The sequence below is a fragment of the Stenotrophomonas sp. YJH_SMC_64 genome (genome assembly GCF_059371375.1).
In genome coordinates, this window is record NZ_JCAFUN010000011.1 from 56,857 (window position 1) to 112,241 (window position 55,385).

Sequence of the window (55,385 nt, forward strand, 5' to 3'; positions counted from 1 at the left end):
GCGGACGCGCGGTTTGATGACCATGGATACCTCGGGTTGGCAGATGCGGCGCGCGGGGCGCTCAGCAGGAATACGGGTGCGCGCCTGCGCGCGCGAACCGCAGGATCGTAGTGCGCGGGGGCCGAATGCACAACCGACGCTGGCGTAGGGTGGTGTTTCTTTTGCAGGGTTGCACCCTGCACCTGCGGTAGTGCCGGCCGCTGGCCGGCAACCTCAACAGCAACGTCAAAAGCTGGGTTCCTGGGGGTGGGGGGGGTGGGTCCGGTTGAGGGGGACGCTGCAAGTACGTCCATGTAAGCTCGGTCGCCGCATCCATGCGGCTCACGCCCCCTCAACCGGACCCACCCCGCCTTCGACAGACTTCCGCGATCTGTTGGAACGGCGTGCGGCCTTGGTAGGTGTCGACCTTGGTCGACACGGTTGAATTCATTCGATATCTGACAGATGTGTCGACCAAGGTCGACACCTACCGACAGCCGCAGGAATCTGTCAAAGGTGGGGCGGTGTCGGAGTGCGGGGTGTCAGCCGCATGGATACGGCTGCCAAGCCTACAGGGACGTACTTGCGGCGCCCCCGCACTCCGACACCGCCCCACCAATCCACGGAATGCCCGCTGTTGCTGTTGCTGTTGCCTCTGCAGGTGCAGGGCTGCAAGCCCTGCCAACAAAAAACCCCGCTTGCGCGGGGTTCTCTGTGCATTGCGTGCAGCGCGAACGCTTACGGGCGACGGGCCAGGGCCTCGACGTCCTTCGCCTTCGGCAGCAGGTCCTGCTTGCTGACGCGCAGGAAGCCGATCGTCAGCATCGGCACCGCCACCAGGATCGAGGACAGCACCACAATCACCGCACCGATCATGTGCGTCTCGGCCAGGCCTTCCATCGAGCTGCCGCCGTACATGTACAGCGCCAGCGCCGACAGGAAGAACATCACCGCGGTGATCACCGTACGCGACAGCGTCTGGTTGATCGAACGGTTCAGCACTTCCATCGAGTCCACGCGCAGGCTGCGGAAGTTCTCGCGGACGCGGTCGAAGACCACGATGATGTCGTTGATCGCAAAGCCCATCACCGACAGCAGGCCGGCCAGCACGGTCAGGTCGAACTCACGACCCAGCAGGGACACGTAAGCCACCGTCACGATCAGGTCGAACATCGCCACGATGCTGGCAGTGACCGCGAACTTCCACTCGAAGCGCACCGCGATGTAGATCAGGAAGCCGGCCAGCATGAAGATGGTCGCGTACAGGCCATTCATCGCCAGATCCTTGCCGATCTGCGGGCCGACGAACTCGTTGCGCAGCACGGTGGCCTGGTTGTCTGCAGAAGACAGCGCCTTCACCACGGCGGCAGCGGTGGCCTTGTCCTCGGCGGCGGCGTCACCGGTACCCGGCGCATGCTCACCGTGCGGGGCCAGGCGGATCAGCAGGTCGGTGTTGCCACCGACGCTCTGGACCTGGGCGCCCTCAAAGCCACTCTGCTCGAGCTTGTTGCGGACCTGCTCGACGTCCACCGGCTTGTCGAAGCGGGCTTCGATCAGGGTGCCGCCGGTGAAGTCCAGCGCATAGTTGAAGCCCTTGATGCCGATGATGGCGACCGAGGCCAGGAACACCACGATGGTGACTGCCATGGCGACATGGCGCCAGCGCATGAAGTCGATCTTGGTGTCGTTCGGGAGGATGTGCAGCGGAAACAGTTTCATTGTGCGTGTCGTCCCGTCAGATGGCCACGTTCTGGAGCTTCTTGCGACGGCCGTAGATCAGCGTCGCCAGCGCACGCGACACGGTGATCGCGGTGAACATGGAGGCGAAAATACCGATGATCATGGTCAGTGCGAAGCCCTTCAGCGGACCGGTACCGAATGCGAACAGCGCCACACCGACGATCAGGCCGGTCAGGTTGGCGTCGAGAATGGTGCCCGAGGCACGCTCGTAACCGGTCACGATCGCGGTCTTGCCCGGCACGCCGGCACGCAGCTCTTCACGGATACGCTCGTTGATCAGCACGTTGGCGTCCACCGACAGGCCCACCGACAGCGCCAGGCCGGCGAAGCCCGGCAGGGTCATGGTCGCGCCAAACAGCGACATCACCGCCACCACGATCAGCAGGTTGAACAGCATCGCTGCCGAGGTGATCACGCCGAACATGCGGTAGTACACGCTGAAGAACACCAGGGTGAACAGGAACGCGAACACCACTGCGCGCATGCCGTTCTTGACGTTCTCGGCGCCGAGGCTCGGGCCGACCACACGCTCTTCGACGAAGTCCATCGGCGCGGCCAGCGAGCCGGACTTCAGCAGCTTGGCCAGGTCGTCGGCTTCCTTCTTCTGCAGGCCGGTGGTCTGGAAGTTCTTGCCGAACACGCCGTTGATGTTGGCCACCGAGATCACTTCCTCATTGACCTTGAAGCCACGCACTTCCTGGCCGTCAACCAGGGTCACGGTCGGCACGCGTTCGGTATACACCACCGCCATCGGCTTGTTCACGTTGGCGCTGGTGAAGTCGAACATGCGCTGGCCGCCGACGTTGTTCAGCGTCACGCTGACCGCCGGGGCACCACTGGTGGAGTCGGTCACCGCCTGCGCGCCGACCATCTGGTCGCCGGTGACGATCACGCGCTTGTTCAGCAGGATCGGACCGCCGCCGTCACGGCGCTGATAGACCTTCGCTTCCGGCGGAATGCGGCCGGAGTCGATGGCGTCCTGGGCATTGCCCTCGACCACCGCGCGGTATTCCAGGGTGGCGGTGGCGCCGATCATGCGCTTGGCTTCGGCAGTGTCCTGCACGCCGGGCAGCTGCACGACCACGCGGTCGGCACCCTGGCGCTGGATGATCGGCTCGGCGACGCCGAGCTGGTTCACGCGGTTGCGCAGGGTGTTGATGTTCTGCTCGATGGCGCCATTGGCGATCTGCGCGATCTCGGTCTCCGGCACGGTCACCGTGATTCGGTTGCCGCTGACGTCGTAGCCGAGCGTCGGCTGCGCCTTCACCAGCGCCGCACGGGCACGCTGTGCGGCGTCATCACCGGCGGACGGGCTCAGGTTGGCCACGATGCTGTTGTCCGCGCGACGCTCCACCGACTGGTACGCGATGCGCGCGTCACGCAGGGTGCTGCGCACGTCTTCGGTGTAGGCGTCCAGGCGCTTGTCGAGGGCGGCCTTCTGGTCGACCTGCAGCACGAAGTGCACACCACCCTGCAGGTCCAGGCCCAGCACCATCGGGCGACCGCCGAGGTTGGCCAGCCAGTCCGGCACGGTCGAGGCCAGGTTCAGGGCCACGGTGTACTTTTCGCCGACGGTGTCGCGCAGGGCGTCGCTGGCAGCGGACTGCGCCTTCAGGTCCGGCAGGCGGACAATCAGGCTTTCCCCTTCCTTCTCGACACCGACGGGGGTGACTCCGGCCGTCTTCAGGTCGGCCAGCACACGGTCGCGCAGCGCATCGTCGATCTGCCCGCCACGGTTGGCGGTGATCTGGAGGGCCGGGTCCTTCTGGTAGATGTTGGGCAGCGCGTACAGCGCGCTGAGCGCCAGTACGATCAGGATGACGACGTACTTCCAGCGTGGAAATTCGAGCATTGCTTGGGTCCCGCGCGGCGCCATCCCCGGCGCCGCGGTTGTGCATCGGAAAGGGAGTGGCTTACTGGGCCGACTTCAGGGTACCGGCCGGCAGCACGTTGCCGACAGCGCCCTTCTGCACGCGGATGCGCACGTTGTCAGCCACTTCAATGGTGATGAAGTTGTCGCCGATGTCGGTGACGATGCCGGCGATGCCGCCGTTGGTCAGCACTTCATCGCCACGCTTGATCTTCTCCAGCATGGCCTTGTGCTCCTTCTGCCGCTTCATCTGCGGGCGGATCATCAGGAAGTACATGATGGCGATCAGGATGACCGGGAACAGCAGCGTGGTCAGGCCCATGCCCTGCGGTTGGCCGCCGGCGGCCTGGGCGTGGGCGGCGGGAATCAGGAAAGCAAGCAGGTTCATCGTTGGTCCTTTGGTTGGGCGGCGCTTCGGCCCTTTCACGGGCACGAGGTGTCGACCGCGGATCTGGGTCAGCCTTGAAGTATGCCACGGCCCCGAGCGTTCGTCCTTGGGCCGTTTGGCAGGGGCATTCGGGTTACAGGGGCGGGGCCACCGCCCCGCGTGCCGCGTAGAAGGACTCGCGGAAGGCCAGGAAGGTTCCCGCCTCGATGGCCGCGCGGATGTCGGCCATCAGCTTTTCGTAATAGAACAGGTTGTGCAGGGTACCGAGCATCGGCGCCAGCATCTCGTTGCAGCGGTCCAGGTGGCGCAGGTAGGAACGCGTGTAACCGCCGGTGCAGGCCACGCAGCCGCAGCCCGGCTCGATCGGGTCCATGTCCCGCGCGTACTGGGAATTTCGGATGCGAACGGTGCCGAACGAGGTGAAATAGTGGCCGTTGCGGGCGTTGCGCGTCGGCATCACGCAGTCGAACATGTCCACGCCACGTGCGACACCCTCGACCAGGTCCTCCGGCCGGCCCACACCCATCAGGTAGCGCGGACGGTCGCTTGGCAGCTCCGGGTCCAGGTGGTCGAGCATGGCGTTGCGCTCGTGCTCCGGCTCGCCCACAGCCAGGCCGCCGATGGCATAGCCGTCGAAGCCGATCGCCTGCAGGGCCTCGGCTGAGCGGCTGCGCAGGTCGGTGTGCACGCCGCCCTGGACGATGCCGAACAGGGCCGCGTCATTGCCCAGCTCGTCATGCGCGTTGCGGCTGCGCTGGGCCCAGCGCAGGCTCAGCTCCATCGACCGGCGCGCCACATCCTCGGTGGCCGGGTACGGGGTGCACTCGTCGAAGATCATCACCACGTCCGAATCGAGCGCCTTCTGGATCTTCATGCTCTCTTCCGGGCCCAGGAACACACGGGCGCCGTCGGTGGGCGAGGCAAAGGTCACGCCCTGCTCGGTGATCTTGCGGCGGTGGGCCAGAGAGAAGACCTGGAAGCCACCGGAGTCGGTCAGGATCGGGCCATCCCAGCGGCAGAAGCCGTGCAGGCCGCCGTGGTCGGCAATGATGTCCAGGCCCGGGCGCAGGTACAGGTGGAAGGTGTTGCCGAGGATGATCTCGGCGCCCAGCGCACGCACCTGGTCCGGCAGGATGCCCTTGACCGAGCCATAGGTCCCGACCGGCATGAAGGCCGGTGTTTCCACCGTGCCACGCGGGAAGGTCAGGCGGCCACGGCGGGCACGGCCGTCGCGGGTCTGGAGCTGGAACTGCAGTCGGGACATGGAGCGGTCATTCAGGCAAATAGTTGCTCATTGTCTCCCAAAACCGGCTCGACCGCCCATTCAGGCCTGAACGGCACGGCAGTAGAGCCACGCCATGCGTGGCTTTCCTGGTCTCCAGGCACCTGCAAGTGCGCACCAACGGTGCGCACCCACCACAAGCAGGCAGAGGTCAGCGCCCTACCCTGCCTGCGGGAACAGCAGCATCGCGTCGCCGTAGCTGAAGAAGCGGTAGCGCTGCTCGATCGCGTGCCGGTAGGCCTCGAACACGCGCTCCTTGCCGGCAAACGCGGAAATCATCATCAGCAGGGTGCTTTCCGGCAGGTGGAAGTTGGTCACCATCGCGTCGACGCTGCGGATGCGGTAGCCCGGGGTGATGAAGATCTGCGTTTCACCGGCAAACGGCAGCAGTTCGCCATCACGCATCGCGCTTTCCAGCGCGCGCACCACGGTGGTGCCGACGCCGATCACCCGGCCACCGGCGGCGCGCGTGCGCCGCACCTGCTGCACCAGCTCGGCGCCGACGTTCAGCCACTCGCGGTGCATCACGTGGTCCTTCAGGTCATCGGCACGCACCGGCTGGAAGGTGCCTGCACCCACGTGCAGGGTGACGTGGCCGAACTCCACGCCCTTGTCCTTCAGCGCGGCCAGCAGCGGTTCGTCGAAATGCAGGCCGGCGGTCGGCGCCGCCACCGCGCCCACTTCGCGCGCGAACACGGTCTGGTAGCGCTCGCGGTCGTCCACGCCCGGCTCGCGCTGGATGTACGGCGGCAGCGGCAGGCGGCCGGCGTGCAGCAGCCACTGTTCCAGCGATTCCGGCACATGGAACTGCAGTACGTAGAACTCGCCATCGCGGCCCAGCACTTCTGCTTCACCGCCGGCATCCAGCGCGATGCGACTGCCGGCCTTCGGTGACTTGCTGGCGCCCACCTGGGCACGTGCCTGCTGGCCGCCCAGCAGGCGCTCGATCAGTATCTCCACGCGGCCACCGCTGGCCTTCTGCCCGAACAGGCGCGCCGGGATCACCCGGGTGTCGTTGAACACCAGCAGGTCGCCCGGCTGCAGCAGCGACGGCAGGTCGCGCACCTGCAGGTCGGTGAAGGCATCGGGCGCCGGCGGTACCAGCAGCAGGCGGCTTGCGGAACGTTCGGCCAGCGGGGCCTGCGCGATCAGTTCAGCCGGCAGGTCGTAATGGAAATCGGACTTCTTCAAGGCAGTGGGCGGCAACAGGTCGACAATGGCGCGCATTGTACGTCCAGCGTCTGCGAGCCGGCGTGCTTCGCGGCGAACGTCGCGGAAAATGCTGCTATGCAACAGGTTTCTGCGGGGTTATCGCGCAAAAAAACAAGTGCTAGCATCGAGCCGGAAGTCCGCTGCACGAGCCTGCCCCCAAGCGCGCGTGATGACGCGCGTTTTGCTTTTGAAGACCCGTGCGACCCATTGTTTCAGGAGATCTGCAATGAGCTTCATCGAACGCCTCGCCCCCCTGCGCAGCCAGCCCGGCACCCGTCTCACCACCGGGCTGGACGATGCCACCCTGACCGCCCTGTCCGCCAACCATCCGCAGCTGATCGCTGCGGTGGACGCCGCTGCCGAGGAATTCGCACGCGTGCAGGCCGACCTGGGGCCGCTGCTGGCGCAGGACGAACAGGCGCAGATCGACGCGATGCAGGACGGTTTCGTCAATTTCTATGCCGATGACGCGGTGACCCCGTACGTGGCACTGGCTGCGCGCGGCCCATGGGTGGTCACCCTGAAGGGCGCCGTGCTGTACGACGCCGGCGGCTACGGCATGCTCGGCTTCGGGCACACCCCTGACGCCGTGCTGGAGGCGATGGCCCGCCCGCAGGTGATGGCCAACATCATGACCCCCAGCCTGTCGCAGCAGCGCTTCATCACCGCCCTGCGCGCCGAGATCGGCCACCGCCGTGGCGGCTGCCCGTTCGCCCGTTTCATGTGCCTGAATTCCGGTTCCGAAGCGGTTGGCCTGGCCGCCCGCATCGCCGATGTCAACGCCAAGCTGCAGACCGACCCGGGTGCGCGCCACGCTGGCGCTGCGATCAAGCGCGTGGTGGTCAAGGGCAGCTTCCATGGCCGTACCGACCGCCCTGCCCTGTATTCCGATTCCAGCCGCAAGAGCTACATGCAGCACCTGGCCAGCTACCGCGGTGAGGACTCCGTGATCACCGTGGCGCCGTACGACGAAGCCGGCCTGCGCAAGGTGTTCGAGGACGCCGCACGCAACCAGTGGTTCATCGAGGCGGTGTTCCTGGAACCGGTGATGGGCGAAGGCGACCCGGGGCGTTCGGTGCCGCCGTCGTTCTATGCCGTTGCCCGCGAACTGACCCGTGCCCACGGCAGCCTGCTGCTGCTCGACTCGATCCAGGCCGGCCTGCGCGCGCATGGCGTGCTGTCGGTGGTCGATTACCCGGGCTTCGAAGGCCTCGACCCGCCGGACATGGAGACCTATTCCAAGGCCCTCAACGCCGCGCAGTACCCGCTGTCGGTGCTGGCGGTGACCGAGCATGCCGCGCAGCTGTACCGCAAGGGCATCTATGGCAATACCATGACCAGCAACCCGCGTGCGCTGGACGTGGCCTGCGCCACCCTGGCCCAGCTGACCCCGCAGGTGCGCGCCAACATCGCCGAACGCGGTGCCGAGGCCGTGCACAAGCTGGAACAGCTGAAGAACGAGCTGGGCGGGCTGATCACCAAGGTGCAGGGCACCGGTCTGCTGTTCTCCTGCGAGCTGGCCCCGCAGTTCAAGTGCTACGGTGCCAACTCGACCGAGGAATGGCTGCGTCAGCACGGCATCAACGTGATCCACGGCGGCGAGAACTCGCTGCGCTTCACCCCGCACTTCGGCATGGACAGCGAGGAGCTGGACCTGCTGGTGGGCATGGTCGGCCGCGCCCTGCGTGAAGGCCCGCGCCGCGAGCAGGCCGCTGCCGCGTAAGTCTGCTTGGCGTTTGTAGAGTCGAGCCGTGCTCGACTCGGCCTTTGTCGCGATCTGAACGAAGAGCAGCCGAGCATGGCTCGGCTCTACAGAAGGGCTCATAATCCAAGGACACCCCGTCCCCGACCGCCCTGCGGTTGGCGACGGGGCGTTTTCGTTTCCGGCCAAGAGACAGGAAGATCCATGAAATCGATCTGTGTGTACTGTGGTTCCAACGCTGGCAGCAAGCCGGCCTACACCGAACGCGCCATTGCCCTGGGTGACCGCATCGCCCGCGACGGCCTGCGCCTGGTGTATGGCGGCGGCAACGTCGGCCTGATGGGAACCGTGGCCAATGCCGTGCTCGCCGCTGGCGGCGAGGTGACCGGCGTGATCCCGCGCCAGCTGGCCGACTGGGAAGTGGCCCACCGTGGCCTGACCGAACTGGAGATCGTCGGTTCGATGCATGAGCGCAAGTCGCGCATGTTCGATCTTGCCGACGGTTTCGTCGCCCTGCCCGGCGGCTTCGGCACCATGGAAGAGATCTTCGAGATGCTGACCTGGCGCCAGCTGGGCATCGGCAACAAGCCATGCGCATTCCTCGATGTGGACGGCTTCTACGCCCCGCTGATCGGCATGATCGACCGCATGGTGGAAGAACGCTTCCTGCATCCGGACCAGCGCCAGGACCTGTGGTACGGCTCGGACATCGAAGAGATGCTGGAGTGGATGAAGAACTACCAGCCGGCCCAGGCCTCGAAGTGGATCGACGAGAAGCGCCGCGCCGCCCTGCGATGATGCGGCTGCACGCGGTGGCTCAGCCCGCCGCGTGCGCCCACGGCGCGGGCCGCCCCAGCAGGTAGCCCTGGCCGTAGTCGCAGCCCAGTTCACGCAGGGTTTGCCGCTGCGCGTCGGTCTCGATGCCTTCGCCGATGGTCTCAATGCCCAGCGTGCGCGCCAGCGACAGCACGCCTTCCACCAGCGCCCGCGTACTCTGCACTTCCGGACCGTGCAGGCCAGCGATGAAGCTCTGGTCGATCTTCAGCGTGCTGATCGGGAAACGGTGGAGGTAGGACAGCGCGGAGAACCCGGTACCGAAATCGTCCAGCTGCACCTGGATGCCGCGCTCGCGCAGGCCCTGCAGGATACGCAGCGTGTGCGGGCCGTCGTCCAGCAACGCCACCTCGGTGATTTCCAGGCGCAGCCGGCGCGGATCGGCACCACAGCTGTCGAGCAGGCCGAACAGGCGATCACTGAACTCTGCCGAGCGGAAATGCCGGGGCGATACGTTCACCGAGACGTAGCCTTCGCCTCCCCGTGCCAGCCCCGCGATGACCTGCTCGTAGATCAGCCAGTCCACCTGTTCGATCAGGCCGCTCTCTTCACCCAGCTCCAGGAACGCGCCGGGCAGCAGCAGGCCACGGCGCTCATGCTGCCAGCGCAGCAGCGCCTCGTGACCGACCACTTCGCCGTCGGACAAGCGCACGATCGGCTGGTAGAACGGCACGAAATCGCGGTTGTTGATCGCACGGCGCAGGTCGGCTTCCAGGTCCAGGCTGCGCATGGCTTCTTCGCGCATGTCCTCGTCGAAGATCGCACAGCGGTCATGGCCCTGCGCCTTGGCCCGGTACATGGCCGCATCCGCATCGCGCAGCAGCTCTTCTCCGGTGCGGTAGCGCGGATTCCACAGGGCAATGCCCAGGCTGCCGGACGGAAACAGTTCGCGCCCGGCGATCCACATCGATTCCTGCAACGCCAGCAGCAGCCGCTGGCCGAAATCCAGTGCCTGCGCCAGGCCCTGCGGGCACTGCAGCAGCACAGCGAACTCATCACCGCCGAGCCGGGCCACCACATCTTCGGCACCTGCCATCGACACGATGCGCTTGGCCACTTCCACCAGCATGCGGTCGCCGGCGGCATGGCCGATGCTGTCGTTGACCAGCTTGAAGCGGTCCAGATCGAGGAACAGCACGGCGAACACCGGTCCGCCCTCACGCTTGGCCAGCGCCAGTGAATCCTGCAGGCGATCCAGCAGGTGCAGGCGGTTGGGCAGGCCGGTCAGCGCATCGTGCATGGCCTGGTGGGTCAGGCGCTGCTCGGCACGCAGGCGCTCACCGATCTGCCCAAGCAGCTTTTCGTTGACCTCGGCCAGTTCGCGGGTGCGTTCCTCAACGCGCTTTTCCAGCTCGGCATGTGCCGAACGCAGCCGCTGCTGGTCGCGCTGGCGCGCAAGCCCGGTTCCGATGTTCTGCGCAACGAAGGTCAGCAGCCGCTGATCGTGCACGCTGAACGTGCTGTTCTCGCTGTAGCTCTGCACCACGATCGCACCCACCACCTCATCGTCGCGCAGCAACGGCACGCCCAGCCAGCAATGGGAGCGCGCACCTGACTCGCGCACTTCACCACTGGCCAGCAGCGCATCGATCTGCGCGCGTGACGCCAGCAGCGGGCGCCGGTTGCGCACCACGTATTCGGTCAGGCCCCGGCTGAACGGCCGTGGCGCGCGGCTGGCATTGTGCTCGTCCACCGAATACACGAAGTCCAGGCCGTTGCCGGCCGGGTTGACCAGGGCGATGTAGAAATTGCGTGCGTCGAGCAGGCGCCCGACCACCCCATGCACCTGACCATAGAACTGGTCCAGGCTGTCGGCAGACATCGCCATCTCGGCGATGTTGTACAGCGCGGTCTGCAACTGTTCGGCACGGCGACGCTCTGCCACCTCATCCTGCAGGCTGCGGTTGGCGCGCTGCAGTTCCTGGGTGCGCCGCGCCACCTGCTGCTCCAGCCGCACCTGCGCCTGGCGCCGGTCCATCGCGGTCTGTACGTGCTGCGCAACGAAGCCCAGCAATGCGCGCTCGGCCTCGCCATAGCGGGCTGCCTGTTCATAGCTCTGAACCACGATGGCGCCGCAGACGCGGCCGTCCCGCAGCATCGGCACGCCCAGCCAGTCCAGGCTTTCGGGCCCACGCTGCGGGTCGTGCTCCTGTTCCATCACCTGCGCCAGCAGCCTGCGCGAGGGACCACTGAGCGGCTTGCCATGGCGCAACAGCGCCACGGTCAGGCTGCGCGGCATCTCGCTGGCGTCATGGCTCTGCGTGGGATCGGCGACGAAGTCATCGACCTGATCGGCGAAGTACAGGAAGCGTATCTGGTCGCGCACATCGTCGTATTCCACGATGTAGCAGTTCTCGGCATACATCAGCGTGCCCAGCACACCATGCACGTGGCGCAGCATCTCGGGCATTTCCAGGTCGGCACCGGCCAGATCTGCAATCTGGAACAGGGCCTGCTGCAGCCGTTCGGCCTCTTCCAGTGCCTTGATCTGGCCGGCCTGGCGGCCGCGCTGCAGCGCCAGCTCCATCGCCTGCCGGGCCAGCCCCCACCACGCGGGTGAAGGCACCGCGCCCGCAACCGACAGCAGCAGCCGCGCACCGTCATACTCCCAGCCGTGCTGGCCATCGCCGGTGGCGGGCTCCACGGACGCAGCGCTGTCAATCGCAGGCAAGGGCCAGCCCCCTCGGCCACTCCCCAGCTGCGGGTCGTCCCAGCCAACGCGGACCACGGCCGTTTCCGGCAAAAGCGCATGCAACGCGCGCACCAGCGCCGTGCTCAACACGGCCTCGTGTAGTGGCTCTTCCGCCGATTCAGCATGCGTGGACAAATGACAATCTCTTGGCGCCGTCTGTGCGTCGCCTCCCCTGAGCCGCCGAGCATAGCGCGCCACCCGGGGGGCAATGGAAGCCCGTAAACCCCGAATCGTGCGCCCGTACGTTTTTCGTGCTGTCCGTAGCTGCTTCCATGCCATGAACCTCTCCCTGCCCGCCCCTGCCACCGGCTATGCGCCACCGCCTGCAGGCCTTACCCTGTACGCCGTGGAAGCCAGCGCACTGCCAACCGATGAAGCCTTGATGCTGGCCTGGGCCGGTGGCGACCTGCGCGCGTTCGAAAGCCTGTATGGGCGCCACCGCAAGCGCCTGTTCGGCTTCCTGCTGCGGCAACTGCGCGACACCGCGCTGGCCGAGGAGATCTTCCAGGACGTCTGGCAGCGGGTGATCAGCGCCCGTGCCGGGTGGCAACCAGACGCGGCCTTCAGCACCTGGCTGTTCCGCATTGCCCACAACCGCCTGAACGACCATTGGCGCGCCGCCCGCCACCGCCCGGCTGCCCCGGCCGATGCCGATCTGCGCCTGGCCGCGATCGAGGATGGGCAGACCCCGGAAGGCGAGCTTTCCGAATTCGAACAACGTCGCCGCATCCAGCTGGCGATGGAACAACTGCCGCCTGAGCAGCGCGAAGTGCTGCAACTGCGGCTGGATCAGGAACTGAGCCTGGAGGAGATCGGCCAGATCACCGGCGTAGGCCGGGAAACCGTGAAATCGCGGCTGCGCTATGCGATGGACAAGCTGCGTGCGGGATTGAACGCATGAACCGAGACGAACCGCTGACGCCGGAAGAACGCGAGCTGGCCCGGCTGCTCGGCCGTCGCGCCGAGCAGGCTCCGCCCGCCGCACTGGACGCCGCCATCCTGGCCGCGGCCCGCGCTGCCGTGGACGCGCCGGCCGCCGATGCGGTCGCCTCTCCCGAGGCGCCGCGCACGCAGCGCACACGCTCGCGTTGGCCGGCGGTGTTCGGCATCGCCGCCTCGATGGTGTTTGCCATCGGCATCGCCTGGCAGCTGCGTCCGGAACCTCCGCCGGTTCCGGCCGGTGAGGCCGCTGTTGCTGCGGCACCGGCAGCGGCAGAAGACGTTGCGGCTGCCGATCAGGCCGCTGACCGCAGTGCAGCCGACAGCGCTGTGGCGGCCGCCGAACCAAGCGCTGCGCCCGCAGCACCCGAGGCCGCCCCTGTTGCCGCTGCCCCGGCACCGGCCATCGCACGCGCGCCCGAGCCGGCGCCGGCCGAGACCGCTGAAGCGCCGGCCCAGGCTGCACGATCAATGGCTGCGGATGCGGCCGCCGATACCGCCTTTGCGGCCCTCCCGCCAGCGCCGACGGCAGCACCGGCCGCAGCGCCGCCTGCGCCACCGGCATCCGCCGCCTACTCGGCACCGGCACCTGCACCGGCATTCGCGCCGGCAGCGTCCGGGGCACTGAAAGCACGCACGGCCGCGGCACCTGCACCTGCACCGGCACCGGCAGCCAATGCCGCCGAGGTCGCGCGGGCGGAGGCGCTGGATCGGGTGGAGATCACCTCGATGAAGCGTGAGGCCCCCAGCCGTTCGGCTCCGGGCATCATGCGCCGCGGCAGCGATGCGGGCCTGAGCGCGGATACCGTACAGGCCGAGGTGGACGCCGACGCGCGCCTGCCACGCCGGCAGTGGCTGCAGAAAATCCGCGAGCGCCGTGATCAGGACCAGCGCGACCTCGCCCGCGCCAGCCTGGAACGCTACATCCAGCAATATCCGGAAGCGCGCCTGCCGCGCGACCTGCGCCCGCTGCTGGACGACTGAAACGGGCGGGGGTACCCGGCAACACCGTAGAATGGCGGGAATGCTCGATACCCTCGCCCAGCCCGTCAGCCACACGCTGGAAGTCAAACACAGCCGCTTCATCGCCCATGCCGCGCCGATCGACGGCGCCCCCGCAGCGCTGGCGTTCCTGCAACAGGTTGCCGTGGCCGACGCCACGCACAACTGCTGGGCCTACCGGCATGGCCAGGACTACCGCTCCAGCGATGATGGCGAGCCGGCAGGCACCGCCGGGCGGCCGATCCTGGCCGCGATCGACGGGCAAGGCTTCGACCGGGTGATGGTGGTGGTGACGCGCTGGTTCGGTGGCATCAAGCTCGGCGCCGGCGGCCTGGTCCGGGCGTACGGTGGCGCCGCCGCAGAATGCCTGCGCACCGCGCCGCGGCTGGCGCTGGTCGCCATGGCACGGCTGCAGCTGCAGGCCGGCTTCGAAGACCTGGGCACCCTGCATGCGGCCCTTCCGGGGTTCGGCGCGGAGAAGCGCGATGAACAGTTCGACGCGAACGGGGTGTGCCTGCGGGTCGAATTGCCGGCCGATCAGGTCGACGCATTGAAAATCCGCCTGCGCGACGCCACTCGTGACCGTATCCGCATAGAAGACGACCACCAGGATGACTGACAAGGACGGCGCCCCCGCCTCGCCCCCGCCGCTGCGCCGCCTTGGCAGCCTGCGCACGCTATGGCCGTTCGTGCGCCGCCACAGTGGCCTGTTCACCGCTTGGCTGATGGCCCTGGCGGTGTCTTCGGCGGCCACGCTGAGCCTGCCGCCGGCGGTCAAGCAGATGATCGACCATGGCTTCAGCAGCGGCGGCCAGATCAACCGTGCCTTCGCCCTGCTGATGCTGGTGGCCGTGGTGCTGGCCCTGGCCACCGCCGCGCGCTTCTACTTCGTGTCGCTGCTGGGCGAAAAGGTCGTGGCTGACCTGCGCAGCCGCCTCTACGCACACCTCATCCAGCTCGGTGCCGGCTTCCATGACCGCAGCCGCAGCGGTGAGCTGGTCTCGCGCCTGACCGCCGACAGTGAGCTGCTGCGCAGCGTGGTGGGCTCGACCATGTCGGTGGCATTGCGCAGCAGCGTCACGGTGGTCGGCAGCCTGGCGATGCTGTTCGTCACCAGCCCGCGGCTGGCGGCGTGGTCGCTGCTGGGCATTCCGCTTGCGGTACTGCCGATCATCATCGGTGCGCGCAAGCTGCGCACCGTCGCGCGCAGCAGCCAGGACCGCATCGCCGATGCCAACAGCCTGGCCAGCGAGACCCTGGGCGCCGTAAGGACGGTACAGGCGCATGCACGCGAACCCTACGAGCGCGGCCGCTTCGACCATGCACTGGGCGATGCCATCAAGGCCGCCCGCCGCCGCATCGGTGCGCAGTCGCTGGTCACCGCCAGCGCCATCCTGCTGGTGTTCGGCGCCATCGTCGGCGTGCTGTGGCTGGGCGCGCACGATGTCATCGACGGCCGCCTCAGCGCAGGCACCCTTGGCCAGTTCGTGCTGTACGCGCTGATCGGTGGTGGCTCGGTCGGTGCGCTGGCCGAAGTCTGGAACGAACTGCAGCGCGCGGCCGGCGGCATGGGCCGCATCGGCGAACTGCTGCAGGAAGACATCGAGATCCGCGCGCCGGCGCAGCCGCACGTGCTGCCGCAGCCGCTGCGGGGCGAGATCCGGTTCGACGACGTGGTGTTCCATTACCCGCAGCGGCCAGACCAGGCGGCGCTGGACCATTTCAGCCTGCACGTGCGCCCGGGCGAGACCGTGGCCCTGGTTGGCCCGTCCGGCGCAGGCAAGAGCACGGTGCTGTCGATGCTGCTGCGCTTCCACGATCCGGCCAGTGGCCGCATCTGCGTGGATGGCATCGACGTGCGCCAGGTCGACCCGGCCGAACTGCGCGGACAGCTGGCGCTGGTTCCGCAGCAGCCGACGCTGTTTGCCGCCAGCGCGCGCGACAACATCCGCTATGGCCGCCTGCAGGCCAGCGACAGCGAGGTGGAAGATGCCGCACGCGCCGCCGAGGCGGACGGATTCCTGCGCGCGTTGCCGCAGGGCTATGACAGTGAGCTGGGCGAGCGCGGCGCCCGCCTGTCCGGTGGCCAGCAGCAGCGTGTGGCGATTGCCCGCGCACTGCTGAAGGACGCGCCGATCCTGCTGCTGGACGAAGCCACCAGCGCGTTGGACGCGCAGAGCGAGCACAGCGTGCAGCAGGCGCTGGAGCGGCTGATGGCCGGCCGCACCACGCTGGTCATTGCCCACCGCCTGGCCACTGTGCTCAAGGCCGACCGCATCGTGGTGATGGACCAGGGCCGCATCGTCGCCGAGGGCACGCACGCGCAGCTGCTGGCCGAAGGCGGACTGTACGCTGAACTTGCACGCCTGCAGTTCATCGATTGATGACGTCCGCCTAACATCGGCGCGGCCAAGCTGGCCGCGCAACAGCAGCATCCGCTGAAGGAGGTGCACGATGTCGTTCCGTCAGTTCCCCGCCGTCGACAGCAACGGCGAAAGCCACATCATCATCGAGTTCAAGCCCGAGGCGAATGGCAGCGGGCACCATTCCGAAGCCACGCCACGCTACGAGCTGGATGATGGACGGCCGCTGGTTCGCGACGGCCGCGAGTTCACCACCAGTGGCGGTGAGCTGAGGCTGACGATCTGAGGTTCGCCGGGCATGGCCCGGCGCCACCGGATTTCGTACCGCTCCGCTCTGGTGGGTGTCGACCTTGGTCGACACGCTTTTTGCCAAAGGCGGTCGAGCATGGCTCGACCCTACAAAAAGCGTGATCAATTTTTGACCAAGCATCTTGACAGCCTTTACTACCAAGGGCTGAGCGAGGTTATCCACACCTTTGCTCAGAAATCATCCACACCGCCTGTGGATGAATGTGCTCAGCCCAGCACCCGCCCGATGCCGCTAGCGTCCACTTCAGCGGCCGCGCGACTGATCGCCCCCGGATCGCTGCCGGCCACGAACCCGATCCGGAAATGCACTTCGCCGCCAGGCGTGCGCGAGGAATGGATCGAGGCCAGGCTGATGCGGTGCTGCTCGAACACATTCAGCAGTTCACGCAGTGAGCCCGGCCGGTCTTCCGGCAGGTGCACCGACAACGCATTGCGCTCGGTCAGGTCAGCCAGCAGATAGCCCACGCGTTCGAAGGTGTAGTTGCCCTCGGCCAGTGCCTGCTCGCCGAAGGCACTGCGATTGGCCGACAGCAGCTGCTCACGGAATGCACCGCGTGCAGTGTCGTCGGCCTGTCCGACCTGGGTCTGCAGGGCCTGCAGCTGGCCGATCAAGCGCTCCAGCATTGGCGCCACGTACGGATTGCCGAACTGGATGTCCTCGTAGATCGCGGGGTTCAGCGACAGGATGCGCGAGATGATCGCCGTATCCAGTTCGAACGATGCCGACCGGTACGGCATCATCGCGGCCAGGTCGCCCAGCTGCGGCTGGTACTGGCGCAGCACGCCGGCCTGGGCCAGGTGGGTGGCATGCACCATCGCCTGTACCAGCGCCATCATCTGGTCGTGATGCTGCGGCGTGGCCCGCACGCACTCAGCCTGCAGCGCCGTGCACAGCGAATCGACCCATGGCTGCCAGTGCCGCAGCCGCGCTTCGCAGACCACCATCACCCGACCCTTCAGTGTCGGCGCTTTCGGTGGCGCGGTCATCGGGTGCAGCCCGACCACCTCGGCCTGCGAGGCCAGCATCGCCTGCACCGGTGCCTCCTTCACCGAGGTCACGTCCAGCCACAGCCGGTCCTGCTCGCGGCCGGCCGACTGCCGCACGTACTCGGCGATCAACGCCGGCGTATGCCGGATCGGCGCAGAGAACACCAGCACGTCGGCCTGCGCGAGCAGCTGTTCCGGCGTATGCGAGCCCGGATCAGCCGGATCATGGCCGATTACCCGCAGCTGCATGTGCTGCTGGAAGAAGCGGGTCAGCCAGCGTCCGTAGGCGCCGGCACTGCCGACGATGCCGACCGTGCGCGTCGTGCGTTCGAGCAGGCCGCTCATGCCACGCGTTCGGCGCGGAAGCGCGTCCCCTCGGCCAGCGCGGCAGGCGCTGCAGCGATCACGTCGAATTCTTCGAAGCCGTTGTCCAGGGTCGCCTCCAGGGCCGCGTGGGTGCCGGCAATCGCACGCGAGATCGCCTGCTGCATCGATTCGCCGCGCAGCAGGAACGACACCACCAGCGACATCAGCACATCACCCGTACCAGCCACGTCCACCGGCAGCAGGGGCGAGGTCCAGCGCCAGGTCTCCTCGCGGCCGACAGCCAGGGTCACCAGTTCACCCGGGGTGCCGCCCACGCTGTGCGCGATCACCCAGTGCGGGCCACGATCCAGCAGCGTGCGTGCGGCGGCGATGGCATCGGCCTCGGCGAGCGCCGGCATGCCGGTGAGGCGATTGAGTTCAAAGGCGTTCGGGGTCACCAGCCAGGCATGCGGCAGCAGGCGCTCTGCGAAGATCGCTTCCAGGCCCGGTTCCACGTAGGGGCCGGTGTGCGTATCACCAATCACCGGATCCAGGCAGTAACGCAGCTGCGGGCAGGCCGGCAGGATGTCGTCCAGCCAGTCGGCGAAGGCGGCACCGTTGGAGGTGCTGCCGAAGTAGCCGGACACCAGCATCTTCGCCCGCTGCGGCAGGCCGCGCTCGTGGGTGCCCAGCAGCAGGTCGGCGAACCAGTCGGCGGGCAGCACGCGACCGCGCGTGGTGTCGTAGAACGGCGCGTTGCTGAGCAACACGGTCGGAATTTCTGCTACGCGCACGCCGAGAGCGCGCATCGGCGGCACGGCGGCGCTGTTGCCGGCGTGGCCGTAGACAAGTTGCGACTGGACCGAGATGACATCGATCGGCGACGGGCCGTCGGGCCGCTGGCGGCGGCCGTGGACCAGGTGGTTATCAAGGGATTCGCTCATGGCCGCATTCTACGCTCAAGGGGGTTTTCGGCAGGGCTTGCAGCCCTGCACCTGCAGAATCAACGTCAACATCAAAAGCCAGAGCGGGCTATCCGTGGGATGGCGGGGCGGTGTCGGCGTGCGAGGACGCCGCAAGTACGTCCTTGTAGGCTTGGCAGCGGCATCCATGCCGCTGACACCCCGCACGCCGACACCGCCCCGCCTTCGACAGTTGGCCGACAGCTGCTGGTGGGTGCCGACCGTTGGTCGGCACATCTGTCGGATACCGAATGAATTCGTCCACGCATGGCGTGGCTCTACTGGCAACTGCGGCTGTTGGTAGGTGTCGTCCGTTGATCGACACGTCTGTCAAATATCGATATCCGACCCCGTGCCGACCAACGGTCGGCACCCACCAAAGCAGAACGCTGTTCCGACAGATCCCGGAAAACGGCGCGACCGAGCTACATGGACGTACTTGCAGTGTCCCCCTCAACCGACCCCACCCCGCCCACCCACGGATAGCGCGCTTTGGCTTTTGCCGTTGCCTCTGCGGGTGCAGGGCGCAGCCCTGCAAAAAGAAGCACCCCTCAGTGAACAGCAGGCCGCGACGGCGGCAGCCACGCCGCCACGATGCCGAGCAGCGGCAGGAACGCAGTCAACTGGTAGACGTACTCAATGCTGGTCTTGTCCGCCAGCAGGCCGAGCACGGCAGCACCGAGTCCACCCATGCCGAACGCGAAGCCGAAGAACAGGCCGGACACCATGCCGATGCGGTGCGGCATCATCTCCTGGGCATAGACCACGATGGCCGAGAACGCCGAAGACAACACGAAACCGATCAGCACCGCCAGCACCGTGGTCCAGAACAGATCGGCATGCGGCAGCATCAGTGCGAACGGTGCAACGCCCAGGATCGAGGTCCAGATGATCGGCTTGCGGCCGATGCGATCGCCCAGCGGGCCACCGAGGAAGCCGCCGGCGGCGGACGCCACCAGGAATGCGAACAGATGCAGCTGCGCCTGTGCCACCGGAATGCCGAAATGGTGGATCAGGTAGAAGGTGAAGTAGCTGCCGATGCTGGCCATGTAGAAGTATTTGCTGAAGATCAGCACCAGCAGGATCGCCAGCACCTTGGCCACGGTGCGCGGGGGATGGCGCGGCGCCATCGAGGCGGTGCTGGCCGGGCGCGGGGTGCCCAGGTGCAGCGCATACCAGCGGCCGACATAGGTCAGCAGTGCAATGCCGATCAGCGCGGCGCCGGCAAACCACGACGCGGCATGCTGGCCATGCGGCACGATCACGGCTGCAGCAATCAGTGGACCGAGCGCGGTACCGAAATTGCCACCCACCTGGAACACCGACTGCGCGAAGCCATGGCGGCCACCCGAGGCCAGCCGCGCAATGCGCGATGCTTCCGGATGGAAAATGGCCGAACCAATGCCGACCATCGCCGCAGCCATCAGCACCACCGCATAGTTCGGCGCGAAGCCGAGCAGCAGCATGCCGCACAGGGTCGAGGCCATGCCGATCGGCAGCGAGTACGGCGCCGGGCGACGGTCGGTGGCGGCGCCAACCAGTGGCTGGAAGATCGAAGCGGTCAGCTGGTAGGTCAGCGTGATCAGGCCGATCTGGGTGAAGCTCAGGTTGAAGCCGCCCTTGATCACTGGATAGATGGCCAGGATCAGCGACTGCATCATGTCGTTGACGACATGCGAGGTGGAAATAGCTGCCAGCACACCGGGAGCCACCGGACGTGAGGTCGTTGCGGGAGAAGCCAAGGCGGACATGGACGCAGTCAGGTTGGGGGCGAGCCACGCATGCTACGGTTGCCCTCCCCTCCCTTCTGCCGCGTTCGGGTCATGGCCTATCGCAAAAAGGACATTGCCGGCGATGTCGACCCGGCTGCGCCGTGGCGTGATGTGCCACTGCATCGTCCGGTCACCTACCGGGCTACCCAGTACCCGGCAGGCACCCATATCGCAGGCCACAAGCACCAGCGCCACCAGCTGGTCTATGCCATCTCGGGGCTGATGGTGGTGCGCTCGGAAGTCGGTCGCTGGGTCGTGCCCTCCACCCGTGCGATCTGGATGCCGGCTGGCATGGTGCACGCGGTGGACTGCATTGCCGCCGTGCACATGCGCAGCCTGTACATCGATCCGTCGTTCGCCCCGCAGTTGCCGGCCGAACCGTTCGCGGTACAGGTGGCACCGCTGCTGCGCGAACTGCTGCAGGCAGCCACCCTGATCAAGGGCGAGCACATCGAAGACAGCCGCGATGGCCGCGTGGTGCGCCTGCTGCTGGACGAACTGCATCGCATGGACGTGCTGCCGCTGCACCTGCCCTCGCCCACCGACCCGCGCCTGCAGCGGATCTGCCAGCACATCCAGAAGCACCCCGGCGACGACGCCACGCTGCAGGACTGGGCACAGGCGCTGGAAGTTGACGTGAAAACCATCCAGCGCCACTTCGCCCACGAGCTGGGCATGACCTTCGGGCAGTGGCGACAGCAGGCGCGACTGCTGGCCGCATTGGAGCGGCTGGCGGTCGGCGACAAGGTCATCGATGTCGCGCTGGCGATGGGCTACGACAGCCCCAGCGCGTTCACCAGCATGTTCAAGCGCCAGCTGGGGCAGACGCCGGCGGCGTTTTTCCGCTGATCGCAAACGAAAACGCCGGGCATGGCCCGGCGCTACCGTTCAACACTTGCGTTGAAAACTCAGGACGTCATCCGGTCCCAGAAGCCCTTCACGCCATCCATGAAGGTGGCCGACTTCGGCGAATGCTTGCGTGCTTCCTCGCCGACGAAGGTGGCTTCGAACTGTTCCAGCAGCTTGCGCTGCTCAGGGGTGAGGTTGACCGGAGTCTCCACCACCACGCGGCAGTACAGGTCGCCCTCGCTGCGGCTGCGCACCGAACGCACGCCCTTGCCGCGCAGGCGGAACAGCTTGCCGGTCTGGGTCTCGGCGGGAATGCGGATCTCCGCTTCGCCGCCGAGGGTGGCCACGCGCACGGTGTCACCCAGTGCCGCCTGCGAGATGCGGATCGGCACTTCGCAGTGCAGGTCGTCGCCATCGCGCTGGAAGATCGCATGCTCGCGCACGCGCACTTCCACGTACAGGTCGCCCGGTGGCGTACCGGCCGGACCGGCTTCGCCCTCGCCCTGCAGGCGGATGCGGTCGCCGGTATCGACGCCGGCCGGCACCTTCACCGACAGCACCTTGTCTTCCTCGACACGGCCGTTGCCGTGGCAGGTCTTGCAGGGCTTGGCGATGATCTGGCCACGGCCGCCGCAGTTGTGGCAGGCCTGCTGCATGGCGAAGATGCCGCGCTGGATGCGCACCTGGCCGCGGCCATGGCACACATTGCAGGTTTCGACCTTGCCGTCTTCCGAGCCACTGCCATCGCAGTCGCCGCACTCGGCCAGGGTCGGAATCTCGATGCGGCGCTCGACGCCGCGCACGGCTTCTTCCAGGTCCAGCTCCATCACGTAGCCGATATCGGCGCCGCGACGCGCCTGGCGCGGACCACCGCCACCGCCGCCAAAGATGTTGCCGAAGATATCGCCGAAGATATCGTTCATGTCCGGGCCGCCCGGGCCACCGCCGCCCATGCCGTGCTCGAACGCCGCGTGGCCATGGCTGTCGTACATGCGGCGCTTGTTGCCGTCGGACAGCACTTCGTAGGCTTCCTTGCACTCCTTGAAGGAGGCTTCGGCCGCCGCATCACCCGGGTTGCGGTCCGGGTGGAACTTCATCGCGCAGCGACGGTACGCCTTCTTCAGCTCGTCGTCGGTGGCGGTGCGGGCAACGCCCAGCACTTCGTAATAATCGCGCTTGCTCATATCGTGGATCTGGTTCCGGAAAGTCGGGATTCGTCAAAGCGGAAGAGCGGAACCAGGTCCGCTCTTGCGTCGGGCGCCCCGACACGCCGGTGGGCGGTCAGGACCCTGATGCGACAACGGGACGCTGGTGGCCAGCGTCCCGTGTCGGTCCGGATCAGGACTTCTTGTCGTCCTTGACTTCGGTGAACTCGGCGTCGACCACGTCGTCCTGCGCCTTGCCGGCATTGCCGGCGTCGGCACCCGGGGCACCGCCCTGGTCGGCCGAAGCAGCGGCGAACAGCGACTGGCCAGCTTCTTCCAGTGCCTTCGACTTGGCTTCGATCTGTGCCTTGTCGTCACCCTTCATCGCGGTTTCCAGGTCGGCCAGGGCCGCCTCGACCTTGCCGATGACATCGCCGCCGACCTTGCTGCCGTGCTCGGTGATGGCGCTGCGGGTGCCGTGGATCAGGGCGTCGGCCTGGTTGCGGGCCTGCACCAGTTCCTGGAACTTCTTGTCTTCTTCGCGGTTGGCTTCCGCGTCGGCGACCATGCGCGCGATCTCTTCCTCGGACAGGCCCGAACCGGCCTTGATCTCGACCTTCTGTTCCTTGTTGGTCTTCTTGTCCTTGGCCGACACGTGCAGGATGCCGTTGGCGTCGATGTCGAAGGACACTTCCACCTGCGGCAGGCCACGCGGGGCCGGCTCGATGCCGGACAGGTCGAACTTGGCCAGCGACTTGTTGAAGCGGGCCTGTTCGCGCTCACCCTGCAGCACGTGCACGGTCACGGCCGACTGGTTGTCCTCGGCGGTGGAGAACACCTGCGAGGCCTTGGTCGGGATGGTGGTGTTCTTCTCGATGATCTTGGTGAACACGCCGCCCATGGTCTCGATGCCCAGCGACAGCGGGGTCACGTCCAGCAGCAGCACGTCCTTGACGTCGCCGCCGAGCACGCCGCCCTGGATCGCCGCACCCAGTGCCACGGCTTCGTCCGGGTTGACGTCCTTGCGCGGTTCCTTGCCGAAGAACTCGGTCACCGCCTGCTGCACCTTCGGCATGCGGGTCTGGCCGCCGACCAGGATCACTTCGCTGATGTCGCTCGAACGCAGGCCGGCATCGTTCAGGGCGACGCGGCACGGCTCGATCGACTTCTTGATCAGGTCGTCCACCAGGGCTTCCAGCTTGGCGCGGGTCAGCTTGATGTTCAGGTGCTTCGGACCCGACGCGTCAGCGGTGACGTACGGCAGGTTCACTTCGGTCTGCTGGGCGCTGGACAGCTCGATCTTGGCGCGCTCGGCAGCATCCTTCAGGCGCTGCAGGGCCAGCGGATCCTTGCGCAGGTCGATGCCCTGGTCCTTGTTGAACTCTTCAACCAGGTACTCGATGACGCGGTTGTCGAAGTCTTCGCCACCCAGGAAGGTGTCGCCGTTGGTGGCCAGCACTTCGAACTGCTTTTCACCGTCGACGTTGGCGATCTCGATCACCGAGACGTCGAAGGTGCCGCCGCCCAGGTCGTACACCACGATCTTGCGATCCTTGTTGTCGCCCTTGTCCAGGCCATAGGCCAGCGCGGCCGCGGTCGGCTCGTTGATGATGCGCTTGACGTCCAGGCCGGCGATGCGGCCGGCGTCCTTGGTTGCCTGGCGCTGGCTGTCGTTGAAGTAGGCCGGCACGGTGATGACCGCTTCGGTGACCTTCTCACCGAGGAAGTCCTCGGCGGTCTTCTTCATCTTTTCCAGCACCTTGGCCGAGATTTCCTGCGGAGCCATCTTCTTGCCGTCGCTGGTGGCCACCCAGGCGTCGCCATTGTCATGGGCCAGGATGCTGTACGGGACGTGCGCGATGTCCTTCTGCACTTCGGCGTCGGTGAACTTGCGGCCGATCAGGCGCTTCACCGCGTAGAAGGTGTTCTTCGGGTTGGTCACGGCCTGGCGCTTGGCCGAGGCGCCGACCAGGACTTCGCCGTCCTTGGTGTAGGCGACGATCGACGGGGTGGTGCGATCGCCTTCCGAATTCTCGATGACGCGGGCCTTGCCGCCGTCCATGATCGCCACGCACGAGTTGGTGGTGCCGAGGTCGATACCAATGATCTTGCCCATGGGGGAGACTCCTGAGGATGCTTGTTGGTGTCAGTCCGGCCGTTCGGCCGGTGGATGAATACGATGTGGGGGAGGCTCGTGGAACATTCAAGCCATCTCCCGAACGCTGTGTTCAGCGCCTGGAAAACCTTGCCAGGCATGGCTTGGCACAACCGGGACCGGGCAAAGCCCGGCCTGGTCCATCAATCGGCGGCCACCACCACCAGCGCCGGCCGCAGCAGGCGCTCGTTGAGCAGGTAGCCCTTCTGGAACACGGTCACCACGCTGCCCGGGGCGGCGCCCGGCGTCGGCACCTGGCTGATGGCCTGGTGGTGTTCCGGGTTGAACGGCTGGCCGATCGGGTCCAGCAGGACCAGTCCGTTGTCGGCGGCCACCTTCAGCAGCTGCTTGTAGGTCAGCTCCAGGCCTTCGCGCAGCGGGTGCGGGTCGTCGCCGGCGGCCTTCAGGCCGGCATCCAGGCTGTCGAACACGGGGAGCAGATCGCCCAGCAGCTTCTCGTTGGCGAACTTGCGGGCCTGTTCGATGTCACGGGCAACGCGCTTGCGCTGGTTCTCCAGGTCGGCGCGCTCACGCAGGGCATCGGCCTTGACCTGTTCGATTTCGGCGCGCAGGCGCTCGACTTCGTCGTTGACGCCGGCGGTGGCGGCCGCATCGGCGGCACTCTGCTGGGATTCGATATCTGGCTGTTCGTGGTTCATGTCTGGGTCCCTGGCGGTCAATCTCCGCCTCCACCCATCCTAGTGTGGGCGGGATGCTGCGTTTCAAGCGTCGGATGTTCCCGGCGGGCGGCCGGCTGGCGAAAACGCCGCGCCCAGTACATCGGCGGTAGCCTGGACCAGCGGGATCACGCGGTCGTAGGCCATCCGCTTGGGGCCGATCACCCCCAGCACGCCCAGCACCTGGCCATTGGCCGTGTAAGGGGCAGTGACCAGCGAGACGCCCTGCAGCGGCATCATCCCGGTCTCCTCGCCGATGAAGATGCGCACGCCGGGCGCCTGGATGGTCCGCTCCAGCAGCTGCAGGATCTCGCGCTTGCTGGAGAACAGCTCGAACAGCTCGCGCAGCCGCTCCAGGTCGGACAGGTCCTGCACCCCCATCAGGCGGGTCTGGCCGGCCACCAGCATGTCGTCGGCCGCCGGCTGCAGGGCCTGCTCGGCCAGCTCGATGCTGTGCGCCAGCAGCTGTTCCAGCTCGGAGCGGGCATCGCGCAGTTCCAGCAGCAGTCGGGTGCGGATCTCGGCCATCGGCAGGCCGGCGAAATGGGCATTGAGGTAGTTCGCGACCTGCTCCAGCTGGCCCGGCGCGAACTCCTGCCGGGTCTCGATGACGCGGTTCTGCACCTCGTTGTCGGCAAACACCAGGATCGCCAGCACCCGGCGCCCGTCCAGCGCCACGAAGTCGATCTGGCGGAAGGCGAACTGCTCGCGTCGCGGCGCGCTGACCACGCCGACGAAGTGGCTCATCGCCGACAACAGCTCCGAGGCGCTGCCGAGCAGGGCCTGGGTGCTGCCGCCGCCAGCCAGTTCCTGGCGCAACCGGGCCAGCTCGCCTTCGCCCGGCGGCTGCATCTGCAGCAGGCTGTCGACGAAGACCCGGTAGCCATGCGCGGTCGGGACGCGCCCGGCGGAGGTGTGCGGCGAGGCCAGCAGCCCCAGGTCTTCCAGGTCGCCCAGGATGTTGCGGATGGTGGCCGGACTGACCTCCAGCCCGGCCACGCGCGCCAGCGTCTGCGAGCCGACCGGCTCGCCGTCCTGGATGTAACGCGCGATCAGCGTGCGCAGCAGATGGCGCGCACGCGGGGCAAGCTGGTCGGGAGAACCGTGCATGGAATCAACCTGTGAGACACGGACACTAGATAATGGCGGCGCATCACCTTGGCAAGTCATTGGACCTCCCTCGCCCGCGTGCTAGCGTTGCGCGGCTGCTGATACCCCCTTACCCATGCTCAGACATCTTTCGATCAAGGATTTCGCCGTCGTCCGCGCCACCGAACTGGAGTTCGGGCCAGGCATGACCGTGGTTTCAGGCGAGACCGGCGCCGGCAAGTCGCTGATGGTCGACGCGCTGGGCTTCCTGTCCGGCCTGCGCGCCGACAGCGGCGTGGTCCGCCACGGCGCAGCGCGCGCCGAGCTTTCGGCCGAGTTTGCGCTGGAGCAGCTGCAGGCTGCACGCCAGTGGCTGGCCGACAACGAGCTGGACGACGAGGAGCAGTGCCAGCTGCGCCGGGTCATCCGCGCCGATGGCGGTTCGCGGGCCTGGATCAACGGCCGCCCGGTGACCCTGGCGCAACTGGGCGACCTGGCCTCGCTGCTGGTGGAGATCCACGGACAGCACGAACAGCAGGCCCTGCTGACACGCCCGTCGCAGCTGGCCCTGCTCGACGCCTATGCGCGCAACGAGAACGAACGCCGCCAGGTGCGACGCGCCGCCGCGGCCTGGCAGGCATTGGTCGATGAATCGCTGGCGCTGTCGCAACAGGGCGACGTCAGTGACCGGATCGGCTTCCTGGAGCATCAGCTGCGCGAGCTGGACCGTGAAGACCTGGAGCCGGAGTCGATTGCCGCACTCGGCGCCAGCCACCGCCGCCAGGCCCATGCCAGCGCCCTGCTGAGCGCCTGCCAGGCCGCCAGCAACCAGCTCAACGGCGACGACGGCAACTCCGCGCTGGACCTGCTGCAGCAGGTGCGCCACGAGCTGTCGCGCCTGATCGAGCACGACCCGCGCCTGGGCGAGGTGGATGGCCTGATCGAGAACGCTTCGATCCAGCTGCACGAAGCCCTGTCGCTGCTGGATCGGGTGCATGACGACCTCGACGCCGACCCGGAACAGTTCGAGGAGAACGAGCGCCGCCTCGGCCGTCTGCACGACCTGGCCCGCAAGCACCGCGTGCCGATGGACGAGCTGGGTGCGCAGCGCGAGCGCATGCACGCCGAAGTGGAACAGCTGCGCGGCGCCGACGAACGCCTGCAGCGCCTGGCCGGCGAGATCGACAAGGCCGCCGCCGCCTGGCGCGCACAGGCCGAAGTGCTGACCGCCAGCCGTCGCAACGCTGCTGCCGAGCTGTCGGCCACCACCACCGGCATCATCGCCGAGCTGGGCATGGGCGGCGGCCAGTTCCTGATCGAGCTGGAACCGCAGGACGCCGCCAAGCCCGACCCGCAGGGTGCCGAGCGCGTGGAATTCCTGGTCGCAGCCAATGCCGGCCAGCCGCCGCGCGCCCTGCGCAAGGTGGCCTCCGGCGGCGAACTGTCACGCATCTCGCTGGCCATCGAAGTGGCCGCGCTGGACCTGGATGCAGTACCGACCATGGTGTTCGACGAAGTCGACTCCGGCATCGGCGGCGCGGTAGCCGACATCGTCGGCCAGAAACTGCGCGCGCTCGGCGAGAAGCGCCAGGTGCTCTGCGTGACCCACCTGCCGCAGGTTGCCTCCAAGGGCCATGCCCATTACCGGGTCAGCAAGGCCCCGGTGGAAGGCATGACCCAGAGCGCCGTGGAAAAGCTGGACAGCAAGGCGCGCGAGGAAGAGCTGGCACGCATGCTCGGCGGCGTGGAAGTGAGCAAGGAAGCGCGCGCCGCCGCGCGCAAGCTGCTGCAGGCCTGAGGCCGGCAGAGCAGAGCGTGGGCCCGGCTTCCGCACGGTAGTGCCGGCCGCTGGCCGGCAACCGATGCGAGGGGTCGAAGATCGTGAGGTTGCCGGCCAGCGGCCGGCACTACCCCCGTGGCTGCGTCAGGTCGACGTTCTCCACCAGGAAATCAAGAAACGCGCGCACCCGCAGCGGCAGGTAGCCGCCCTGCCCCAGGAACACCGCGTGCACCTCTTCCAGGTCACCGGGGTTGGCCTCTTCCAGCACCGGCAGCAGGCGCCCGGCGGCAATATCCTGCTGCACCTGGAATGCTGCCAGCCGCGCCATGCCCAACCCACCCAGCACCAGCTGGCGCAGCGCATCGCCGTTGCTGGCGCGCGCGTTGCCACTGGGCAGCAGCATGCGTTCGCGCCCGTCCTGCAGCAGCGGCCAGCCCTGCATCGCGCGCGCATGGCCGATATCCAGCCGGTTGTGCGACTGCAGCTCCTCGGCAGTGCGTGGCAGCCCGTGCCGCTGCGCGTAGGCCGGTGCAGCCACGATCATCATCCGCGTCGCGCCCAGCCGCCGCGCCACCAGGCTCGAGCTCTTCAGCGGACCGGCCCGCACCGCCACGTCGGTGCGCTGCTCCAGCAGGTCGATCACCTCGTCGTTGAGGGTCAGGTCCACGCCTACCTGCGGATTGCGCTGCAGGAACGCCGGCAGCAACGGCAACAGGAAATGCTGGCCGAACGGCACGTTGGAATTGACCCGCAGGCGTCCACGCGGCTCGGCGTGAGCACTGGCACAGCGCTCGGCCTCGTCCAGGTCGGCCAGCACGCGCAGGCCGCGCTCGTAGAACGCGCAGCCCTCGGGAGTCAGCTGCAGCTGGCGGGTGGAACGCTGCAGCAGGCGCGTCCCCAGCCGTTGTTCCAGCCTCGCCACCAGCTTGCTGACCGCCGACGGGGTCATCTCCAACGTTCGGGCGGCTGCGGAAAAGCCCCCGGTCTCGATCACCCGCACGAACACTTCCAGTTCGCCGGATCGGTTGATGTCGGAGCGCGCCATGGCAATGAATCCAGTTCACAGATGATTGTCCATGCGCAGTCTAGTTCACAGATGAGTACGGAATCACCATGGCCTTCCCTCCACCCGGGATTGCCCGATGAATCGTTTCAGCCAGCTCGTCACAACCGCATTGATCGGCCTGTCCAGTGCCGCCAGCGCCGCCCCTGCGCCGCACTGGGTCGCCAGCTGGCAGGCCAGCCCGCAACCGGTCTGGGGCCCGGAATTCCTGTTTCCGACCCTGGTCCCAGCCGCACTGCAGGACCAGACCTTCCGCCAGACGGCACGTATCAGCCTGGGCGGGTCTCGGCTGCGGGTGCGGCTGAGCAATGCCTACGGCACTCAACCACTGCGGATCGGGGCGGCGAGCGTGGCCGCCCGGGCGGGGGACACCCCGCAGCCGCTCAGTTTCGAAGGCCAGCCCGGAGTGCTGATCGGCCCCGGGCAGGAACGGCTGAGCGATCCGCTGCCACTGGCCACGGCTGACCGGCAGGCGCTGCAGGTCAGCGTCTTCGTGCCGGGACCGATGCCGGTACAGACGTTCCATTGGGAGGGCAGGCAGACCAGTTGGATTGCGCCTGGCGACCAGAGCCAGGCCCAGACACTGAACGGGGCCAGCAGCACCACGGCCCGCCTGTTCCTGGCCGGCATCGAGGTCGAGGCGCCGACCAGCGCACGCAGCGTGGTGGTGATCGGCGATTCGATCACCGACGGCGCCACCGCCAGCCTCGACCAGGACCAGCGCTGGACCGACCATCTGGCCGCGCGTTTGGCACCGCGGGGCATCGCCGTGGTCAATGCCGGCATCTCCGGTGGCCGCCTCTTGCACGACGGCATGGGGGAATCCGCGCCGGCGCGCTTCCAACGCGATGTGCTGGATCAGCCTGGCGTGTCCAGCGTGATCGTGCTGATCGGCATCAACGACATCAGCTGGCCCGGCACCGCCTTCGCCCGCAAGCAGGCGCGGCCCGCGCTTGCCGAGCTGCAGGCAGGCTACCGCGCCCTGGCCGAACAGGCCCATCGGCGGGGTCTACGCATCCTCGGCGCCACCCTGATGCCGTTCGCCGGCGCCCTGCCCGGCACGCCGCTGGACGACTACTACCACTCGGACAAGGACGCCCTGCGCCGCCAGCTCAATGCCTGGCTGCGCACCGACGGGCCGTTCGACGCGGTGATCGACCTGGACGCGGCCCTGCGCGATCCGGCCGATCCGTCACGGATGGCCGCTGCCTACGACTCCGGCGATCACCTGCATCCGGGTGATGCGGGGAACCGGGCGATGGCCGAGGCGGTGGATCTGGACGTGCTGCTTGGAGGTCAGGGGTCGGCCGGGGTCGGATCCCTTTGCGCCAGCAAAGGGCTCTGACCCCAGCACGCGACCCAGCAACGAAAAACCCCGGGCAGGCCCGGGGTTTCGTCGCATCTGGCTGGCCGGATCGGCTTACTTGCGCTTCTTGCGCACGTACAGCACCAGCGAGTGCTCTTCCAGCTCGTAGCCGTGGTCGGCTGCGATCTTGCGCTGCAGCTCCTCGATCTCATGGCTCTCGAACTCGATGATCTTGCCGCTGTCCACGTCGACCATGTGGTCGTGGTGGCCGCCACGGTCAAGCTCGTAGACCGCCTGGCCACCCTCGAAATTGTGCTTGAGCACGAGGCCGGCGGCCTCGAACTGGGTCAGCACCCTGTACACCGTCGCCAGGCCGATCTCGTCGCCATGCTCCAGCAGCTGGCGGTAGATGTCTTCGGCGGTCATGTGGTGCTGGGCATTGCGCTGCTCGAGCAGCGCCAGGATCCGCATCCGCGGATGGGTCACCTTCAGGCCGACTTTACGCAGGTCGTGGGTTTCCATAGGTCTCCGTTCATTGGCGATTTAGCGCCAGCTGCCTCGGATTGGGTCGCGGTGGCACGCCGGGAGTGTATCATCGGTTTGATTTCCCCAACCGCCAGTCCCGATGCGCAATCTCCTGTTGGTCGCCGCCGTCGCCCTGTCCACCACCGGGTGCGGCATCATCTACAAGCAACCCATCTATCAGGGCAACCTGATCCGGGAAGATGCCGTGGCCAAGCTGCAGGTCGGGCAGAGCAAGCAGCAGGTCACCGCGCTGCTGGGCACCCCGTCCATTCCCGATCCGTTCCACGCCCAGCGCTGGGACTACACCTCCAGCCAGCGGGTGAACCGCCTGGGACGTACTGAAGTGAAGAACTTCGTGGTGTTCTTCGAGAATGACACCGTGACCCGTTGGGAAGGCGATTACTTCCCGGGCAACGACAAGGCCCTGGCCCAGCAGACCGTGCGCCAGTTCGGCCGCAACCTGCCGAAGGACAAGAAGAAGAAGGGCCGCTGAGGCCCCCTGCCCGTCCCCACGGACGGGTTGCGGGCATCAACCGCCGAGCGCGCGTCGCCGGCGGTTGTCCTTGGGGTCGGCCAGCAACGGGCGTAGCAGCTCAATGCGGTCACCCTCCAGCAACACCTGCTGCGGGCGCGCCAGTACGCCATGCACGGCCACGGCCGGGCATCGGTCACTGCCTTCCAGCGCGGCGGCGGCAATGGCATCGGCCACGGTCGCGCCCTCGTCCAGCTGCAGCCGGCGCGACAGCACCTGCTGCGGCCAGGCCAGCACCACCTCGACCTCGATCATCGCTCAGGCCTCGTCGGCGACGCGGACGAAATCATTGACCATCCGATCGGCCAGACCCTGGAAGCCGATCGCCAGGGCCGGCCCCAGCAGGCGCGAGCTGGGCTCGAATTCCAGGGTCAGGGTGACCTTGCAGGCGTCCTCGGCCAGCGCATGGAATTCCCAGCGGCCGTGCAACTGCTTGAACGGGCCATCGCGCAGCTGCATGTCGATGCTGTGCGGGCGCTGCAGGGTGTTTTCGGTCTGGAACCAGGTGCTGAACGAACCCAGGCCCAGGTCCAGGCGCGCCACCAGCCGGTCCTCGCTCTGCTCCAGGATCTGGGCAGCCGAGCACCAGCGGAAGCGGCGCGGATAGGCCTGGACATCGTTGACCAGGTCGAACATGCGCGCGGACGAATGTTCGACCAGGGCGCTGCGGCGGATAGTAGGCATGAATACAGGACGTTTCGGCAATCGACCGGGCGGGCCCGAATCGGAGACAATACGGAAATGAGCAAGAACAGCGGCAAGGATAAAGCAAAGAGCGCGACGGCCAACAAGACCATCGCGTTGAACAAGCGTGCCCGCCACGAGTACCACATCGAAGAACGCTTCGAGGCCGGCCTGGCACTGCAGGGCTGGGAGGTGAAGTCGATCCGCGCTGGCCGCGGCAACATCATCGATGCCTACGCCTACGTGAAGCACGGCGAGATCTTCCTGATCGGCGCCCAGATCACCCCGTTGATCCAGGCCTCCACCCACGTGGTGGCCAACGACCGGCGCGAGCGCAAGCTGCTGCTGCACCGGAGCGAGATCGACAAGCTGGTCGGCAAGGTCGAGCGCGATGGCTACACGATCGTGCCCACCGCGATGTACTGGAGCAAGAACAAGATCAAGCTCGAAGTCGCGCTGGCCAAGGGCAAGCAGACCCACGACAAGCGCGATGCCGCCAAGGACCGCGACTGGGCGATCGAGAAGCAGCGCGTGATGCGTCGCGGCAACCGCGACGCGTAAGGCCGCAGCGCATCACCTGTAAAGCCGGGCCATGCTCGGCTGTCTTGGTCTTCTGTAGAGCCGAGCCATGCTCGGCTTCGGTAAGAAAAGCAGTCGAGCATGGCTCGACGCTACAAAAGGCGGTCACCCCGCCAGCATGCCCTGCCCGCGCATGCGCGGCGCCAGCGCCGCGTGCATCACCGCCAGGTGCATCACCACCGCCAGTTCCGGCGCGTAGCGGTCATCGCCTTCCCGCCACTGCTGGGCCAGCTGCGCGGCATCATCGGGCAGCAACGACAGCAACTGGGCATCATCCAGCGCATCGGCGGCGCCCTGCAGCTGGCGCGCCAACTGCCGCGACTGCCACACGTGCACGCCAATACTGAGACTGGCCAGCGACATCAGGACCACGGCCAGCCCGTGCTCGAACCACTGCGACAGCACTTCCGGCCCCCACAGCAGGGCCGCCAGTACGGCCAGGCCCGGTAGGCGCCAGCCGCGCCAATGGATGCGACCGCGCTGCGACCAGTGCACCACCACCGCGCTGGCGACCAGGGCCGCCGCGGCCGTGGCCGGCAACTCCGTCACCCAGGTGGCCGCCAGCAGCACCGCCAGCACGGCCCAGACCCAGCCGGGCGGCAACGCGCGCCGCTGATAGTCGGCACCGACCGGCCCGATCAGCTGTCGCAGGCTGCGTTGTTGGCTTGCATCGGTCACCCACAGTCTCCGTGTCTGTCCTGGCTCGGATGGTCGTCGCCAGTGTGTCGCAAATTCGTGCCAATGACGTTACCAATCCGCTATGACGGCGGCTCTACAACGTGTTGTGGATTGCAAAGGTGACTGTTCAGCTGTTTTGCCGTAGCATTGCAACCGTTGGGCAGGCCCTGACCGTGGCAACGCGGGATCGGCCCTGTACCTTGCAGCACTGTAGAAACCGGGGGTGCATTGGTTTCGACGGGGGTTGTGAAGTCGCCTGGCGCATGCCGAGGGGGTAGCTTTCCTCGTAAATCCAGCTGCAAAACTCTAGTTGCCAACGACGACAACTACGCTCTGGCCGCTTAAGGCCTAAGCCTCGAAACCGCTTGTGTCCATGCTCGCGGTGTAGAGTCACTATCATGGAATCGCGCTGGGTGGCTGCCTGTCAGTCCGGCACTAGAACACAACAGGCTGGTTCCCGGATGCGCTTTGCACGCCGTGCTGTTCGGGGACGAGATCCAACGGTGAGCTAAGCATGTAGTGCTGGGGATGGAGTGCCTTCGGACGGCGGTTCAATTCCGCCCACCTCCACCATCTGTATGGCCTGTCGAGGCCGCAAGAAGCCGGATCTCCCGTCAATGGAGTTCCGGCTTTTTTGTGCCTGCACGTCGCGCAGGACGCGTGGCGCATAATCGGGATGACACCTCCACACTGCAGCCCCACCCCGCGACCGCCAGAAGGATCTGCCATGAAAGCTGCCCTGACGATTTCCGTGCTCCTCACCGCCCTCGCCGCCGCCCCAGCCACGCACGCCGCGGCACCGGCCATCGCGCCCCCCGGCACCGCCACGCTGGAAGCCCTGCTGGCCTGCAAGGCCGGCTCGGACTTCAGCGAGGCCGACGCCATCGATGCACTCCAGGCCGCTGGCCTGGCCAGGAAACCGGGTGGCACCTTCGAGCCGGAGGACAAGCCGGTCGCCCTGTTCGGCGGCACCGTCACCAGTGCCGATGTGAACGTGGCCGAGGGCGAGAAGAGCCTCTTCGTCTACTTGAACGGCGTTGACGCCACGCATCTGGCCAAAGCGTGGTCAGTGAACACGGTCAACGAACACGCCAACACGCAGGAACCTTCATACGTGAAGACCATCGACAAGCGCCACACCCTGCACGTGATCGCAGGCGATGACTACGAAGGCTATTCCGCTGCCGTCAAGTGCCAGATTTCTCGATAACGGGTGAAGCCCGCTACAGCCAACGCCGCACACGTTGGCGGAACATCGGATACACGTCGGGGAAGCGGGCCAGCAACGCCCGCTCTTCCGGCATGATCTGCAACCAGGTGATGTAGAGCACGAACAACGGCACAGCCAGCAACGCGATCGTGTTCTGCAGGTACAACATTGCGCCAGTGAGGATCGTTGCCTGGCCCAGGTACATCGGATTGCGCGTGTAACGGTACATGCCGCGCGTGACCAGCGCGCTTGATGCCGAAGGGCGCAGCGGATTGACCGTGGTGCGCGCCCGCTGGAACGCAAGCTTCGGCAGCAGGTTCAGCGCCACACCGATCCCAATCACCCCGCCTGACATCAGCGCCCGCATCGGCAGTGGCAAGACCGCCTCCGGCCACAGTCGGCTCCCAAGCCAGCCGATCCCCGCGCACAGCAGCATCACCAGCGGCGGCGGGATCCGGGTCTCAAGCCACGTCATCGCAGTCCCTGCATAACTCCATTCACCCCAGTGTCACACGGAACCGGCTGAATCGCTTGGATGGCAGCGCCTGAGCGCCCCAAACCGACCGCCCGGTATCTTCCGCTTTGACATGCCGACCGCTAGAGTGGCGCCACCGCGCAGGAGGATCGTATGGCAACCACGGGCTTGGGCTTCATCGGCCGCACGACCCTCATCATCACTGTGCTGCTCACCCTGGGCGGCTGCGCCACGTTGCGCCAGTTCGGGCCGTCGGTGCAGGTGGCCTCGGTCACGCCCGGTCAGTACATCGCGCTCAAGCGCGGTGACATCCTCACTTCCGGCAAGCTCAGCGCGGCGACCACGGAGACCTTGCGGGTGGCCGGCCTCGATGAAGGCGTATGCGCCAAACCGGGCCTGCCCTGCATCGAGGCGATGGAAAGCAGCATCGTGGTGCGCGAGGAAGACAAACGCTCCAGCCTGGCCGAGTTGTGGCTGCAGTATGCGATGACCCTGCCGGCGCCGAAGCGTGAGTACTCGGCATCCGGCCGCGCCAAGAGCGCGATCACCGAGCTGGATGCCGATTTCCAACCGCGCCTGGATGCGTGGATGCAGGTCGCGCGCCAGGCCTATGCCTATCTTTTCTTCACCGAGCGCACCGCCAACCAGCGCGGCTTCGAAGATCGCCAGACCCAGGTGCGCGACTACTACAACCTGGCCGTGCAGGAAGCCTCGGTACAGCTGTACGACGCCTATGCCACGGGCCGCGTGCACGGCCAGGCCAGCCACTTCCAGCTGGGTCGCTGGACCTTCGTGCTGGCCCCTTCAGGCGAAGCATCACCGCTGGATACGCGTACCCCTACCGAACTGGTACCGGCGGCCTCGCTGTCGTTCACTGGCACGCTGCGCAGCGTGCATCGGCGCGATGGCTTCGGTGCCGAGCTGGTGGCGGTGATGAACGATCCGGCTGGCAGCACGGCCACCCCGCCTTCGGCAGCGACGCCCGCCGCGCAGGCAAGCACCTCGGCCGCGCAGAGCTGGAGCGAGATGCCCTCCCCTTCGATGACGGTGCTGCTGCGCTTCTCGGGAAAGAACCTGTGGGAAGTGCTGCACGACGACGAGCCTGAGCTGGAGATCCACGATCCCTACCAGGTCACGGAAGTCACCCTGCATGGCCAACAGGTTCCGCTGGCCGCGAACTTCACCGCCGGCTATGCGTTGTGGCTGGCCCGTTCCAACTTCAGCCACCAGTCGCTGCGCTCGCTGTTCGGTGGCAAGGGCGGCATCGACACGCCGCACCTGTACATGATGCAGCCCTACGATCCGAACCGCCGCGTGCTGCTGATGATCCATGGCCTGGCCAGCAGCCCGGAAGCCTGGGTGAACGTCGCCAACGAACTGATGCGCGACGACGAGATCCGCCAGGACTTCCAGGTCTGGCAGTTCTACTACCCGACCAACATGCCCATCGCGATGAGCCACGATGCGATGCGTCATACGCTGTCCGAAGTGCTCAAGCATTTCGACCCCAGCGGCAAGGCGCAGGCTTCGCATGACATGGTGCTGGTCGGGCACAGCATGGGTGGCGTGATCGCGCGGCTGATGATCTCCTCTTCCGGCGATCATCTGGTCGACACCCTGCTGGAGACTGCGCAGATGACGCCGGCACAGCGTGAACTGCTGCGTACCAAGGGCGCACCGGTGCTGACTTTCCTGCCGGAACCGGAAGTATCGCGCGTGGTATTCATCGCCACGCCACACCGCGGCACCGACGTGGCGGGCACCCGCCTGGGCCGCTGGATCGGTCGCCTGGTGCGGTTGCCGCTGACCGTGCTGGAAGACGTCGCCACCATCGCCAACGACGGCCAGATCGACCGCAATGATGGCAAGCACGGTTACCAGATGAACAGCATCCAGAATCTGGACAAGGACGATCCCTTCGTCCGCGCGGTGGCCGACCTGCCGATGTCGCCGAAGGTGCACTACCACTCGATCATCGCGCGCGCCAAGGCCGATGGGCCGCTGGAAAAAACCGACGACGGGCTGGTGCCCTACTGGAGCTCGCACCTGCCGCACGCGGATTCGGAGAAGGTAATCGTATCCGGGCACAGCGTGCAGGAAGCCACGCCGGCCATCGTCGAACTGCGGCGGATCCTGCATGAAGACATGCAGCAGCATTCGGCCACGGTGAAGTAGCTGCTCGCGGCTGAGGGAAAACCCTCATCGCCTGTACGCATCAGCCCTTCTATGCTGGATCCCACCACCCCACTGGAGGTCCGCATGAACACGCAAGAGCCCAGCCGCCAGCCCAGCCCCGACCCGGCCGAGCGCGACGCCTTCTTCCCGTCGCCCTACTCGCTGTCGCAGTTCACATCGCCCAAGAGCAACCTGTCCGGTGCCGACTATCCCGACGCGCGCCGCGATGGCCGCTGGAAGGTGCTGATGATCGCTGCGGACGAGCGCTATCTGCCCACTGCCAACGGCCACCTGTTCTCCACCGGCAACCATCCGGTGGAAACCCTGCTGCCGATGTACCATCTGGACAAGGCCGGCTTCGACATCGATGTGGCCACGCTGTCCGGCAACGCCGCCAAGTTCGAGTGGTGGGCGTTCCCGCGTGAGGACACGGAGATCGGCGGACTGTACGACCGCTACGAAGCCCGCTTCCGCCAGCCACTGCCGTTGGATGAGGTGGTGGCAGGCCTCGATGCCGCATCGGATTATGCCGCCGTGTTCATCCCCGGTGGCCATGGCGCACTTATCGGACTGCCGCAGAGTCGCGCGGTAAAGGCGGCCCTGCACTGGGCGATGGCCGAGCAACGTCACATCATCACCCTTTGCCACGGCCCGGCCGCATTGCTGGCCGCAGGCGTTGACGAGGCCGATGGTGGTTCGCTGTTCCGCGGCTACCGCATCTGTGCCTTCCCCGATGCGATGGACCGGCAGACGCCGGAGATCGGCTACATGCCCGGGCAGCTCCCGTGGTTCTTCGGTGAGCGCCTGGCGCAGCAGGGCGTGCAGATCGTCAATGACGGCATCGATGGCAGCGTGCTGCAGGATCGCCTGCTGCTGACCGGCGACAGCCCGCTGGCCGGTAATGCGCTGGGCAAGCTGGCCGCACGCACGCTGCTCGACGCCCTGGCCAGCCGCTGACCCGGATGAGCGAACTGGTGCAGGCGTTGCTGGAACTGGAACGCGCCCGCTCACTGAGTGCGGTGGGCGCCGTACTACGCAGCATCTCTGCACCGCTCGGCTACGACCGCGTGCTGGTGTTCGCCACCGGCACGGGGTTGGAGCGCGGTACACAGCGCGTGTACTGGATCGAGGGCGACTGGTTCGGCGACGGCAGCAGTACCGACCTCGCGCGCTACCTGCACGCCTGCCCGGTCAATCGGCACGTACTGGACAGTGACGCGCCGTTCTTCTGGAGCAAGCGCCAGGGTGTTCGCGGCGAACGCTATCAGGTGGTGAAGCAGCCACGTGGTGAAGGCCTGCACGGTCTGCAGGTGCCGGTGTTCGGCACCACCGGTCTGGAAGGCGCGATCAGTTTTGCCGGGACAGCGATCGATGCATCGGCCAGCGCGCGCCTGCAGCTGGAAGCTGCTGCAGCTGCAGCATTCCGTGCCGCTCGCCGGCTTGCAGAGACACTCAGCGAGCTTTCCGGAAGTGCGTTGAGCACGCGCGAACGCGAGGTGCTGCGCTGGGTCGCCGCCGGCCGCCGCCAGGCGGAGATCGCGGCCACGCTGGGGCTTTCCGCCCGTACAGTGGAAAATCACCTGCGTCGCGCGCGCCAGCGTCTGGGGGTAGCAACCACCGCGCAGGCGGTACGCGCTGCCAGTCGGCGCGGCGAGATCGAGGACTGATCCGGGCAAGGCACTTCCGGCAGTCTGGTTCGCGTGCTACACACGCCATGCGCATGTGCGCGATTGCAGAAAGCAAGGATGATGCTTATGAAACTGCAACTGGCCGCGATGGCCGCGTTGGTTGTGGCAATTGCAACTCTGGCTCCAGCCGCGGACGCCAATGCTGGGGGACCGAAAGAAAATGTTTCGTGCATTCCGGTGAAGGTGGACCACAACCGGGTCCACCAGCGCTGCACGGAAACCTACACCGACGAGTTCGGCAACGTGTACGAAGCCGAGTACTGGATCGACGAGTACGGCAACCCTTACCTGCGCGACTGAGCCGGGGGGACTGCGCCGGACCGCCCGCCGGGCCGGCGCGCATGCAGCAGCTGCCGCACGATCGCATGCGCTATCGGGGGTAGTTGCACGACACCGCGCAGATGCGCGATTGCAGACACAAGGATGATGCCCATGAAACTGCACCTGGCCTCGATGGCCGCACTGATGTTTGCCGTGGGAGCTCTCTCCACGCCGTCCCAGGCCACCGCCGGCGGTGGTGGCGGTGGTCCGGAGAACACGAACTGCGTCCGGGTCAAGATGGGGCCCTATTACCACCAACGTTGCGAAGTGACGTACTTCGACGAGGACGGCACTCCCTACATCCGGGTGTACTGGATTGACCAGAATGGCCAGTGGTACCTGCCTGCCGACTGAGCATCCATGACCCCCTGATCGCGCCCGCGCGATCCGCCGGGCGGCGCCTTCACCGCCCGCCCGGCACCTGCATCCGCCCGTCCCGGCATACCGCTGCCCCCACCTTCCATGGCATGCTTCATGAAACCGTTTTCATGGAATGGAGGGATTCCACGATGTTGTCGCGTTTCCGTCGCCCCGCGCTGTGTGCGCTGCTGGCGCTTGCGCTGCCTGCCGCCGCCTGGGCTGCTGCACCGGCGCCACTCAAAGTGATGTCGTTCAACGTACGCACCCCGGCCGATACCGAACCGGGCAAGCGCTGGCCCGACCGCCGCGATGCCATGGTCAAGGTCATCCTCGATGCGCACCCGGCAGTGATCGGCACCCAGGAACTGGTGAAGGAGCAGGCCGACTACCTGTCCGAACACCTGCCCGGCTACCGCTGGTTCGGCGAAGGCCGCCGTGGTGGCAGCGGTGACGAACACATGGGCGTGTTCTACGACAGCAAGGTGCTGGCCATCGAGGAGTCCGGCAACTTCTGGTTGTCCGATACACCCGACGCACCCGGCAGCATCACCTGGGGCAACCTGTACCCGCGCATGGTCACCTGGGCCCTGTTCCGCCGCCTGGACGATGGCCGTCGTTTCTATTTCATGAATACCCACCTGCCCTACCGCGACGAGGATGAACCGCGCCGGGTGAAGGGTGCCGAGCTGATCGGCAAGCGCGTGGAAGCCCTGCCGGCCGATCTGCCGGTGGTCCTGACGGGTGACTTCAACAGCGAGCCCGGTGGTGACACCTACAAGGCATTCACCCGCCTGCTGCAGGACACCCGTACCCAGGTGAAGGTTCCGCAGGGGCCACGCCTGACCTTCCACGATTTCACCGGCAAGGCCACCGTGCAGCTGGACTGGGTGCTGGTGCGTGGCTTCCATGCACGCAGCTTCCTGACCGATGACCGTCGCATCGACGGCGTGCTGCCGTCGGATCATTTCCCGCTGGTGGTCGAGCTGGACTGGCCGAAGCACTGAACCTGTACGGCAGCCGCAGCTACGGCGGCGGCCGTCGCGACATCAGCCGGTACAGCGCCTGATGCTGGTTGCGTGCCTGGCAGATGCGGGCACCGACCGCCAGAAACACGGAGATGCCGATCAGGCCCAGCCCCAGCATCTGGTCCGGCAGGCGCATGAAGCCGATCGCAGCCGCCATGGTAGCCAACACCATCAGCACTACGACCGCTACCGACAGCCCTGCGCCAGGCGGTCCCGGATCACCAAACAGCATGCGCTGGGTATCACGTTTGTCGTCGCTCATCGCCTTCCCTCCTGGAATCTGCCCCACTAGTTACACCGCAGGCCCCGGTTCTGGCAGAGTCAGAAACGTCATGACTGTGACAACGTCCACAGCACGCGACGCGCTACCCTCCCTCCATTCCCGATCTGCGGAGGACGTCATGGCGCACCAGAGCCGTCTGGCCGGATTCATCATCGACTGCCAGGACACGCCCGCTGACGAAGGCGCACGCTTCTGGGCGGCCGCACTCGGCCTGCAGGCGCAGCCATCGTATGGCGAAGATGGCGCCGAGTACGCCGACCTGCAGGGCGCACCCGCAGGCCTGAACGTGGAAGTGCAACGTGTCGCTCACCCCTCACGGGTGCACCTGGACATCGAGAGCGACGACATCGATGCCGAGGCAGATCGACTGGAAAAACTCGGCGCGCGCCGGATCGGCTTCGTCAAACGCTGGTGGGTGATGGAAGCACCCACCGGCCATCGCTTCTGCATCGTGCGCATGCGCGAGCGCGACACACCGGCCAATCATTGGCCCTGACAGAAGAAAGGGACGGAAGCCACTGCTTCCGTCCCTTGCGGTTACTGCACCTGCGCCACGCTGGGTTGCTGCGGCGATTGCCCCCAGCCACCCAGCGCCTTGTACACGCCCACCACGCTGACATTGACCTCGGACTCAGCCGCCGCCAACGCATCGTCGGCCGCCAGCTGCGTGCGCTGCGCATCCAGCAGGGTCAGGAAGTCTTCCGAGCCCTCGCGGTAGCGGATCTGCGCCAGCGACTCAGCCCGGCGTGCCGCCTGCGCCTGCTCGACCACGATCGCCAGCCGCGCCTGCTGCTTGGAATAGCGGGTCAGCGCGTTCTCGGTGTCTTCCAGCGCCAGCAGCACGGCCTGCTCATACTGCGCAGCCACACCCTCGGCCTCAGCCTTGCTGGCACGCAGGCGTGCACGCACGGTGCCGAAGTCGAACGCGGCCCAGCTCAGCGACGGCGTCAGCGACCAGGCCTTGTTGTTGCCATTGACCAGGCCACTGGCGTCGCCGCCAAGGAAGCCGACGAAACCGGACAGTGACAGCCGCGGGAACAGGTCCGCAGTGGCCACGCCCACCCGCGCGGTGGCAGCGGCCAGGCGACGCTCGGCCACGCGCACGTCGGCGCGTTGGCGCAGCAGCTCGCGGGTATCGCCCAGCGGCAGCGCCTTGGCAAATGCCGGCACGTCGTGCGGCGCAAGCATGGCGGTCAGCGTTTCCGGACGCTGGCCCAGCAGAACCGCCAGGCGATTGCGCGACTGCGTTTCGGCCACTTCCAGCAGCGGGATATCGGCCTCGATCGCCTTCAGCCGGGCGCGACTGCTCTGCACGTCCAGCTCGCTGCCGGCGCCCAGCTCCCAGCGCGCCTCGGTCAGCTTCTGCGTATCGCGCAGGTTGACCAGGGTGTGCTGGGCCACCGCGATGCGCTTCTGCGTACCGCGCAGCTCGAAGTAGTTGCGTGCCACTTCGGCGGCGACCAGTACCTGCGCATCGGCCAGGTTGGCCTGCTCGGCGTCCAGGTCGGCGCGCGCGGCTTCTGCTGCACGGCGCTTGCGGCCGAACAGATCCAGCTCCCAGCCGGCATCGAAGCCGAGCTGGTAGCTTTCACTGAACACCCGCTGCCCACCCAGCTGCGGATCGGGTTGCTTGCGGCGGTCGTAGCTGCCGCCCGCGGTGATGTGCGGGGCCTGGTCGAAGCGGCTTTCGACGAACACCGCACGGGCCTGGCTGACGCGGGCCACGGCCACGCGCAGGTCCAGGTTATCCGACAGTGCACCGTGCACCAGTTCTTCCAGCACCGGATCATCGAACTGCGCCCACCAGCTGGCCACCGGCGAGGTAGTGCTGAACACAGGCTGCTGCGCCCCCTGCAGCACCACCGGTTCCTGCACCGGCGCCTTGTAGTTCGGGCCGACGCTGACACAGCCCGCCAGCACCAGGCTGGAGACGGCCATCGCCAACGTGCGGATCACCATGGCAGCACCTCACCCAGGTAGGTGAAGCTGCCGCTGGCACCGGATTCACCGATGAGTGCCATTTCCACGCTGGAGCGTGCACCTTCACTGATTTCGATCTCGCCGTTGCCGCCGTTCATGTCGGTCTTGACGTAACCCGGATGCACGGTATTGACCTTGATCGGCGTGTTGCGCAGTTCGTAGGCCAGACTCAGGGTCCAGCTGTTCACCGCGGCCTTGGAGGCGTTGTACGCCGGAATCTTGAAGTCATAGATGCCCGAGGAGGGATCCGCGTGCAGGGTCTGCGAGCCGAGCATGCTGGACACATTGACGATGCGGCCGGACTTGGCCTGCTTGACCAGCGGCAGGAAGGCCTGGGTGACCGCCACCAGCGCATACACGTTGGTGTCGAAGGTGCGCTTCCAGGTCTCGAGCGATTGCTCCGACGGCGCCTGCGCGGGATTCTCGATCATGATGCCGGCATTGTTGACCAGGATGTCGAGGCGGCCATGGCGCTGGCGTACCTGCTCGACCGCTTCGGCGATGCTGGCCGCGTCGGTCACGTCCAGTTGCAGGGCTTCGACCGGCAGGCCTTCAGCCTGGAGCTTCAGCGCCAGCTCAACGGCGGTCTCACGCTTGCGACCGGCCAGCAGCGTGTGCACGCCCGCCTGGGCCAGCTGGCGCACGGTTTCCAGGCCGATGCCACGGGTGGCGCCGGTGACCAGCGCGATCTTGTTCTGATGGGTATTCATGGATGCATGCCTTGTGAGGGGGAAGCCGCCGCCGGCCATTGACCGGCGGCGACGGGGTTCCATGTCAGTGGTGGATGGTCGGCTCGCCGTGCTGCACCAGCTGGCCACCACCGTTGCGGGTGACGAACTTGCGCAGGGCCACGTAGAACACCGGGGTGAGGAACAGGCCGAACAGGGTCACGCCCAGCATGCCGGCGAACACGGTGATACCGGTCACCGAGCGCACCTCGGCACCTGCACCGTGCGACAGCACCAGCGGCACGGTGCCGGCGATGAACGCGATAGAGGTCATCACGATCGGGCGCAGGCGCAGGCGGCAGGCTTCCAGCGCAGCTTCAACGATTCCCTTGCCGCCCATCTCCAGTTCTCTGGCGAACTCGACGATCAGGATCGCGTTCTTGCACGCCAGGCCCATCAGCACCACCAGGCCGACCTGCACGAACACGTTGTTGTCACCGCCGGTCAGCCAGACGCCGAACAGCGCGGACAGCAGGGTCATCGGCACGATCAGGATCACCGCCAGCGGCAGCGACCAGCTCTCGTACAGCGCGGCCAGCACCAGGAAGGCCAGCATGATCGCCACCGGGAACACGATGAAGGCGGCCTTGCCCTGGGTCGCCTGCTGGTAGCTCAGGTCGGTCCATTCGGTGGTCATGCCCACCGGCAGCACCTTGCCGGCGATCTCGGTCAGCTTGGTCATCGCCTCGGCCGAGGACAGCAGGCGCGGGTCGGCTTCACCGGCCAGGTCCGCTGCCGGGTAGCCATTGAAGCGCAGCACCGGGTCCGGGCCGAAGGTCTGCTTGATGGTGACCATCGAACCGATCGGCACCATCTCGCCGCGGTCGTTGCGGGTACGCAGCTTGCCGATGTCCTCGACCGTCTCGCGGAACGGACCGTCTGCCTGGGCGATCACCTGCCAGGTACGGCCGAACTGGTTGAAGTCGTTGACGTAGGCCGAACCCAGGTAGGTCTGCAGGGTGTCGAACAGTTCGGTGAGCTGCACGCCCTGTGCCTTGGCCTTGACGCGGTCGACCTCGGCATCCAGCTGCGGCACGTTGGCCTGGTAGCTGGAAATCGGGAAGGCCATGCCCGGCGTCTGCGCCACGGTGCCCTGCATCGCCTGCACCGCATTCTGCAGCGCGCCGTAGCCCAGGTTGCCGCGGTCCTCGATGAACATCTGGTAGCCGTTGCCGTTGCCCAGGCCGAGGATCGGCGGCGGCATCATCGCGAAGGCGAAGCCTTCCTGCAGGCCGGCGATCTTCTGGTTGATCTCGGCATTGATCTGCGCAGCGGTACGGCCATGACGCTCGGCGAAGGGCTTGAGCGGAATGAACGCCACACCGGTATTGGGCGTATTGGTGAACTGCAGCGCGTTCAAACCCGGGAACGAGATGGTGTGAGCCACGCCATCGGTTTCCTGGGCGATCTTGGCCACCTTGCGCAGCATTTCATCGGTACGCGCGATCGACGAACCTTCCGGCAGCTTCACGCCGGCGATCAGGTACAGCTTGTCCTGGGTCGGGATGAAGCCCGGCGGCACCAGCTTGAAGATCACGCCGGTACCGACCAGCAGGATCGCGTAGACCACGAACACCGCGCCACGTCGGCCGAGGATGCGGGCCACGCCACGCTCGTACTTCTCCGAGCTGGACTTGAAGAAGCGGTTGAACGGGCGGAACACCCAGCCGAACAGGCGGTCGATCAGGCGGCTCGGGCCATCCTTCGGTGCGCCGTGGGCCTTCAGCAGGCGCGCGGCCAGGGCCGGCGACAGGGTCAGCGAGTTGATCGCCGAGATCACCGTGGAGATGGCGATGGTGACCGCGAACTGCTTGTAGAACTGGCCGGTGACACCGGACAGGAACGCCATCGGCACGAACACGGCACACAGCACCAGCGCGATCGCCACGATCGGGCCGGACACTTCGCGCATGGCCTGGTGGGCCGCGGCGGTGGGCGACAGGCCTTCCTCGATGTTGCGCTCGACGTTCTCCACCACCACAATCGCGTCGTCGACCACGATGCCGATCGCCAGCACCAGGCCGAACAGGCTCAGCGTATTGATCGAGAAGCCCAGCAGGTACAGCGCGGCGAAGGTACCCACCACCGACACCGGCACCGCGATCAACGGGATGATCGAGGCACGCCAGGTCTGCAGGAACAGGATCACCACCAGCACCACCAGCGCGATCGCTTCCAGCAGCGTGGAGACCACGGCCTTGATCGAGTCGCGCACGAAGATGGTGGTGTCATACACCGCTTCGTACTTCACGTCGGCCGGCATGGTCTTCTGCATCTCGTCCATCGTCGAGATGACCTGGTCACGGATTTCCAGCGCGTTCGCACCCGGCGACTGGAAGATGCCGATACCGACCGCGTTCTTGCCGTCCAGCTGCGAGCGCAGGGTGTAGTCACCCGCACCCAGTTCCAGGCGGGCCACGTCGGACAGGCGTACGATCTCGCCATCGGTGCCGCTCTTGAGCACGATGTCGCCGAATTCCTTTTCGGTCTTCAGCCGGCCCTGGGCATTGATCAGGGTCAGGAACTTGCTGTCCGGCAGCGGTTCGGCGCCGAGCTGGCCGGCCGACACCTGCACGTTCTGCTCGCGCATGGCGCGCACCACGTCGCTGGCGGTCAGGCCGCGCGAAGCCACCTTGTCCGGATCCAGCCAGGCGCGCATGGCGTAGTCGCCACCACCGAAGATCTGCGCATCACCGACGCCCGGAATGCGCGCCAGTGCATCCTTGACGTGCAGGCGGGCGTAGTTGCGCAGGTACAGGGTGTCGTACTTGCCTTGCGGGGAGGTCAGGTGCACCACCATCAGGAAGGTCGGCGACTGCTTCTGCGTGGTCACGCCCTGCCGGCGCACGTCCTCGGGCAGGCGCGCCTGCGCCTGCGCCACGCGGTTCTGCACCTTCACCGCCGCTGCGTCCGGGTCGGTGCCCGGGCGGAAGGTGACGGTCATCTGCAGCACGCCGTCGGAACCGGCGACCGACTTCAGGTACATCATGCCTTCGACGCCGTTGATGGCTTCTTCAAGCGGCGTGGCGACGGTCTCGGCGATGACCTTGGGGTTGGCGCCCGGATAGACCGTGCGCACGACCACCGACGGCGGCACCACTTCCGGGTACTCGCTGATCGGCAGGATTGGAATCGTGATCAGGCCTGCGGCAAAGATCACGATCGACAGCACCGCCGCGAAGATCGGCCTGTCGATGAAGAAACGGGAAAAGTCCATGGAGGAATTCCTGGGAAAGGCATTCGGCGGGCAACAGCCACCCTGCCCCTCGCCGAAATGACGAAGGCAGGGAAGGCTGCCGCTGGCGCCGGCAGCTAAGCGGGGACGCGGATCAGTGCTTCAGGGCGGCGGTGGCATCGCGGCCCGGTGCCGGCGCCGGCTGTGGCTGCATCGCCACCGCCTTGGCCTGCACCGGCATGCCCGGCATGAAGACCTTCTGCACGCCGTCGATGATCACCTTGTCGCCCGCGGCCAGGCCGTGTTCGACAATGCGCAGGCCATCAGCGGTGCGACCAAGCTGGATGTCGCGGCGCTGGGCCTTGCCATCCTTGTCGACCACGTAGACATACTTGCGGTCCTGGTCGGTCAGCACGGCCTTGTCATCGATCAGCAGCGCCTGGAACTGGCCGCTGCCGAGCAGCTGCACGCGGGCGAACAGGCCCGGCGTGAACTGGCGGTCGGCGTTGTCCAGCAGTGCGCGGACGCGGATGGTGCCGGTGCTGCGGGCGACCTGGTTGTCGAGGAAGTCGACCTTGCCCGAGTGCGGGTAGCCCTCTTCGCCGGACAGGCCAACCTTCACCGGCAGTTCGCTGTCACGCTCGCTCGGGCGCTCGCCCTTGCGTGCCATCTGGGCGTAGCGCAGGAAGGTGCTTTCGTCGGCATCGAAGTAGACAAAGACGGTATCCAGCGAGACCAGCGTGGTCAGCACGCTGGCACTGTCGCCGGCGGTGACCAGGTTGCCGGCGGTGACCATCGCGCGACCGGCACGGCCGTCGATCGGTGCACGCACCTTGGTGAACTCCAGGTTGAGCCGGGCCGCGTCCAGCGCAGCCTGCGCGGCCTGCACGGCGGCACCGGACTGGTCGGCGGCCGCGCGACGCTGTTCGGCGGTCTCGGTGGAGATCGCCTGCTGCTCGGACAGTCGCTTGGCACGCTCGGACTCGCTGCGGGCCAGCGTGGCCTGGGTGCGGGCGCGGGCCAGCTCGGCAGCCGCTCGATCGTACTCGGCCTGGTAGCTGCGCGCGTCGATGGTGAAGAGCACTTCGCCCTTCTTCACTTCCTGGCCTTCGACGTAGTTGACCTTGTCGATGTAGCCGGACACGCGCGGGCGCAGTTCAACGCTCTGCACCGCTTCGACGCGGCCGCTGAATTCGTCCCACTGGCTGACCTGCTTGACCAGTACCGGCGCGGCGCTGACCTGCGGCGGCGGCGGTGCACCGGCTTCTTCGGCGTGGCCGCCGCTGCAGGCCGCAAGCACGGCTGCGGCGAGGATCGACACGCCGACCATCGCAATGCGATGGCCGAAACGATGTGGGGTGGTATTGGGGGAAGTCATGGCATGCATCCGTACGGAGGGGTGGTACAGCTATACGAGAACGTGTTGCAAAAATCGGCGGCGTATCCTGCGACCTCAACCATGGTCGAGGTCAAGCGACGCCTGCGGTATCGCGCCACAAAGGGGGAACTTCCAGGTGCAGCAGGCCGCGCGGCAGTTCGGCATCGCTGCTGTCACAGCGGACGATGGCACGGTTGTCGCGGCAACCATCCAGCAGCGACACAACGCGACGACCCACCAACAGCGAGCTGGGCCACTCGATGCAGGCATTGGCCGCATTGGCCGGGGTGCACACCGGGCTGCAGACTTCCAGCATCTGCGCGCGCACGCCCAGCGCCTGCGCTTCCTGGTGCACGACCTGCGCGTACATGCGCAGCGCGGCGGTGGTGATCGAGGTCTCGCCGTAGCCCGCCCATGGTTTGGCGTTGGCCGGGCTGCCGATCATCACGTAGCGGCGCGCATGCACGTTGTCCTGCAGCAGCGGCAGCAGGTGACGCACCGCGTGCACGTGCGGCATCAGATCGGCCTGCATCGCGCCCATCAGTTCGTCACCGTTGCGGTCGACCACGCGACCGCGGCGGTACGGTCCACCCATTGCGGCGATCACCGCCGCCAACGGGCGCGGGCGCTGCGCGATGCGTTCGGCCAGCGCGCGCGCCGATCCGTCGTCGCTGAGCGACCCCAGCAGCGTCTCCAGGCCCGGCTCGTCAGCGAACTGCTCGTGCAGCGCCGCCAGCCGGCCCGGATCGCGGCCGACAACCAGTACCGGGCTGCCGGCCTCCAGCAGCGCGCCAACCACACCCTGGCCGACGGCACCGGTGCCGCCCAGGACCAGGACTTCAGGCGTCAGCATCCCATTCACGGGACATTTCCTCCCAAATCCGGGATAGTCCCGATTCGGCGCAGGCGGTCACCCTTGTGAGGGGCCAGGCGGATGGCACCGCCACGCTGCTGACGCATGGGCGCGGTAAACTCACGAAAGTCCTTGTGTACCAAGGAACTCGGACGGGCTTCGACGGTCATCGCCAGGTCCAGGGTGTTCTGGCCGGCGTTCCGGAGTCGGGCAAGAATGTTGCGCAGGCTCATGGCGGACGGGCTCCAATTAACGAATGGCGCCACGATAGACCTCAAACCTTTACTTGATTAGTCCTGATTAAGGGGAATAATCATCCCGCTCCCGGTCCAATCGTTCTGTCACGATTGTCCCATCCCCGACGTCCAGGATCCCCGACCATGTCCCACGATCTCAACGAGACGCTGATCTTCGTCAAAGTGGTCGAGCAAGGCAGCTTCATTGCCGCTGCCAAATCGCTCGGCCTGCCCAAGACCACGGTCAGCCGCAAAGTGCAGGAGCTGGAAACGCGCCTGGGCGCGCGCCTGCTGCACCGGACCACGCGCCGCCTCGGCCTGACCGAAGCCGGTTCGATCTACCACGAACATTGCCAGCGCATCGCGCGCGAACTGGAAGAGGCCGAGAGCGCGGTGAGCCAGCTGCAGTCCGGCCCGCGCGGCTGGCTGCGCTTCACCGTGCCCTATTCGATCGGCATCACGTGGATCGCCCCGCTGCTGGGCCAGTTCCATGCGCAGTATCCGGAGATCCGCCTGGACATGCACATGGGCAACGAAAAGCTGGACCTGATTGCCGGCGAAGCAGATCTGGCGCTGCGCGTGGGTGCCCTGCCCGATTCCAACCTGGTCGCGCGCAAGCTGGGCAGCCTGCGCACGCAGGTATTCGCCAGCCCGGCCTACATCGAGCGCTACGGCGAGCCGCTGCATCCGGAAGAGCTGCAGTTCCATCGCATCCTGGCGATGCGCAAGCCGTACCACACCGGAAATTCGCCGCGCTTCACCTGGCAGCTGGGCGAGAACGGCGGCGAGCTGCGTGACTTCCCGGTCACCCCGCTGATGACCGCCAACGACATGTCTGCGTTGAATGGTGCATTGGTCTGTGGCGAAGGCCTGCTGCTGACCGGCGACGTGATGGCCAAGCCGTTCGTTGAATCAGGCATGGTGCGCCGCGTGCTGGCCGGCTGGACCGGCCCGGAAGTGGACTTCAACGCCGTGTTCGCAGGCGGCCGCCTGGTTTCGCCGAAGGTGCGTGCGTTCGTCGACTTCCTGGTCGAAAAGCTCAACTTCGACGCCAATTACATGCTGGCGCAGTGCCCGGGTGCGAAGCTGGCGCAGCAGCAGAAGGAAAAGGAAGACGCCGCTCTGGAAAGCAGCGGCAAGCGGATCCTGGAGAAGGTGGCCGCTTCTGCGGCGTAGCCTGCAACAAGAGCGCCTACCCATCTCCTGGTAGTTGCCGACCTTGGTCGGCATGGCTTACAGAGGGGTGCGCTATCGGCGTGCCGAGCAACGCTCGGCACCCACAAAAATGCCGCCTGCAAGGGCGGCATTTTCGTTCCGGCCGATGGCCGGACCGGCTCAAGCAGTAACGCTACGCGTTATTGCTTGAGCGGAATCACCCGGATCTCGACGCGGCGGTTCTTGGCGCGGCCGGCGTCGGTGCTGTTGTCGGCAATCGGGTACGACTTGCCGGCGCCCAGCGTTTCGATGCGCACGCTCTGCACGCCCTGGCCGATCAGGTACTGCGCGACCGAGTCGGCACGTTCCTTCGACAGGCGGTTGTTGACCGCATCGCTGCCGATGCTGTCGGTGTGGCCGACCACTTCGATCATGGTCTGGTTGTAGTCACGCAGGGTGCCTGCCACGCCATTGAGCGCGCCGTAGAACTGCGGCTTCAGGGTCGACTTGCCGAAGTCGAAAGTGATGCCGTCCGGCAGGTTCAGCATGATGTTGTCGCCCTGGCGCTGCACATCGATGCCGGTGTTGGCAGTGCGCTCGCGCAGTGCGCGTTCCTGGCGATCCTGGTACTGGCCGACGGCGGCGCCGCTGAGCGCACCGATACCGGCGCCGATCAGGGCATGCTGGCGGCGCTCGGTGGCGCTGTCGCCGGTCAGCAGGCCGGCTGCCACGCCGATGGCGGTACCGATCAGGGCGTTGCGCCCGGTGCGGTTCTGCTGCTCGGTGGGGTTGCCGTACTGGTCACTCTGTACGTAGGAGCCGCCGGTGGCGCAGGCCGACAGGACGGCCGCGCTCATCAGGGCCAGTGCGACGTTGCGGGTGGTGTTGCGGATCATGAGGTTCTCCTTGGTTTCCGGTTGGCCGGCGGCCTGCGGGCGCAAAGAGAATAAACAGCACGATGCGATGCCGGAATGATGATCGGGCACCGCGACAGGCCCACGTTCAGCTAACTGACCGGATCGCTCAGGTCGCCCTTTACCCTGCCCCCGACTGACGGTAAGCCGCCAACGCGGCGTCGCGGCCGGCGGCCAGATCCACCAGCGGCGTGCGTGGATAGTCCGGGGCGTGTGCCGCCAGCAGCAACGGATGCTGCCAGGGCGCGAATCGTGCCTTCACCGGCAGTGCGGCCAGCTCGGGCACCCAGCGGCTGATGTAGCGGGCCTGCGGGTCGAACTTCTCGGCCTGGGTGACCGGATTGAACACGCGGAAGTACGGCGCAGCATCGGCGCCGGTTCCCGCCACCCACTGCCAGCCCATCGTGTTGTTGGCCAGGTCGGCATCGACCAGGGTGTCCCAGAACCATCGCGCGCCATGCAGCCAGTGCGCACGCAGATGCTTGCACAGGTAGCTGGCGACGATCATCCGCACCCGGTTGTGCATGTAGCCGGTGTGCCACAGCTCGCGAAGCCCGGCATCGACGATCGGCACGCCGGTGTTGCCGCGCTGCCAGGCGTGCAGCTGCGCCTCACTGGGCGTTGCCCATGGGAAGCGATCGAAACGCGGGTTGAGGTTGTCGGTGGGCGTCTTCGGGAAGTGATGCAGCAGGTGGTAGGCGAAGTCACGCCAGCCCAGCTGGCGCAGGTAGCCGTCGATGTCGGCGTCGGCGCCGGCGCTACGCAGCCCTTCCAGCGCATGGGCAATCCGCCAGGGTGCGATTTCGCCGAAATGCAGGTGCGGCGACAGCCGCGAGGTCCCGACACGGTCCGGCAGGTCACGCTGCTCGCGATACCCGCGCAGGGCACCGTCTTCAAAGACGGACAGTGCTTCCAGCGCACCGGCTTCGCCCGGCTGCCAGTGCTCCCAGAAGCCGGTATCCCAGTCCAGCGTCGGCGCCAGCTGGAGATCATCCAATGCCAGGCTGTCGACCGCGTGCGGCGCCAGTGCTTCCGGTGCGGCCTGCAGTGCCGGCAGGCGCCAATGACTGAGTACATTGCGCCAGTACGGCGTAAATACCTTGTACGGCTGGCCCTGCTGGGTGGCGATGTCCCAAGGCTCGAACAACAGGCTGCCATTGCAGCTCTGCGCGTCGATGCCCTGCTCGCGCAGCATGCGCTTGATGGTGGCGTCGCGTGGCTGGGTGGCCGGTTCGTACTTGCGGTTCCAGTACACCGCCTCGGCGCCGGTCTGCGCGATCAGCAACTGCAGGGCCGGCAGGCTGTCACCACTGCGCAGCACCAGCGAGGAACCGCGCGTGCGCAGGTCCGCATCCAGCGCGGCCAGTGAACGGTGGCGCCACGCATCGGAGGCGGCACCCGGCGCCCACTCACCTTCTTCGTGCGGCGCATGGATGTAGACCGGCACCACGTCGTGGCCGGCATCCAGCGCGGCCTGCAGGGCCGGATTGTCCTGCAGCCGCAGATCACGGCGGAACCATACCAACGCTACCGACACAGGTACTGCCTTCGTTGTGGAAGGCGCACATGATAGCCAGCGGTGGTGAAGGGGATGCGCGCAGACGCCGTCTGCTAGGCTGCACGGCCGCTACCCGTTGGACTCTGACATGGATGATCTGCACGCCTCATTCGCCCGCTTCGGGCCGCTGCATGCGCAGCACGAGCGTGACTGGCAGGGCCCGTTCCCGCTGCCCACGGCACTGGCGTCGTTCTACGCGCAGGTCGGGCCGCTGGGCGAAGAGATCAATGCCAGGGTTGGCCGCGCCGGCATCACCGTTCCCGGCCTTGATGTCTGGATACCGCCACTGCAGCGCCTGTGGAGCCAGCAGGCCGGCTATCGATGGCATGGCGTCAGCGGCGAACGGATCAACGACTGGCCATCGAACTGGCTGGTGATTGCCGATCGCGGCGCTGATCCGTTCATCCTCGACCTGGACGACGGCCGTGTGCTGTTCAGCCATCACGGCGCCGGCCTGCTGGATGCCGGCGAGATCACTGCCGATGTGCCGACCTTGATGGCGGCTCTGGCTGCTGCAGGCACGGTGTACCTCGATGCCGGCGATGACCTCTACAACGACGATGACGATGGCGGCATCCGTCCTGAACACCAGGAGGCAGCCGTACAGGCGGTGGCCCGGGTACTGGGCGACCGCCTGCAGGCCGAGTCGTTCATCGAGACGTTGCTGGACTGAATCCAGCCATGGCGTGGATCTATTTTTCGAAGCGCTTCATCGCTTCGCTGATCAGCGTCCGCGCCTCGGCAGCGTTGCCCCAACCGTTGAGCTGCACCGGGTTGCGCCCGGCCGGCAGGTCCTTGTAGACCCGGAAGAACGCTTCGATGCGCTGTCGTTCGATCTCCGGCAGATCGGCCAGGTCGCGGATGTTGGCGTAGGTCGGGTCAACCTTGTCGGTCGGCACGCCGATGATCTTCTCGTCGTGCTCGCCGCCGTCGACCATCTTCAGGTAGCCGATCGGCCGGAAGCGCACGATCACGCCCGGATGCAGGGGTTCACGGGTCAGCACCAGCGCGTCCAGCGGATCGTTGTCGCCAGCCAACGTGCGCGGCATCGAACCGTAGTTGGCCGGATAGGCGACCGGCATCGACTGGAAGCGATCCACATGCACCAGGCCGTCCTCCTTGATCTCGTACTTGGTGAAGCTGCCGGCCGGAATCTCCACCGCCAGGTTCACTTCCTGCGGCGCCTGCTTCGGCTGCGCCACCAGGAACGGGTGCAGCACGCCATCGGCGGCGGCCACCGCGGTCGCGAGTAGGAGCAGGGCCCCGCCGATGGCAGCCATGGGGACAAGACGGTGTACGGTTTTCATCTGGATCTCCTCCTCATTCCCAGCAGCGATCGGCGCGGCCCTTGGCAGTCTGCGCGCGCGGGCAGTCACGCGGCGTGATGCGGCCTTCGGTCAGCTCCGTGCGCTGCTTGCCGCCCTTGGCGTCGCGACGCAGCTCGAAGGCATCGTAGAGTCGCCCGGTCACCGTGCGGGCTTCATAGCGCAGGTGCTGCGGATCGATGTGCAACACCTGGAACAGCTGGGTGTCCTCGGCCACCGGATCCATCGTCCTACGTGCCTCGTCGGAGAGACGGTACTGCTTCGGCCCCGCCACGGTCACCACATACTGCGGCGTCGCGGCCTGTCCTTCACCACGGCGGCCATAGGTGTGATCGTGGCCCTGCAGCACCAGATCGACGTTGTGGCGACGAACCACCGGCAGCAGCACGTCACGCAATGCGCCGTTCTCGCGCCCTTCGCGCGGCGAATAGAACGGCTGGTGCAGCAGCACGAGCGTCCACGGCTGCGGATTGCCGGTCAGTACCTTGTCCAGCCACTGGGCCTGCGCCTTGGCCGTGCCAAGGTCGAGTGCCGACGTGCCATCGACCACGGCGACGCGCACGCCCTGCGCATCGAACCAGTAGCTGGTCTGCTGTGCGGCGGATGCCCCATTGCCCGGCAGCGCGAACGTCACCGGCCAGTGCCTGCCCAGCACGCGGCGTTCCTGCGGAGTGTCCTCGAACTCCTCGACATACTCGTGGTTGCCGATCGCCGGCGCGACCAGGGTTTCCTGCGCCAGCCAACCGGCGGCGGCAAACCATTCGCCCCACTCGCTGTCATCGGCACCATCGCCCCCACTGACCAGATCGCCAGCGAACAGGCTCAGGCGCGCCTCGGGTGCGGCCTTCTGCGCGGCGCGCACCACGCGGCTGACATGGCTCACGTTCTTGTTCTGGGTATCTCCAAAGTACAGCAGGGTCAGCGGCTGGTCGGGCGCAGCCAGCGTGCGCAGCTGGTTCCAGGCGCTCCAGCTGCCGTTGCCCTGCACGCGGTAGACGTACAGGGTATCGGGCCGCAGGCCGCTGACATCAGCGCGGTGGTGGTGCGACAGCCCGTTCTCGGTCTGCAGCGCGCGGGTCGTGGCGCGCACCTGGCGGATGCCCTCGATGGCCGGTGAATCACCGGCAAGGGCAATCTCCAGCAGC

The 55,385-nt window shown here is 66.7% G+C and carries 53 protein-coding genes and 1 other RNA gene (2 of these 54 only partly in view); 23 read left to right on the top strand and 31 right to left on the bottom strand.

Annotation, left to right across the window (positions count from 1 at the left end; genetic code table 11):
* The 6 genes from fabV to queA form a co-directional block, all read right to left on the bottom strand.
* On the bottom strand, positions 1-24 hold the start of the coding sequence (gene fabV / locus AC5P9L_RS13150) for an enoyl-ACP reductase FabV (protein WP_012479931.1). It extends 1,236 nt beyond the left edge of the window; 24 of the gene's 1,260 nt are visible here — the first part of the coding sequence; its start codon is at positions 22-24; the stop codon falls past the left edge of the window.
* A 693-nt stretch (positions 25-717) separates the two neighbouring features.
* Positions 718-1,698, bottom strand: a complete 981-nt coding sequence (gene secF, locus AC5P9L_RS13155) for a protein translocase subunit SecF (protein WP_005409259.1) — start codon at positions 1,696-1,698, stop codon at positions 718-720.
* 16 nt (positions 1,699-1,714) lie between these two features.
* A complete protein-coding gene (gene secD / locus AC5P9L_RS13160) occupies positions 1,715-3,571 on the bottom strand; it encodes a protein translocase subunit SecD (RefSeq protein ID WP_005409258.1) in 1,857 nt (618 codons plus the stop codon).
* Positions 3,572-3,632: 61 nt separating this feature from the next.
* Entirely contained in the window at positions 3,633-3,977 is a 345-nt protein-coding gene (gene yajC / locus AC5P9L_RS13165) for a preprotein translocase subunit YajC (RefSeq protein ID WP_005409257.1), read from the bottom strand.
* 133 nt (positions 3,978-4,110) lie between these two features.
* Positions 4,111-5,241, bottom strand: coding sequence for a tRNA guanosine(34) transglycosylase Tgt (gene tgt / locus AC5P9L_RS13170; RefSeq protein ID WP_227415830.1), 1,131 nt, complete (start codon positions 5,239-5,241; stop codon positions 4,111-4,113).
* A gap of 177 nt (positions 5,242-5,418) precedes the next feature.
* Positions 5,419-6,486 carry a tRNA preQ1(34) S-adenosylmethionine ribosyltransferase-isomerase QueA gene (queA, locus tag AC5P9L_RS13175; protein ID WP_012479927.1) on the bottom strand — a complete coding sequence of 356 codons (1,068 nt, stop codon included), beginning with the start codon at positions 6,484-6,486 and terminating at the stop codon, positions 5,419-5,421.
* 211 nt (positions 6,487-6,697) lie between these two features.
* Between queA and AC5P9L_RS13180 the strand changes: the two genes are divergently transcribed.
* Together AC5P9L_RS13180 and AC5P9L_RS13185 are read left to right on the top strand one after the other, a co-directional pair.
* Entirely contained in the window at positions 6,698-8,194 is a 1,497-nt protein-coding gene (locus AC5P9L_RS13180; RefSeq protein ID WP_049395739.1) for an aminotransferase class III-fold pyridoxal phosphate-dependent enzyme, read from the top strand.
* A 183-nt stretch (positions 8,195-8,377) separates the two neighbouring features.
* Positions 8,378-8,971, top strand: a complete 594-nt coding sequence (locus AC5P9L_RS13185) for an LOG family protein (RefSeq protein WP_005409253.1) — start codon at positions 8,378-8,380, stop codon at positions 8,969-8,971.
* 19 nt (positions 8,972-8,990) lie between these two features.
* Here the strand turns inward: AC5P9L_RS13185 and AC5P9L_RS13190 are convergent, their stop codons facing one another.
* Positions 8,991-11,789 carry a bifunctional diguanylate cyclase/phosphodiesterase gene (locus AC5P9L_RS13190; protein WP_224119423.1) on the bottom strand — a complete coding sequence of 933 codons (2,799 nt, stop codon included), beginning with the start codon at positions 11,787-11,789 and terminating at the stop codon, positions 8,991-8,993.
* Positions 11,790-12,081: 292 nt separating this feature from the next.
* On the opposite strand from AC5P9L_RS13190, the gene AC5P9L_RS13195 reads away from it, so the two are divergent.
* The 5 genes from AC5P9L_RS13195 (at position 12,082) to AC5P9L_RS13215 (ending at position 16,289) form a co-directional block, all read left to right on the top strand.
* Positions 12,082-12,600, top strand: a complete 519-nt coding sequence (locus AC5P9L_RS13195; RefSeq protein ID WP_229295586.1) for an RNA polymerase sigma factor — start codon at positions 12,082-12,084, stop codon at positions 12,598-12,600.
* Positions 12,597-13,622, top strand: coding sequence for a hypothetical protein (locus tag AC5P9L_RS13200; RefSeq protein ID WP_099523493.1), 1,026 nt, complete (start codon positions 12,597-12,599; stop codon positions 13,620-13,622). Before AC5P9L_RS13195 ends, AC5P9L_RS13200 begins: the two co-directional genes overlap by 4 nt.
* A gap of 40 nt (positions 13,623-13,662) precedes the next feature.
* Positions 13,663-14,259, top strand: a complete 597-nt coding sequence (locus AC5P9L_RS13205) for an IMPACT family protein (protein ID WP_005409249.1) — start codon at positions 13,663-13,665, stop codon at positions 14,257-14,259.
* Positions 14,252-16,024 (top strand): ABC transporter transmembrane domain-containing protein, encoded by a 1,773-nt coding sequence (locus AC5P9L_RS13210; RefSeq protein ID WP_012479922.1) that lies wholly within the window; start codon positions 14,252-14,254, stop codon positions 16,022-16,024. The genes AC5P9L_RS13205 and AC5P9L_RS13210 overlap by 8 nt, the downstream gene beginning before the upstream one ends.
* 70 nt (positions 16,025-16,094) lie before the next feature.
* The gene (locus AC5P9L_RS13215) at positions 16,095-16,289 is read left to right on the top strand and encodes a hypothetical protein (RefSeq protein WP_005409247.1); all 195 of its coding nucleotides are present in this window, start codon (positions 16,095-16,097) and stop codon (positions 16,287-16,289) included.
* Positions 16,290-16,519: 230 nt separating this feature from the next.
* On the opposite strand, the gene AC5P9L_RS13220 is transcribed toward AC5P9L_RS13215, so the two are convergent.
* The 3 genes from AC5P9L_RS13220 to AC5P9L_RS13230 form a co-directional block, all read right to left on the bottom strand.
* Positions 16,520-17,644 carry a prephenate dehydrogenase gene (locus AC5P9L_RS13220; protein ID WP_099523495.1) on the bottom strand — a complete coding sequence of 375 codons (1,125 nt, stop codon included), beginning with the start codon at positions 17,642-17,644 and terminating at the stop codon, positions 16,520-16,522.
* A complete protein-coding gene (pdxY, locus tag AC5P9L_RS13225) occupies positions 17,641-18,549 on the bottom strand; it encodes a pyridoxal kinase (RefSeq protein WP_012479920.1) in 909 nt (302 codons plus the stop codon). Before pdxY ends, AC5P9L_RS13220 begins: the two co-directional genes overlap by 4 nt.
* Positions 18,550-19,118: 569 nt before the next feature.
* Positions 19,119-20,318 carry an MFS transporter gene (locus tag AC5P9L_RS13230; protein WP_032966631.1) on the bottom strand — a complete coding sequence of 400 codons (1,200 nt, stop codon included), beginning with the start codon at positions 20,316-20,318 and terminating at the stop codon, positions 19,119-19,121.
* A 72-nt stretch (positions 20,319-20,390) separates the two neighbouring features.
* Between AC5P9L_RS13230 and AC5P9L_RS13235 the strand changes: the two genes are divergently transcribed.
* Entirely contained in the window at positions 20,391-21,188 is a 798-nt protein-coding gene (locus AC5P9L_RS13235) for an AraC family transcriptional regulator (protein ID WP_495230637.1), read from the top strand.
* Positions 21,189-21,247: 59 nt separating this feature from the next.
* On the opposite strand, the gene dnaJ is transcribed toward AC5P9L_RS13235, so the two are convergent.
* The 4 genes from dnaJ to hrcA form a co-directional block, all read right to left on the bottom strand.
* Positions 21,248-22,372 carry a molecular chaperone DnaJ gene (gene dnaJ / locus AC5P9L_RS13240; protein ID WP_005409242.1) on the bottom strand — a complete coding sequence of 375 codons (1,125 nt, stop codon included), beginning with the start codon at positions 22,370-22,372 and terminating at the stop codon, positions 21,248-21,250.
* A 154-nt stretch (positions 22,373-22,526) separates the two neighbouring features.
* Positions 22,527-24,449, bottom strand: coding sequence for a molecular chaperone DnaK (gene dnaK / locus AC5P9L_RS13245; RefSeq protein WP_005409241.1), 1,923 nt, complete (start codon positions 24,447-24,449; stop codon positions 22,527-22,529).
* A 182-nt stretch (positions 24,450-24,631) separates the two neighbouring features.
* A complete protein-coding gene (grpE, locus tag AC5P9L_RS13250; protein WP_005409240.1) occupies positions 24,632-25,147 on the bottom strand; it encodes a nucleotide exchange factor GrpE in 516 nt (171 codons plus the stop codon).
* A 63-nt stretch (positions 25,148-25,210) separates the two neighbouring features.
* Entirely contained in the window at positions 25,211-26,275 is a 1,065-nt protein-coding gene (hrcA, locus tag AC5P9L_RS13255; RefSeq protein WP_005409239.1) for a heat-inducible transcriptional repressor HrcA, read from the bottom strand.
* A 115-nt stretch (positions 26,276-26,390) separates the two neighbouring features.
* On the opposite strand from hrcA, the gene recN reads away from it, so the two are divergent.
* Complete coding sequence (gene recN, locus AC5P9L_RS13260) at positions 26,391-28,052, top strand: DNA repair protein RecN (protein ID WP_165710358.1); 1,662 nt, start codon at positions 26,391-26,393, stop codon at positions 28,050-28,052.
* 109 nt (positions 28,053-28,161) lie between these two features.
* Here the strand turns inward: recN and AC5P9L_RS13265 are convergent, their stop codons facing one another.
* Positions 28,162-29,079, bottom strand: a complete 918-nt coding sequence (locus tag AC5P9L_RS13265; RefSeq protein ID WP_005409237.1) for a LysR family transcriptional regulator — start codon at positions 29,077-29,079, stop codon at positions 28,162-28,164.
* A 97-nt stretch (positions 29,080-29,176) separates the two neighbouring features.
* Between AC5P9L_RS13265 and AC5P9L_RS13270 the strand changes: the two genes are divergently transcribed.
* Positions 29,177-30,442 (top strand): SGNH/GDSL hydrolase family protein, encoded by a 1,266-nt coding sequence (locus tag AC5P9L_RS13270; protein WP_076739239.1) that lies wholly within the window; start codon positions 29,177-29,179, stop codon positions 30,440-30,442.
* 75 nt (positions 30,443-30,517) lie between these two features.
* On the opposite strand, the gene fur is transcribed toward AC5P9L_RS13270, so the two are convergent.
* On the bottom strand, positions 30,518-30,925 hold the full coding sequence (gene fur / locus AC5P9L_RS13275; protein WP_005409235.1) for a ferric iron uptake transcriptional regulator: 408 nt from the start codon (positions 30,923-30,925) through the stop codon (positions 30,518-30,520).
* Between the two features lie 103 nt (positions 30,926-31,028).
* Between fur and AC5P9L_RS13280 the strand changes: the two genes are divergently transcribed.
* Entirely contained in the window at positions 31,029-31,421 is a 393-nt protein-coding gene (locus AC5P9L_RS13280; protein ID WP_005409234.1) for an outer membrane protein assembly factor BamE, read from the top strand.
* Between the two features lie 36 nt (positions 31,422-31,457).
* Here the strand turns inward: AC5P9L_RS13280 and AC5P9L_RS13285 are convergent, their stop codons facing one another.
* Positions 31,458-31,715 carry an RnfH family protein gene (locus AC5P9L_RS13285; protein ID WP_005409233.1) on the bottom strand — a complete coding sequence of 86 codons (258 nt, stop codon included), beginning with the start codon at positions 31,713-31,715 and terminating at the stop codon, positions 31,458-31,460.
* A 3-nt stretch (positions 31,716-31,718) separates the two neighbouring features.
* Positions 31,719-32,144 carry a type II toxin-antitoxin system RatA family toxin gene (locus tag AC5P9L_RS13290; RefSeq protein WP_180872416.1) on the bottom strand — a complete coding sequence of 142 codons (426 nt, stop codon included), beginning with the start codon at positions 32,142-32,144 and terminating at the stop codon, positions 31,719-31,721.
* A 57-nt stretch (positions 32,145-32,201) separates the two neighbouring features.
* Here AC5P9L_RS13290 and smpB point away from each other — a divergent pair, with 57 nt between their 5' ends.
* Complete coding sequence (gene smpB / locus AC5P9L_RS13295; RefSeq protein ID WP_005409231.1) at positions 32,202-32,705, top strand: SsrA-binding protein SmpB; 504 nt, start codon at positions 32,202-32,204, stop codon at positions 32,703-32,705.
* Between the two features lie 123 nt (positions 32,706-32,828).
* Here smpB and AC5P9L_RS13300 read toward each other — a convergent pair whose 3' ends face one another.
* Positions 32,829-33,401 (bottom strand): hypothetical protein, encoded by a 573-nt coding sequence (locus AC5P9L_RS13300; RefSeq protein ID WP_279915689.1) that lies wholly within the window; start codon positions 33,399-33,401, stop codon positions 32,829-32,831.
* A gap of 219 nt (positions 33,402-33,620) precedes the next feature.
* Between AC5P9L_RS13300 and ssrA the strand changes: the two genes are divergently transcribed.
* Positions 33,621-33,974, top strand: a transfer-messenger RNA (tmRNA) gene (gene ssrA, locus AC5P9L_RS13305).
* Between the two features lie 154 nt (positions 33,975-34,128).
* Positions 34,129-34,611 carry a hypothetical protein gene (locus tag AC5P9L_RS13310; protein ID WP_099526954.1) on the top strand — a complete coding sequence of 161 codons (483 nt, stop codon included), beginning with the start codon at positions 34,129-34,131 and terminating at the stop codon, positions 34,609-34,611.
* Between the two features lie 13 nt (positions 34,612-34,624).
* Here the strand turns inward: AC5P9L_RS13310 and AC5P9L_RS13315 are convergent, their stop codons facing one another.
* The gene (locus tag AC5P9L_RS13315) at positions 34,625-35,086 is read right to left on the bottom strand and encodes a methyltransferase family protein (RefSeq protein ID WP_024956434.1); all 462 of its coding nucleotides are present in this window, start codon (positions 35,084-35,086) and stop codon (positions 34,625-34,627) included.
* Positions 35,087-35,239: 153 nt separating this feature from the next.
* Between AC5P9L_RS13315 and AC5P9L_RS13320 the strand changes: the two genes are divergently transcribed.
* The 6 genes from AC5P9L_RS13320 (at position 35,240) to AC5P9L_RS13345 (ending at position 40,634) form a co-directional block, all read left to right on the top strand.
* Entirely contained in the window at positions 35,240-37,261 is a 2,022-nt protein-coding gene (locus AC5P9L_RS13320) for an esterase/lipase family protein (RefSeq protein WP_049397840.1), read from the top strand.
* An 84-nt stretch (positions 37,262-37,345) separates the two neighbouring features.
* The gene (hchA, locus tag AC5P9L_RS13325; protein WP_111117866.1) at positions 37,346-38,218 is read left to right on the top strand and encodes a glyoxalase III HchA; all 873 of its coding nucleotides are present in this window, start codon (positions 37,346-37,348) and stop codon (positions 38,216-38,218) included.
* Between the two features lie 5 nt (positions 38,219-38,223).
* Entirely contained in the window at positions 38,224-38,928 is a 705-nt protein-coding gene (locus AC5P9L_RS13330; protein WP_111117864.1) for a PA1136 family autoinducer-binding transcriptional regulator, read from the top strand.
* 87 nt (positions 38,929-39,015) lie between these two features.
* Positions 39,016-39,249, top strand: a complete 234-nt coding sequence (locus AC5P9L_RS13335) for a hypothetical protein (RefSeq protein ID WP_005409118.1) — start codon at positions 39,016-39,018, stop codon at positions 39,247-39,249.
* Positions 39,250-39,381: 132 nt separating this feature from the next.
* A complete protein-coding gene (locus AC5P9L_RS13340) occupies positions 39,382-39,624 on the top strand; it encodes a hypothetical protein (RefSeq protein WP_005409117.1) in 243 nt (80 codons plus the stop codon).
* A 155-nt stretch (positions 39,625-39,779) separates the two neighbouring features.
* Complete coding sequence (locus AC5P9L_RS13345; RefSeq protein ID WP_099526956.1) at positions 39,780-40,634, top strand: endonuclease/exonuclease/phosphatase family protein; 855 nt, start codon at positions 39,780-39,782, stop codon at positions 40,632-40,634.
* 19 nt (positions 40,635-40,653) lie between these two features.
* Here AC5P9L_RS13345 and AC5P9L_RS13350 read toward each other — a convergent pair whose 3' ends face one another.
* Complete coding sequence (locus AC5P9L_RS13350) at positions 40,654-40,917, bottom strand: hypothetical protein (protein WP_005412996.1); 264 nt, start codon at positions 40,915-40,917, stop codon at positions 40,654-40,656.
* A 139-nt stretch (positions 40,918-41,056) separates the two neighbouring features.
* Here AC5P9L_RS13350 and AC5P9L_RS13355 point away from each other — a divergent pair, with 139 nt between their 5' ends.
* Positions 41,057-41,434: a VOC family protein gene (locus tag AC5P9L_RS13355; RefSeq protein ID WP_005409114.1), complete on the top strand. Its 378-nt coding sequence runs from the start codon at positions 41,057-41,059 to the stop codon at positions 41,432-41,434.
* 41 nt (positions 41,435-41,475) lie between these two features.
* Here AC5P9L_RS13355 and AC5P9L_RS13360 read toward each other — a convergent pair whose 3' ends face one another.
* The 6 genes from AC5P9L_RS13360 to AC5P9L_RS13385 form a co-directional block, all read right to left on the bottom strand.
* Positions 41,476-42,897 (bottom strand): efflux transporter outer membrane subunit, encoded by a 1,422-nt coding sequence (locus AC5P9L_RS13360; protein ID WP_043035475.1) that lies wholly within the window; start codon positions 42,895-42,897, stop codon positions 41,476-41,478.
* Positions 42,891-43,628 (bottom strand): SDR family oxidoreductase, encoded by a 738-nt coding sequence (locus AC5P9L_RS13365; protein WP_005409112.1) that lies wholly within the window; start codon positions 43,626-43,628, stop codon positions 42,891-42,893. Before AC5P9L_RS13365 ends, AC5P9L_RS13360 begins: the two co-directional genes overlap by 7 nt.
* A 64-nt stretch (positions 43,629-43,692) precedes the next feature.
* Positions 43,693-46,863, bottom strand: a complete 3,171-nt coding sequence (locus tag AC5P9L_RS13370; protein ID WP_005409111.1) for an efflux RND transporter permease subunit — start codon at positions 46,861-46,863, stop codon at positions 43,693-43,695.
* A 112-nt stretch (positions 46,864-46,975) separates the two neighbouring features.
* Positions 46,976-48,199: an efflux RND transporter periplasmic adaptor subunit gene (locus AC5P9L_RS13375; protein WP_005409110.1), complete on the bottom strand. Its 1,224-nt coding sequence runs from the start codon at positions 48,197-48,199 to the stop codon at positions 46,976-46,978.
* Between the two features lie 91 nt (positions 48,200-48,290).
* On the bottom strand, positions 48,291-49,061 hold the full coding sequence (locus tag AC5P9L_RS13380; RefSeq protein ID WP_005409109.1) for an SDR family NAD(P)-dependent oxidoreductase: 771 nt from the start codon (positions 49,059-49,061) through the stop codon (positions 48,291-48,293).
* Positions 49,058-49,285 carry a hypothetical protein gene (locus AC5P9L_RS13385; RefSeq protein WP_005409108.1) on the bottom strand — a complete coding sequence of 76 codons (228 nt, stop codon included), beginning with the start codon at positions 49,283-49,285 and terminating at the stop codon, positions 49,058-49,060. The genes AC5P9L_RS13380 and AC5P9L_RS13385 overlap by 4 nt, the downstream gene beginning before the upstream one ends.
* Before the next feature lie 147 nt (positions 49,286-49,432).
* On the opposite strand from AC5P9L_RS13385, the gene AC5P9L_RS13390 reads away from it, so the two are divergent.
* On the top strand, positions 49,433-50,464 hold the full coding sequence (locus AC5P9L_RS13390; RefSeq protein WP_005409107.1) for a LysR family transcriptional regulator: 1,032 nt from the start codon (positions 49,433-49,435) through the stop codon (positions 50,462-50,464).
* A 179-nt stretch (positions 50,465-50,643) separates the two neighbouring features.
* Here the strand turns inward: AC5P9L_RS13390 and AC5P9L_RS13395 are convergent, their stop codons facing one another.
* Both AC5P9L_RS13395 and AC5P9L_RS13400 read right to left on the bottom strand, forming a co-directional pair.
* On the bottom strand, positions 50,644-51,339 hold the full coding sequence (locus tag AC5P9L_RS13395) for a YiaD family glycine zipper/OmpA-like lipoprotein (protein ID WP_005409106.1): 696 nt from the start codon (positions 51,337-51,339) through the stop codon (positions 50,644-50,646).
* A 139-nt stretch (positions 51,340-51,478) separates the two neighbouring features.
* The gene (locus AC5P9L_RS13400; RefSeq protein WP_062606082.1) at positions 51,479-52,894 is read right to left on the bottom strand and encodes a cryptochrome/photolyase family protein; all 1,416 of its coding nucleotides are present in this window, start codon (positions 52,892-52,894) and stop codon (positions 51,479-51,481) included.
* Positions 52,895-53,003: 109 nt separating this feature from the next.
* Between AC5P9L_RS13400 and AC5P9L_RS13405 the strand changes: the two genes are divergently transcribed.
* On the top strand, positions 53,004-53,588 hold the full coding sequence (locus AC5P9L_RS13405; protein ID WP_076739255.1) for a hypothetical protein: 585 nt from the start codon (positions 53,004-53,006) through the stop codon (positions 53,586-53,588).
* Between the two features lie 19 nt (positions 53,589-53,607).
* Here AC5P9L_RS13405 and AC5P9L_RS13410 read toward each other — a convergent pair whose 3' ends face one another.
* Together AC5P9L_RS13410 and AC5P9L_RS13415 are read right to left on the bottom strand one after the other, a co-directional pair.
* On the bottom strand, positions 53,608-54,222 hold the full coding sequence (locus AC5P9L_RS13410; RefSeq protein ID WP_012479786.1) for an inorganic diphosphatase: 615 nt from the start codon (positions 54,220-54,222) through the stop codon (positions 53,608-53,610).
* Between the two features lie 13 nt (positions 54,223-54,235).
* Positions 54,236-55,385, bottom strand: partial view of a purple acid phosphatase family protein gene (locus AC5P9L_RS13415; protein ID WP_194434588.1) — the 3' portion only. 200 nt of this gene lie beyond the right edge of the window; the window shows 1,150 of its 1,350 coding nt (coding positions 201-1,350); the start codon falls outside the window, past its right edge; it ends in the stop codon at positions 54,236-54,238.

What these genes read in the sequence shown, in the direction of transcription:
- grpE (WP_005409240.1), bottom strand. Translation starts at nt 25,147, where the DNA reads ATGAACCACGAACAGCCAGATATCGAATCCCAGCAGAGTGCCGCCGAT.
- hchA (WP_111117866.1), top strand. Translation starts at nt 37,346, where the DNA reads ATGAACACGCAAGAGCCCAGCCGCCAGCCCAGCCCCGACCCGGCCGAG.
- yajC (WP_005409257.1), bottom strand. Translation starts at nt 3,977, where the DNA reads ATGAACCTGCTTGCTTTCCTGATTCCCGCCGCCCACGCCCAGGCCGCC.
- AC5P9L_RS13375 (WP_005409110.1), bottom strand. Translation starts at nt 48,199, where the DNA reads ATGACTTCCCCCAATACCACCCCACATCGTTTCGGCCATCGCATTGCG.
- AC5P9L_RS13310 (WP_099526954.1), top strand. Translation starts at nt 34,129, where the DNA reads ATGAAAGCTGCCCTGACGATTTCCGTGCTCCTCACCGCCCTCGCCGCC.
- AC5P9L_RS13315 (WP_024956434.1), bottom strand. Translation starts at nt 35,086, where the DNA reads ATGACGTGGCTTGAGACCCGGATCCCGCCGCCGCTGGTGATGCTGCTG.
- AC5P9L_RS13410 (WP_012479786.1), bottom strand. Translation starts at nt 54,222, where the DNA reads ATGAAAACCGTACACCGTCTTGTCCCCATGGCTGCCATCGGCGGGGCC.
- secF (WP_005409259.1), bottom strand. Translation starts at nt 1,698, where the DNA reads ATGAAACTGTTTCCGCTGCACATCCTCCCGAACGACACCAAGATCGAC.
- AC5P9L_RS13235 (WP_495230637.1), top strand. Translation starts at nt 20,391, where the DNA reads ATGGCCTATCGCAAAAAGGACATTGCCGGCGATGTCGACCCGGCTGCG.
- AC5P9L_RS13340 (WP_005409117.1), top strand. Translation starts at nt 39,382, where the DNA reads ATGAAACTGCACCTGGCCTCGATGGCCGCACTGATGTTTGCCGTGGGA.
- AC5P9L_RS13215 (WP_005409247.1), top strand. Translation starts at nt 16,095, where the DNA reads ATGTCGTTCCGTCAGTTCCCCGCCGTCGACAGCAACGGCGAAAGCCAC.
- queA (WP_012479927.1), bottom strand. Translation starts at nt 6,486, where the DNA reads ATGCGCGCCATTGTCGACCTGTTGCCGCCCACTGCCTTGAAGAAGTCC.
- AC5P9L_RS13405 (WP_076739255.1), top strand. Translation starts at nt 53,004, where the DNA reads ATGGATGATCTGCACGCCTCATTCGCCCGCTTCGGGCCGCTGCATGCG.
- AC5P9L_RS13330 (WP_111117864.1), top strand. Translation starts at nt 38,224, where the DNA reads ATGAGCGAACTGGTGCAGGCGTTGCTGGAACTGGAACGCGCCCGCTCA.
- AC5P9L_RS13180 (WP_049395739.1), top strand. Translation starts at nt 6,698, where the DNA reads ATGAGCTTCATCGAACGCCTCGCCCCCCTGCGCAGCCAGCCCGGCACC.
- AC5P9L_RS13390 (WP_005409107.1), top strand. Translation starts at nt 49,433, where the DNA reads ATGTCCCACGATCTCAACGAGACGCTGATCTTCGTCAAAGTGGTCGAG.
- AC5P9L_RS13205 (WP_005409249.1), top strand. Translation starts at nt 13,663, where the DNA reads ATGCTCGATACCCTCGCCCAGCCCGTCAGCCACACGCTGGAAGTCAAA.
- fur (WP_005409235.1), bottom strand. Translation starts at nt 30,925, where the DNA reads ATGGAAACCCACGACCTGCGTAAAGTCGGCCTGAAGGTGACCCATCCG.
- AC5P9L_RS13230 (WP_032966631.1), bottom strand. Translation starts at nt 20,318, where the DNA reads ATGTCCGCCTTGGCTTCTCCCGCAACGACCTCACGTCCGGTGGCTCCC.
- AC5P9L_RS13385 (WP_005409108.1), bottom strand. Translation starts at nt 49,285, where the DNA reads ATGAGCCTGCGCAACATTCTTGCCCGACTCCGGAACGCCGGCCAGAAC.
- AC5P9L_RS13320 (WP_049397840.1), top strand. Translation starts at nt 35,240, where the DNA reads ATGGCAACCACGGGCTTGGGCTTCATCGGCCGCACGACCCTCATCATC.
- tgt (WP_227415830.1), bottom strand. Translation starts at nt 5,241, where the DNA reads ATGTCCCGACTGCAGTTCCAGCTCCAGACCCGCGACGGCCGTGCCCGC.
- secD (WP_005409258.1), bottom strand. Translation starts at nt 3,571, where the DNA reads ATGCTCGAATTTCCACGCTGGAAGTACGTCGTCATCCTGATCGTACTG.
- AC5P9L_RS13265 (WP_005409237.1), bottom strand. Translation starts at nt 29,079, where the DNA reads ATGGCGCGCTCCGACATCAACCGATCCGGCGAACTGGAAGTGTTCGTG.
- AC5P9L_RS13280 (WP_005409234.1), top strand. Translation starts at nt 31,029, where the DNA reads ATGCGCAATCTCCTGTTGGTCGCCGCCGTCGCCCTGTCCACCACCGGG.
- AC5P9L_RS13285 (WP_005409233.1), bottom strand. Translation starts at nt 31,715, where the DNA reads ATGATCGAGGTCGAGGTGGTGCTGGCCTGGCCGCAGCAGGTGCTGTCG.
- AC5P9L_RS13345 (WP_099526956.1), top strand. Translation starts at nt 39,780, where the DNA reads ATGTTGTCGCGTTTCCGTCGCCCCGCGCTGTGTGCGCTGCTGGCGCTT.
- hrcA (WP_005409239.1), bottom strand. Translation starts at nt 26,275, where the DNA reads ATGCACGGTTCTCCCGACCAGCTTGCCCCGCGTGCGCGCCATCTGCTG.
- AC5P9L_RS13185 (WP_005409253.1), top strand. Translation starts at nt 8,378, where the DNA reads ATGAAATCGATCTGTGTGTACTGTGGTTCCAACGCTGGCAGCAAGCCG.
- AC5P9L_RS13200 (WP_099523493.1), top strand. Translation starts at nt 12,597, where the DNA reads ATGAACCGAGACGAACCGCTGACGCCGGAAGAACGCGAGCTGGCCCGG.
- AC5P9L_RS13195 (WP_229295586.1), top strand. Translation starts at nt 12,082, where the DNA reads ATGCTGGCCTGGGCCGGTGGCGACCTGCGCGCGTTCGAAAGCCTGTAT.
- AC5P9L_RS13360 (WP_043035475.1), bottom strand. Translation starts at nt 42,897, where the DNA reads ATGGTGATCCGCACGTTGGCGATGGCCGTCTCCAGCCTGGTGCTGGCG.
- AC5P9L_RS13370 (WP_005409111.1), bottom strand. Translation starts at nt 46,863, where the DNA reads ATGGACTTTTCCCGTTTCTTCATCGACAGGCCGATCTTCGCGGCGGTG.
- AC5P9L_RS13395 (WP_005409106.1), bottom strand. Translation starts at nt 51,339, where the DNA reads ATGATCCGCAACACCACCCGCAACGTCGCACTGGCCCTGATGAGCGCG.
- AC5P9L_RS13350 (WP_005412996.1), bottom strand. Translation starts at nt 40,917, where the DNA reads ATGAGCGACGACAAACGTGATACCCAGCGCATGCTGTTTGGTGATCCG.
- pdxY (WP_012479920.1), bottom strand. Translation starts at nt 18,549, where the DNA reads ATGAGCGAATCCCTTGATAACCACCTGGTCCACGGCCGCCGCCAGCGG.
- AC5P9L_RS13290 (WP_180872416.1), bottom strand. Translation starts at nt 32,144, where the DNA reads ATGCCTACTATCCGCCGCAGCGCCCTGGTCGAACATTCGTCCGCGCGC.
- AC5P9L_RS13210 (WP_012479922.1), top strand. Translation starts at nt 14,252, where the DNA reads ATGACTGACAAGGACGGCGCCCCCGCCTCGCCCCCGCCGCTGCGCCGC.
- dnaJ (WP_005409242.1), bottom strand. Translation starts at nt 22,372, where the DNA reads ATGAGCAAGCGCGATTATTACGAAGTGCTGGGCGTTGCCCGCACCGCC.
- AC5P9L_RS13270 (WP_076739239.1), top strand. Translation starts at nt 29,177, where the DNA reads ATGAATCGTTTCAGCCAGCTCGTCACAACCGCATTGATCGGCCTGTCC.
- AC5P9L_RS13335 (WP_005409118.1), top strand. Translation starts at nt 39,016, where the DNA reads ATGAAACTGCAACTGGCCGCGATGGCCGCGTTGGTTGTGGCAATTGCA.
- AC5P9L_RS13220 (WP_099523495.1), bottom strand. Translation starts at nt 17,644, where the DNA reads ATGAGCGGCCTGCTCGAACGCACGACGCGCACGGTCGGCATCGTCGGC.
- AC5P9L_RS13355 (WP_005409114.1), top strand. Translation starts at nt 41,057, where the DNA reads ATGGCGCACCAGAGCCGTCTGGCCGGATTCATCATCGACTGCCAGGAC.
- recN (WP_165710358.1), top strand. Translation starts at nt 26,391, where the DNA reads ATGCTCAGACATCTTTCGATCAAGGATTTCGCCGTCGTCCGCGCCACC.
- dnaK (WP_005409241.1), bottom strand. Translation starts at nt 24,449, where the DNA reads ATGGGCAAGATCATTGGTATCGACCTCGGCACCACCAACTCGTGCGTG.
- AC5P9L_RS13365 (WP_005409112.1), bottom strand. Translation starts at nt 43,628, where the DNA reads ATGAATACCCATCAGAACAAGATCGCGCTGGTCACCGGCGCCACCCGT.
- smpB (WP_005409231.1), top strand. Translation starts at nt 32,202, where the DNA reads ATGAGCAAGAACAGCGGCAAGGATAAAGCAAAGAGCGCGACGGCCAAC.